Source organism: Pseudarthrobacter sp. H2, from assembly GCF_050157045.1.
Classification (GTDB): domain Bacteria; phylum Actinomycetota; class Actinomycetes; order Actinomycetales; family Micrococcaceae; genus Arthrobacter.
In genome coordinates this window covers 1417009-1474679 of sequence record NZ_CP189594.1, presented here as the reverse complement: position 1 = coordinate 1474679, position 57671 = coordinate 1417009, and the positions used below count along the sequence as shown (strand labels likewise).

Below are 57671 nucleotides of genomic sequence, written 5' to 3'. Positions count from 1 at the left end.
ATTGGCTACACGCTGGTAATTTTGAAGGCGCTGCTGACATTGGTAAGCCTCCCCTGCAAACTACTTCACCATTTGGCCCCACAAGCCGGGACCACCATCGGAGGCAAGGTCTTCTCCGTTCTCAGCAACTCCGGACTTTGTTGGGCCAGGCTGCCCCTGCAGCAGTCAGATACAGGGACGGCGCGCGTCTCAAGGACGTGGAGGGTCAAGCGAACGCAAAACAAGCAAGCGTCGTTGCCGAACTGAGCAATGCTCGGATTCGGGGCCATTTTTGCCCAGAAACTGCGGATTTGCTCAAGTAGGACTTGATCTCACATCAAACTAGAAGTCCCAGTCGTCATCCTCAGTATTAACAGCCTTGCCAATGACATAAGACGACCCGGACCCCGAGAAGAAGTCGTGGTTCTCGTCCGCATTCGGCGACAGCGCCGAGAGAATGGCCGGGCTCACGTCGGTGACGGAGGCAGGGAACATGGCCTCGTAGCCGAGGTTCATCAGCGCCTTGTTGGCGTTGTAGTGCAGGAACTTCTTGACGTCCTCGGCCAGGCCGACAGAGTCGTACAGATCATGCGTGTACTGGACCTCGTTCTCGTAGAGCTCGAAGAGCAGCTCGAAGGTGTAGTCCTTGATTTCCTGCCGGCGCTCCTCGGAGACCTTCTCCAGGCCCTTCTGGAACTTGTAGCCGATGTAGTAGCCGTGCACGGCCTCGTCGCGGATGATCAGGCGGATCAGGTCGGCCGTGTTCGTCAGCTTGGCCCGTGAGGACCAGTACATCGGCAGATAGAAGCCCGAGTAGAACAGGAAGCTCTCCAGCAGCGTCGAGGCCACCTTGCGCTTCAGGGGATCGTCGCCCTGGTAGTAGTCCATGACGATCTGGGCCTTCTTCTGAAGGTTCTCGTTCTCGGTGGACCAGCGGAACGCCTCGTCGATCTCCTTGGTGGAGGCCAGCGTGGAGAAGATCGAGGAGTAGCTCTTGGCGTGCACGGACTCCATGAAGGCGATGTTCGTGTAGACAGCCTCTTCGTGCGGGGTGATCGCGTCCGGGATCAGGGAGACGGCGCCGACGGTGCCCTGGATGGTGTCCAGCAGGGTCAGGCCCGTGAACACGCGCATGGTGAGCTGCTGCTCGTCCGGGGTCAGCGTCGCCCACGACTGCACGTCGTTGGACAGCGGCACCTTCTCCGGCAGCCAGAAGTTGTTGACCAGGCGGTTCCAGACATCCACGTCCTTGTCGTCCTGGATGCGGTTCCAGTTGATCGCTTCGACGTGACTAAGCAGCTTGACCTTCTCGGTCATATCGTCCTCATTACCTAGGGTTCTTCGTTAAGTTAAGCGTACGACGGCGGGCGGTGGCCCGCCGTCGTACCCAAGCAGTTATCAACCGATATCGGTTACAACATGCAGCTGACGCAATTTTCCACCTCAGTCCCTTCCAGCGCGAGCTGGCGGAGACGGATGTAGTAGATGGTCTTGATGCCCTTGCGCCAGGCGTAGATCTGGGCCTTGTTGATGTCGCGGGTGGTGGCGGTGTCCTTGAAGAACAGCGTCAGGGACAGGCCCTGGTCCACGTGCTGCGTGGCGGCGGCGTAGGTGTCGATGACCTTCTCGTAGCCGATCTCGTACGCGTCCTGGTAGTACTCCAGGTTGTCGTTGGTCAGGTACGGCGCCGGGTAGTAGACGCGGCCGAGCTTGCCTTCCTTGCGGATCTCGATCTTGGACGCCACCGGGTGGATCGAGGAGGTGGAGTTGTTGATGTAGGAGATCGATCCGGTCGGCGGGACGGCCTGCAGGTTCTGGTTGTAGATGCCGTGCTCCATGACGGAGGCCTTCAGCCCGCGCCAGTCATCCTGCGTGGGGATGTGGATGTTCTTGAACAGCTCCGCGACCTTTTCGGTCTGCGGAACCCATTCCTGCTCGGTGTACTTGTCGAAGAACTCGCCGCTCGCGTACTGGGACTTCTCGAAGCCGCCGAAGGTCTGGCCGGTCTGGATGGCCAGCTTGTTGGAGGCCCGGAGGGCGTGGAACACCACCGAGTAGAAGTAGATGTTGGTGAAGTCGATGCCCTCTTCGGAGCCGTAGTGGACCCGTTCCCGCGCCAGGTAGCCGTGCAGGTTCATCTGGCCCAGGCCGATCGCGTGGCTCTGGTCATTGCCGCGGGCGATCGAGGGCACCGAGGTGATGTCGGACATGTCCGACACCGCGGAGAGCGCACGGATGGCGGTCTCGATGGTCAGCCCGAAGTCCGGCGAGTCCATGGCCTTGGCGATGTTCAGCGAGCCCAGGTTGCAGGAGATGTCCTTGCCGGTCTCGTCGTAGGACAGGTCCTCATGGTACGTGGTGGGCTGCGAGACCTGGAGGATCTCGGAGCACAGGTTGGACATGATGATCTTGCCGTCGATCGGGTTGGCCCGGTTCACGGTGTCCTCGAACATGATGTACGGGTAGCCGGATTCGAACTGGATCTCGGCGAGGGTCTGGAAGAACTCGCGCGCCTTGATCTTGGTCTTCTTGATCCGGGAATCGTCCACCATCTCGTAGTACTTCTCGGTGACCGAGACGTCGGAGAACGGCATCCCGTAGACGCGTTCGACGTCGTACGGCGAGAACAGGTACATGTCCTCGTCCTTCTTGGCCAGCTCGAAGGTGATGTCCGGGATGACGACGCCGAGCGAGAGGGTCTTGATGCGGATCTTCTCGTCCGCGTTCTCCCGCTTGGTGTCCAGGAACCGGTAGATGTCCGGGTGGTGGGCATGCAGGTACACCGCACCGGCGCCCTGGCGGGCACCGAGCTGGTTGGCGTAGGAGAAGCTGTCCTCGAGGAGCTTCATCACGGGGATGACGCCGGAGGACTGGTTCTCGATCTGCTTGATCGGCGCGCCGACCTCGCGGATGTTGGTCAGGGCGAAGGCCACGCCGCCGCCGCGCTTGGACAGCTGCAGGGCGGAGTTGATGGAGCGCCCGATCGACTCCATGTTGTCTTCAATGCGGAGCAGGAAGCACGAGACCAGCTCGCCGCGCTGGCGCTTGCCGGCGTTCAGGAACGTGGGTGTGGCCGGCTGGAAGCGGCCCTCGATGATCTCATCCACCATCTGCAGGGCCAGCTGCTCGTCGCCGCGGGCCAGGTGCAGGGCCACCATGCAGACGCGGTCCTCGTAGCGCTCCAGGAAGCGATTGCCGTCAAACGTCTTGAGCGTGTAGGAGGTGTAGAACTTGAAGGCGCCCAGGAAGGTCTCGAAGCGGAACTTCTTCTTGTATGCGCGCTGGTAGAGCTCGCGGATGAAGTTCATCGTGTACTGGTCGAGGGTCTCGCGCTCGTAGTACTCGTTCTTGACGAGGTAGTCGAGCTTCTCCTCGAGGTCGTGGAAGAACACGGTGTTGTTGTTCACGTGCTGCAGGAAGTACTGGTGGGCAGCCTCGCGGTCGGCGTCGAACTGGATCTCGCCGTTCGGGCCGTACAGGTTCAGCATCGCGTTGAGCTCGTGGTAGCTCAGGCCGTGGTAGGCGGCCGGCATGGCCGGCTTCTGGCCCTCGGGCCTGGTTACTGCTGTGTCTGCGACAGTCGTGTCCAAAACTCTTCCAATCCTTGTTGAACCCGGCTGACGTCTTCCGGCGTCCCCATGAGCTCAAATCGATATAAGTGGGGAACCCTGCACTTGGCGGCGATGATGTCCCCGGCCATGCAGTAGTTGTCCCCGAAATTCGTGTTCCCCGCGCCGATCACTCCGCGGATCAGCTTCCTGTTCTGCGGGTTGTTCAGGAAGCGGATGACCTGCTTGGGAACGGATCCCTCTCCCCCGGTGCCGCCGTAGGTCGGAACCACCAGCACGAACGGTTCGGCCGCCACCAGCGGGTTGTCCCTCGGGTAGAGGGGGATCCGGGCGGCGCCGATGCCCAGCTTCGCGACGAAGCGCCGGGTGTTCTCCGAGGTGGAGGAAAAGTAGATGAGGTGGCTCCGTGTGATCTCAGGAGCCTCCATGCTGTCAGCTTCCCCGCCTACAGCCTTGGCAGCCACCCGAGCGCCGGACATTGCCGTTGCAACCATGGGAGTCACCTCATCAGCGTTTCAGGCTACAGCAGCGTTTCACGCTACGGCGAATGCCTGCGCCAGTTCCTCGATCTTGTCCGGGCGGAAACCGGACCAGTGGTCCTGGTCCGTGACGACAACCGGGGCCTGCAGGTAGCCCAGGGACTTCAGGCGCTCGAGGGCGTCCGCGTCCTGGGAGATGTCGACGCTCTGGTAAGTGATGCCCTTCTTGTCCAGTGCGCGGTATGTTGCGTTGCACTGAACACAGGCCGGCTTTGTGTAAACCGTGACGGTCATGGTCCCTGTCCCCTTTGTTGAAGTCTCTGGTACTGCGTTTCGTGTACGGCGTCTGGTGCGTCGTTTTCAGGTGCGGCGGTTTCGTGTCTGGCCTCTGCGCCGCGGCGTCTGTGGTAGGCGGTTTTCTGCCCGTCCTGCCCTGCACTGTTGCTCTGCTCGAACTGTATGTCGATACTACATGTAGTGCAAGAGCCCCGCGTGAACCCCAAGATGATGTATTACAAGTATGTCATTTCACGCAGGTTTAATCCACAGGAGAGGGCCTTCAAAACGTCCGTGATCCCGCGGTTTTCGGGGACGGAATCCACAGGCTGTGGACTACTTAGCCACAATTAATCCGCCCGCGTGTCGCCGCAGAGACGGCGTGTCGGGCCGTGAGGCAGGGCACCACATCTGGTGTCCGGACACACAGGTAAGGCGGACACCTGGGGTGTCCGCCTTTCCTGTGGTGACTCTTCTTACAGCGGACTTCGTACGGCTGCGCCCGACCTACGCTGCCCGGCCGTCCAGCACGATCTGCTGGACGTCGAGGTAGCCGGACTGGAAGCCGGCGCGGGAGTAGCAGAGGTAGAACAGCCACATGCGCTGGAAGATCCCGTCGAAGCCCTGGGCGCGGACCTCGTCCGCGCGGCCCATGAAGCGCTCCTCCCAGAGGCGGAGGGTCTGGGCGTAGTGCTCCCCCATGGCGAGGCGTTCGCGGACGCGGAGTCCGGTCTGCTGCGCGGTGATGTCCTCGATGGCGCGCACGGACGGGATGACCCCGCCCGGGAAGATGTACTTGTGCACCCAGGTGTAGCTGGACCGGGTGGCGAGCAGCCGGTCATGGCCCATCGTGATGGCCTGGATGGCCACCCTGCCGCCCGGGGCGAGGACACGCTCGATCGTCTGGAAGTAGGTGGCCCAGTATTCGAAGCCGACGGCCTCGATCATCTCGACCGACACGACGGCGTCGTACTCGCCTTCGACGGCGCGGTAGTCCTTGAGCTCGATCGTGACGGCGGCGGCATAGCCGGCGTCGGCCACGCGCCGTCGGGCCAGCTCCTGCTGCTCGCTCGAGAGGGTGACGGAGTAGACGGTGGCGCCGCGGGCGGCGGCCCGGAGGGCGAGTTCGCCCCAGCCGGTGCCGATCTCCAGCACCCGGGTGCCCTGCCCGACGCCGGCCTTGTCCAGCAGCCTGTCGATCTTAGCCCGCTGGGCGCTGGCCAGGTCCGGCCAGCCGACGCTCCCCAGGGCATTGCCGGCTTCCGGGAAGAGTGCGCTGGAGTACGTCATGGTCTCGTCCAGGAAGGAGGCGAAAAGGTCGTTGGAGAGGTCGTAGTGCCGGGCGATGTTGGAGCGCGTGTTCTGTTCGGTGTTGCGTTCCCGGCGCGGCTGGCGCGGCACGTAGAGGGCCCGCAGTTTCTGCATCCACTCGGGCACCAGGGTGCCGACGCTTCCCGCGAACACCTCCAGCACGGCCGTGAGGTCGGCCGCGTCCCAGTCGCCGGCCATGTAGGACTCGCCCAGGCCGATCAGCCCGCCATCGCCGAGCCTCGCGGCGAACGCCTCCGGCCGGTTGATCGTCATGACCGGCACGGGACGTCCGGAAGACTTGCCCGGCCCTGCGCGTCCCGGCCCTGCCTTGCCCAGCACCGTCCCGTCCGGGTAGCGGACTTCCAGCGGGAGCCGGCGGACGGCGGCCTTGAAGACGGCGTCCGCGACGCGGCCGGCGACGGCGGCCTTCAGGCCCGAGGGCACCGCGGCGATGCCGGGCCAGGCCTCGGCGTCGACGTCGTTGGGCGGCTGCGGGACCGTGTAGGGCACCGCAGAGGGCGCCGCGGAGGGAAGGCACTGTGCTGCGGCCGGTCGGCCCGCATCGGTCATGGTCATTGGACTGCCTCCTGTGAGGGGTGGTGTGGTCGTTTGATGACGGGCAGGCCGCGTGCCCACAGCCTGATGCCCTGCCAGTGGATCTGGGCGACGACGCGCAGCGGTGCCAGCGGGACCGCGAGCGCGGCGGCGAGGATGTTCGGCACGGTCGCCTCGCGGCGTTCGCCGTCCATGGTGGCGATGAAGGGCTTCTGCCCGTCCCGCTCCAGGACGATCGAGACCGCGAGCCGTTCGCCCGGTTCCGGCAGTTTCATCCGGTACCGGCCCTCGACGTCGTTGAACGGCGAGACGTAGAACGCCTTGACGACGCCGGCGCGGCCGGCGTCGTCCGTTTCGAGGAGGTAGCAGTGCCGTTCGCCGTAGGTGTTGTGGACCTCGGCGACGACGCAGCGCAGCTCCCCCGCGGTGTCGTGGCACCAGAACAGGGACAGCGGGTTGAACACCTGCCCGAACACGCGGGCGCTCGCCAGCATGGTGATCCGGCCGCCGTCGGGCGCTATCCCCCGGCTGGCCAGGAAGCGTTCGACGTTGCCCCGCAGGGTGCCGGCCGGGTCGCCCAGGTGGTCCGCGGCGCTGAAGCCGGCGAGCGGCCTGAGGAAACGGGGCAGGGCGGGGAGCCGGTCGACGTCGACGTACCAGCTGTAGCTGCGGTAGGTGAAGGCGTTGTGCAGCGGGGTGCGCCGCACGTGCGCGATGGAGGTGCGGTAGATGGCTGCGGTGGTGCTCATACGCCCTCCGCGGAGACGGCCTCACGCATGACGGCTGGCCCGTCCCAGTTGCGGCCCAGCCGCGCCGCTGCCCTGACGCCGGAGAGGGCGCCGTCCTCGTGGAAGCCCCAGCCCTGGTAGGCGCCGGCGAAGGCCAGCCGGCTGTCCCCCAGTCCGAGGATCTGCTGCTGCGCTTTGACCGACTCCGGGGTGTACTGGGGGTGCTCGTAGACCATCCGCTCCAGCACGGTGCCGTCCCCGATCAGCCCGGACTCGCCCAGGCTCACGATGTAGGGCCGGCCGTCGGCAGGGTGCAGCCGCTGCAGCCGGGTCAGGTCGTAGCTGACCAGGACCTTGTCCGGCCGGGCGTCGCAGGAGGGCAGCCGGTAGTTCCAGGACGCCCTGGCGTTGCCGCTGGTGGGCAGCACCGAGTCGTCGCGGTGGAAGACGGTGTGGTTGACCGAGTAGGGCATGTTCCCCAGGGCGTCCTTCTCGGCGGCCGAGGCGTCGGAGAGCAGGCGCAGCGCCTGCCCGGGGTGGGTGGCGATCACGACAGCGTCGAAGGTCTCGGTGGTGACTCCGCCGGCGGTGACTCCGCCGGCGCCGTGCCGGCTGGTCACATCGACGCCGGCCGCGGTGCGCCGCACGCCGGTGACGGGGCTGGCCAGGCGGATGTCCGGCAGCGTCGCGGCGAGCTTGTCCACGTAGCTGCGGGAGCCGCCGGTGACGGTCCGCCATTCGGGTGAGCCGGAGACCCCGAGCAGGCCGTGGTGGCCCAGGAACGTGAAAAGGTAGCGCGCAGGGTAGGCCAGCGCCGTGGTGGGGTCGCAGGACCAGACGGCGCTCACGATCGGCGTCATGAAGTGTGAGTTGAAGTAGCTGCTGAACTTTTCGCGGGCCAGGAAGTCCCCCAGCGTCAGCCCTGCTTCGGTGCCGGTCCCCGCCTCGGCGCCCGTGACGCCGTCGGCGAGCAGGGCGCGGGCCCGGCGGTAGAAGCGGGTCACCTCCAGCAGCATCAGCAGGTACCGGCCGCGCAGCAGGGTGGAGGGCCGCGGGATGATGCCGCGGCCCTTGGCCCGGGCGCCGGCGTATTCCAGGCCGCAGCCGTCGCAGCGGATGGACATGCTCATTTCGGAGGGCTGGGTTTCGACGCCCAGTTCCGCGAAGAGCCGCAGCAGTGTGGGGTAGGTCCGCTGGTTGTGGACGATGAAGCCGGTGTCCACGCCCAGGACCGAACCGTCCGCCTGCGCCACATCGTGGGTGTGGGCATGGCCGCCCAGCCGGGAATCGGCCTCGAAGAGGGTCACCCGGTCCTGCCTGTTCAGCACATGGGCCGCGGTCAGGCCCGCCACGCCGCTGCCGATGACGGCCACCCGCCGGCCCTGGGGAATCCCTGCTGCTTGTTGCACTGTTGCTCCTGTCGGCTCGCCGGAATCGTCCTGGTGAATCTCTTGTCGGCAATTCGTGGCGGCGGGACAGACGGATGGGTGCCATTTTCCGGGCGGGGCCGGGTTCCGGGTTCTATGCCAGAATGAAGCGGGATTCCGGCACGGCGAAGGGCAGCCATTGATCAACCCCGTTCATCTGCGGACGCTCGTTGAGGTGACCCGGCTGGGTTCCTTCGCGGCGGCCGCGGCCCGGCTCGGCTACACGGCGTCGGCGGTCTCCCAGCAGATGTCGGCCCTGGAGCGCGATACCGGGGTTGCCCTGTTCCTGCGCTCGGCCCGCAGCGTCCAGCCCACGGACGCTGCCCTGGTCATGGTCCGGCACGCGGCGAAGGTCCTCACCGACATCGAGGCGCTCATGGCGGCGGCCGCGCGGACCCAGGACAGCGCCAGCCAGGAGCTGCGGCTGGGCATCTTCCCCAGTCTGGCGACCTACGTGCTGCCGCGGATCCTGGCGAACCCGGCCTGGAAGAACCTCGGGATCGACCTGCAGGTGTCCGTGGCGGAGCCTGCCCGGACCATCCAGGGGCTGCGGACCGGCGGAGAACTCGATGTGGCCCTGGTCTACCAGGTGGGCCAGTCGGGCCTGGCCTGGCCGCACACCCTGAACCGCCAGTGGATCGGCGACGACAATTTCCGGGTGGTGCTTCCCGCGGCGTGGGGCATCGGCGCCGGGTCCAAGGTGGCCGCGGACCACCTGTCCGGTATGCCCTGGATTGTCCACCACCCGGGCACGAGCGACGCGACCGTGATCGAACGGCTCTTCGCCAGCTGCAACCTGCACCCGCGGGTGGTGGCCTACAGCGATGACTTCCATGCCAGCCTCGGGATGGCGGCGGCGGGGCTCGGTGCCGCCCTGGTCCCCGAACTCGCCCTGCTGAACCGCCCGGCCGGAGTGGTAGTGCTGGATGTTCCGGAGATCCGGCTGGCCCGGAACGTCTTTGCCCTGCTGATCAATGAGAAGAAGACGGCCCGGGTCCAGCTGTTCGTGGACCTGCTGGCGGACACGCTGCAGAAGCTCGGCACCGCAGGCTGAAACGGTACCATTTCCGGGCGGTCCGGCGGGGCCGGAGCCGGACAAAAACCTTTGGAATGCTGGAACGGAGCGGTTTTCAGGACTATGTTGAAGTTATGAACAAGGTAGCGAGCCAGCACTTCGGCGAAGTCGAGCTCAACCACGGGAGAGACCATAATTTCTCCGCCACGCATGAACTGGCGGGCCATCCTGTGGAGCTTGACCTGAATGTCAACGCCCATGACCGCTTCGATGAGGCGGCCCTGCACAAGGTTGACTACCGGTTGCGTTTCCTGCCCGAACTCGTGGACCAGGTCCGCGAGATGATCGCCGCGGAGCTGGAGGAAGAAGGCACCAGCCCGCAGGAGTACCGGCACTTCCACTGCAACGCCATCAACGCGGAGCACCTGAAGAAGGTCTTCGGCGTCGCGGACAAGAACCAGCTGACCGACGAGGTCTTCCTGAAGGCGCTCAAGCTGGGCCACGTGGGCATCTATCCCGGCCAGCCCGAGCGGTACTTCGTCCTGGACTTCACCCTCGGCGCGCATTTCACCGACGAGGTCCTGGTCGCCTCGGCGGATGAGGACGGCGTCGTGGACGACGAGATCCTCTGGGAGTCCTGAATCGATTGCTCCGTGGTCGCCTTTTGACCACAGCCGTTTAGACCCTTGCAAAGGGCGTCTACGGAGCAATCGATGAGAGTACGACGGCGGCCGGTCACCCTTGAGGGGTGACCGGCCGCCGTCGTGTGTGGCGGGTGCGGCTACTGGGCGGAGGACTCCAGCAGTCCGGCGCGGACCGTCCTGGCGGCCGTGACCAGGTTGCGCAGGGACTCCTCGGTCTCGGCGTAGCCGCGGGTCTTCAGGCCGCAGTCCGGGTTGACCCAGAGCTGGCGGGACGGGACGTGCTTGACGGCGGTGCTGAGCAGCTCGGTGACTTCCTGCTCGCCCGGGACGCGCGGCGAGTGGATGTCGTAGACGCCCGGGCCGACGCCGCGGCCGAAGCCGTGGTGCTCGAGGTCATGGACAACCTCCATGCGGGAGCGGGCGGCCTCGATCGAGGTGACGTCGGCGTCGAGTCCGTCGATCGCGTCGATGATGGCGCCGAACTCGGAGTAGCACAGGTGGGTGTGGACCTGGGTGCTGTCCCCGGCGCCGGCGGTGGCGAGGCGGAAGGACTTCACGGACCAGTCCAGGTACGCGGCCTGGTCCGCCTTGCGCAGCGGCAGGAGCTCGCGCAGGGCGGGCTCGTCCACCTGGATGATCTTGATGCCGGCGGCTTCGAGGTCGGCGATCTCGTCGCGGAGGGCCAGGGCCACCTGGTTGGCGGTCTCGCCGAGGGGCTGGTCGTCGCGGACGAAGGACCAGGCCAGGATCGTGACCGGACCGGTGAGCATGCCCTTCATCGGCTTGTTGGTCAGGGACTGGGCGTACTCGGCCCACTTGACCGTGATGGGGGCGCTGCGGGTGACGTCGCCCCACAGGATCGACGGACGCGTGCAGCGTGAGCCGTAGGACTGGACCCAGCCGTGCACGGTGACGTCGAAGCCTTCGAGGTTCTCGGCGAAGTACTGGACCATGTCGTTGCGCTCGGGCTCGCCGTGGACCAGGACGTCGAAGCCGAGTTCTTCCTGCAGCTGAACGACGCGCTTGATCTCGTCCTTCATGAGCTGCTCGTACTGCTCGGTGGTCAGCTCGCCCTTGTTGGCGCGGGCCCGGGCGGTGCGGATTTCACCGGTCTGCGGGAACGAGCCGATCGTGGTGGTGGGCAGCGGCGGCAGGTGCAGGGCCTCGGTCTGCGCGGCTTCGCGGACGCCGTAGGCGGAGCGGTTGAAGTCGGCGCCGGTCAGCGCGGCGGTGCGGGCCCGGACCCCGGCGCGGCGGACGCCCTCGGCGGCGGCGCGGTCGGCGATGATGCGGGTGGCCTCGTCGATGGCCGGCTGGACGTCCTGTGCCTGGACGCCGGTGGCCGGGTCGGTGAGCAGGCCGGCCAGGGTGACCACCTCCGCCGTCTTCTGGTCGGCGAAGGCCAGCCAGCTGCGCAGCTGGGCGGAGAGCCGGACTTCCTCGTCGACGTCGTGCGGGACGTGCTGGGTGGAGGTGGAGGTGCTGATGGTCAGCCTGGCCACGCTCTTGCTCAGCTCGGCGATCTTGTCCGCCGAGGCCGCCAGGTCGTTGCGCCAGATGTTGTGGCCGTCCACGACGCCGGCGACGAGGGTCTTGTTGCCCAGCGCGGCGAGGGCGGCGGCGGAGGGGACGGCGCCCTTGAAGACGTCCAGGTGCAGGGCGTCGATGTTCGTGGCGGCGAGCGTGCCGAGCTGGCCGTTGAGGGCACCGTAGGGGGTGGAGACGAACAGCTGCGGGCGGCTTGCGACGGCGGCGAGGGCCTCATAGGAGCGGGCGGCGGCGGCCTGGATCTCCCCGGCCGGGGTGTCCTGGTCCACGACGAGGGCGGGCTCGTCGAGCTGGACCCAGCTGGCGCCGGCGGCGGCCAGCTTCTCCAGCAGCGCGGCGTAGACCGGCAGGACGTCCTCGAGGCGGGACAGCGGGTTGAAGCCGGCCGGGGCGTCGTCGGAGGCCTTGCTCAGCAGCAGGAAGGTGACCGGGCCGACGATGTACGGGCGGGTTTCCACGCCGTTGGCGAGGGCGTATGCGAATTCCTCGACGATGCGGCTGGAGGTCAGCGCGAAGCTGGTCTCGGGGCCGATTTCCGGCACGAGGTAGTGGTAGTTGGTGTCGAACCACTTGGTCATTTCCAGCGGCTGCTGGTCCTTGGTGCCGCGGGCCAGGGTGAAGTAGCCGTCGATGTCCAGCTGTCCCCCGGCGTTCAGGAGGTTGCCGAAGCGGGCGGGCACGGCGCCGAGGTGGGCGGCGGCGTCGAGCACCTGGTCGTAGTAGGAGAAGGTGCCGGGGACCGCTGCGGCCTCGGTCAGGCCCAGGCCCTGGAGGCGCCGGGCGGTGCCGAGCTGGATCTCCTTGGCGGCGGCGTCCAGGGCGGCGGCGTCGATCCTGCCGGCCCAGTAGGCCTCCACGGCCTTCTTGAGTTCGCGGCGGCGGCCGATGCGCGGGTAGCCGAGGATCGAGGCGGAGGGGAAGGGGGTGTTCTTGTCAGTCATGGGAAGTCCTTTGAAGTCGGTGGTGGAAGCGGGGGGACGTATGTGGGATTGCGTTGAACCGAAGCGGTCAGCTGGCGAGCTGGTTGCGGTGCGGCGTGCGGCGTGCGGCGTTGTGAAGTGTGCGCCGCGGCCGGGGCAGTGCGAGTTTGTCCAGCACCTTCAGGGCTGCGGCGTGTTCGTTGAAGGTGTAGAGGTGGATGCCGGGAGCGCCGGCGTCCAGGGCCGCGTTGGCGAGGTCCACGGTCGCGCTGACCCCGATCCGGGTCCGTTCGGCGTCGGAATCGGCGGCGGCGAGCCGATCGATGAGTTCCGGAGGCGGTTCCACACCGGTCAGCTCGGCCAGCCGGGCGAGCCGGCGGAGGCTGGTGAGCGGCATGACGCCCGGAATGATCGGGATGGTCACCCCGGCCCGGCGTGCCCGGGTCAGCAGGTCCGCGTACTGCTCGGTGTGGAAGAAGACCTGGGTGATGGCGAAGTCGGCGCCGGAGCGCTGCTTGGCCAGCAGCACTTCGATGTCATGCGCAGCACTCGGGGATTCCGGGTGCCGGGTGGGGTACGCGGCGACGCCGACGGCGACCTTGCCGGCGCACAGCAGCGCCGAGCGGCGCTGCTCCACGCGGCGGATGAGTTCGATCAGGTCCTGGGCGTAGCGCAGCGACCCTTCCGGCGGCGTGCCGCCGTCCTTGGGCTGGTCGCCGCGCAGCGCCAGGATGCCGCGCACCCCGACGTCGAGCAGCTCGCCGATGATCTCCGCCAGTTCCTCCGGGGAATTACCCACGCAGGTCAGGTGGGCCAGGGGCCGCAGGGTGGTCTCCTGCACGAGCCGGTTGATGAGCTCGACGGCGGTGCTCCGGTTGGAGCCGCTGGCGCCATAGGTCACGGACACGTAGTCCGGGTCCGTGGTTTCCAGTTCGCCGATGGTGGTCCAGAGCGATTCCGCGGCGGCGGGTGACCGCGGCGGGAACAGTTCATAGGACAGCGCGACAGGCGCCGCGCCGGCAAGATTTGGATGGGTGTCAATAAGGCTTGGTGGAGACATTTGCGTCCTTGGCTGTGGCCACTGGCGGTGGTAGCGCCGGAAATCCGGGAGCTGTGCCGTCAATGAATTGAGTTTGGGGAACACGGAGGGAACTTCTGCAGGACGCAGCCGCGACTGTTACGCCTGATACGAAGTTGTCCGTGAGCAAATGTCAGGCCCACATGGGGGCACCCACACCCTCCTCGGACGCCTAGGGGCGGCCTGCAGCGGAGGATCGCTGACACGTTACTGAGGTAACTTGCTTACAACTGTAGGGGCCCCCGCGGGGGCATTCAAGTCGGCCGCCGAATTAAGACGCGGCTTTACGCGACGTTGCGGGTCCGGACAGAATATTGTTCGCGGATTGGGCCGATTGCGTGGCCGGGGGCGGCGTGCCCTGCCTGCGCGTCCACGCCCGGCCCGGCCCGCCCCTGCCCGGGACGCGGCCCCGGGGCGCGGCGGATCCGGCGCATGCCGCACACCGGCCCGGGCATGATCCGGGTGTGCTGCCCTGAGGCAGCGCATCCGGCAGCGCGGAGGTCTTCTTTGAGTCGACGCGGGGGCTTGACACGTGTGAACTATCGATATAGGCCCGAAGTTACGGACGACTGTTTGACCGACCCGGAGGGCAGCTCAATGAAACAGCTACAAAGACTGGGGCTTATCGGCCTGCTTCTGGTGCCACTGCCGGGGGCCGGCCTGGCCACCGCGGGATCGCGTCTGCGGCCACAAGCTGCCAGCCCGCCACGCCCGCACCGACCGACTCCTACCCCGGCACCACCGTCGTGGCCGACAACTTCGAATCAGGAAGCCTGGCCCCGTTCATCGTCCACACCGCCGGAACCGGGACCGCCACCGTCTCTTCCGCACTGGCACACTCCGGCGGCTGCGCCGGCTACCTGCACGTAACCTCCGATCCCGGCGCCCTGGCTTACCTCACCGCTCCCCTGCCCGCGGGCACCCCGGCCGCCTACGCAGACGGCTGGTTCAACATCACCACGGCCGGCCTGGCAGGCAGCGACGTACCCTATTTCCGGTTCTTCACCGGAACCACGCGGGTCGCGGACGTCTACCGGTACAACAGCAACGGCCAGCTCTGGCTGCGCGTGACATCACCAACCGGCGCCTCCGTCTACACACGCCTGCTGGCCTCCAGCATCCCCCTCGGCTCCTGGCATCACGTCGTCACGCACGTCGTTCCCAACACGAGCGCTACAACGATCGAGGTCTGGTTCGACAGCGTCCCCGTCTATTCCAGCAACCAGGTCAGCACCGGATCCACCACCTTGTCCGCCGTGCAGCTCGGCGCCGAACACGCCAGGCAGATGGGTGACACCTACCTCGACGACATCATCATCAAAAGCGGCTCGTAAAAGCAGGGCCGGGCCGGAGACCGCTTTGGAAGCGGAGACCGGGGCGGGGGCCCTCCCCATTGCGCGGATGCAGGGCTATCCTGTTGCCATGATCCAGCTTCCAGCCAGCTACCAGGAGTATCTCGCCGGCAAGAGCGAGAGTCTCATCAACACCGTCCGGCCGGTCCTGATGCAGTCCGCGGCGGACAAACTGCACGGTGTCCGGGTAGTTGTGCTTCCGCACGGCCATCAGGCGCATCTTGACGACACCATCCCCTTCGGCACGGTCATCGAAGACATCGACTGAGGGTACTGCCTGGCTGTAGAGTCGCGGCCGGCCGGCGTGTCCCGGCCGGCTGGCGTGTCCTACCCCTCGAGTCCTAGCCCTCGAGCAGGAGGCGCTGGGAGCGCGGGGCGAGGGTGTGCTCGAGCACGAGGCAGGCCGCGCCGATGGCGCCGACATCCTCGCCGACTCCGGTGCCCACCACCTCGATGGCGTGGATCCTGCGGGTGGCGCTGCTCTCCCTGACGAGGTCCGGGATCCGTTCCAGATACTGCTCGGACAGACAGGACCAGAACGGGCCGCCGAACACCACGCGGTCCACGTCCAGGACATCGGTGACGGTTGAGACGGCCCGCGCCACGAGCACGGCGGAACGTTCGATGATCTGCCTGGCCTGCCCGTCCCCGGCAGCGGCCTGGGCGCAGAGCCGGGCAAAGCGCTCCTGGACCGCCGGTCCGTCTGCGGCGCCGGTGGCGTCGGCGGGACCGGTGCGGTCGGTGCGGTCGGTGCGGTCCGTGCGGTCGCCGGAACCGGCCAGGATGCCGGCCGACTCTGCCTGGGCCACGAGCACCCGCGGGATGCAGGTGGAATTCACACAACCGCGCTGCCCGCAGTCGCACGGCGGGCCGCCTGGGTCCACCACGATGTGGCCGATCTCGCCGGCGTTTCCCGAGGTGCCGCGCACCACCTCGTCGTTCAGGACGATTCCGCAGCCGATGCCGGTCCCCATATACATGAAGATGAAGCTGCCGGCACCGCTGGGACCGCCGGCCCAGGTCTCGGCAACGGCAGCGCTGGTGGCGTCCTTGTCCACGAGAGTGGACAGCCCGGTGGCCGCCGCCAGGGCGTCCCGCAGCGGCACACGGTGCCAGCCGGGCAGGAGCGGCGGGTCCACGACGATGCCCTCCCCAAGGTCAACGGGTCCCGGCGAAGCGACGCCCAGCCCGGCGATCCTGGCCGCCTCCACGCCGGAACCGGCGATCAGCTGCTTGATCTCGGCGGCAATGGTGCCAATGACGGCGTCCGGGTCCGCGCCGGCCGGGGTGGTGATCCGGGAATGTTTGACCACGGCGCCGACGAGGTCCAGCACCACGAAGGTTGTCACAGCCGGGTCCAGATGGACCCCCACCGCGTACTTTCCGGAGGAGTTCAGGCGCAGCATGGTCCGCGGCTTGCCCGGACCGGTGCCTTCCTTGCCCGCCTCCACGATCAGGTCCTGGTCCAGCAGGCGGCGGGAAATGTTGGAGACCGTCTGCGGGGACAGCCCGACGAGCTGGGCCAGCTCCACCCGGCTCAGGCCGGCCGGGACGCGCCGGATGGCATCCAGGATGACGGTGAGGTTGAAGTCGCCCATGCGGGGCAGGTTCGTTCCGCGCCGCGGTGAGGGCCGGCGGATCTCAGTCACTGATACCCCCTGGACGTCGTCGGTTTAGCAGTGCTGATCCCAGCATGGCACGTTACGCGCGGGCATGGGCACACCCGCCGCCTTCACGCTCCGGCAGTTTTCCTGATGCTTGCCGTCACGGTGAATTTCGGGTTCCTGCCCACCTCGCGGGTGGGGCCGATCAGGCGTTCCAGCGCGGGCCGGTAGTGCAGGTGGCTGTTGAACACCGTCCACAGTTCCCCGCCCGGGGCCAGGACGCGTCCGGCCGCCTGGATCATCTTGATTCCGGCCCCGGCGTGCACGGCGGCACCCAGGTGGAAGGGCGGGTTCAGGAGGACCAGGTCGGCACTCCCCTGCGGCAACGAGCTGAGGGCGTCATCCTGGAGGACGTCGATCTGGCCCTGGAGACCGTTGGCCCGGGCCGTAGCGAAGGCGGAGTCGACGGCGGCGGCCGACTGGTCGGTGGCAGTGACCCGCGCGCCGGGGTTGCTGCGCGCGTACATCGCCGCCAGGATTCCGGTGCCGCAGCCCAGGTCGATGGCGTGCCGGGCATGCGGCATCCGGGGCAGGAAGTCCAGCAGGAACCGCGTTCCGATGTCCAGGCCCGTGCCGGCGAAGACGGCGCCGCGGGCACAGACCGTCAGGACCAGCTCGGCGTTCAATTCGGTGACGGGAAACGGCGGAGCACCGGTGGCCGGCCTGGGTCCGCTGGCCAGCAGGATCCGTGATTTCTGCCGGGCGAGCTGGGGCTGGACCGTCCCGAAATAGCGCTCCAGGACCGCGTTCATGCCCCGGCTCATGTGTTTGACCCTGCCACCGGCCAACACCACGGCGCCAGGTGCCGCGTGGCGGGCCACGGCGTCGGCGATTTCCTCCAGTTCGGCCAGCGACTTGGGCAGCTGCAGCAGCACCACCGACGCGCCCGCCAGGAGGGCCGCTCCCAGCGGGAGCTGTTCGAAGCCGCCGGTGATGCCGAGGGCTTCGGCGTTATGGCGCAGCGCGCGCTCGCCGGTGATGAGGTCCTGGTGCACCCGCACCGGATGGTTTTCGGCACCGGCACCGGCAGCGGAGACAGACTCAAGGGCCAGCGCGCCGAGGGTCAGGGCGCCGTAGCGGTCCCCCACGACGGCGGGCCTGCCGGGTCCCAGGAGGCCGGCCGCGGTGTCCAGCAGGAGCTTGTCCGTGGCATCCCAGGCCTGGAGGTTCGCTGCCTCGACGTCGGGGAACCTCCTGAGCCGGGAGAAGAGCGTTTCAAGGGTATTGTCAGCCACGTTCGCGGTGCCGCCTAGTCTGTTCGGGCTTGGGAATTTAGCCGGGGTGCTTGGACCGTGGTACTGCACTTCAACGCGGGGTCACTTACGGCCCATCTTGGGCCCCGGGATGGGCCGTAAGTGACCCCGCGTTGCTTTACGTTATCCCGAACCGGCGAGCAGTCTGGCGATGCCCGTCACGGCGGCCCTGCCGGCCCGGTTGGCCCCGATCGTCGAGGACGAGGGGCCGTAGCCGACCAGGTGGACCCGCGGCTCCACAGCCACGCGGGTGCCGTCCATCGCGATTCCGCCGCCGGGCCCGCGCAGATGGAGCGGGGCAAGGTGTTCGAGCTCGGCCCGGAAACCGGTGGCCCACAGGATCACGCCGGCGGCCAGGAAGCTCCCGTCGGCCAGCCGCACGCCGTCGGGCTCGATCCCGGTGAACATCGGGTGCCGCTCGAGCACGCCGCGGGCGGCGGCGGCGCGAAGTGCCGGGGTCCAGATCAGCCCGGTCACCGCGACGACGCTCTGCGGCGGGAGGCCCCGGCGCACGCGCTCCTCGACGAGGGCGACGGCGTCGTGGCCCGCCTGCCGGTCGAAGGCTTCGTCCCGCCAGACCGGTTCCCGGCGGGTGAACCACGTGGTGCTGGTGACCCGGGAGATCTCGTCGAGCAGGCCGACGGCCGAGATGCCACCGCCGACCACGATCACGTGGCGGCCGCGGAACTCCTCGGCAGAGACGTAGTCCGCGACGTGGAGCTGCCGCCCCCGGAAGGTCGCCTGGCCCGGGTAGATGGGCCAGAAGGGCCGGGTCCAGGTGCCGGTGGCGTTGATCACGGCCCGGGCGGACCACCCGCCGCGGGAGGTGGTGATCCGCAGGCGTCCGGCAGGATCCTCGTCCTCCCGGCGGACGGCGCCGACCTTGACCGGCCGCTCGATGGCCAGCGCCAGGTCCTGCTCGTAGCCGCCGAAGTAGCGGGTGAGGAAACTTGAACTGGCCTCGGCCGGGTCGACGTCCGGCTGTGCGATGCCGGGAAGGTCGCTGATGCCGTTCACCGTGGCCATCAGCAGGCTCTTCCAGCGGTGCCGCCAGGCACCGCCCGGGCCGTCCTCGGCGTCGAGCACGGTGTACGTCCGGGGACCGGCGGCGCCGGCGGCCGCCTCCGTCGTCGCGGCCCCTGTTGCCGCGGTCCCTGTTGCCGCTGTCCCGGCGGGGACGAAGCCGCGGCGCTGCAGGTGGTAGGCGGCGGAGAGCCCGGCCTGCCCCGCGCCGATCACGACGACGTCGGCGGACCGCAGCTTGCCGTCGGCTGTGCTCAAATCGGTAATGGCGGTGGCTCCGTCAGATCTTCTTGACGACGCTGGACTTGAGCTGCATGGGGCCGAAGCCGTCGACCTTGCAGTCGATGTCATGGTCGCCGACTCCGTTGACGAGGCGGATGCCGCGGACCTTCGTGCCCACCTTGATCGGGGCGGAGCTGCCCTTGACCTTAAGGTCCTTGATGACGGTGACAGTATCCCCGTCGGCCAGGATATTGCCGACCGCGTCCTTGATGGTGGCGTCGGCGGGTTCTTCCTCGGCGTCCGCGGCCGGGGACCATTCATGCGCGCACTCCGGGCAGACCAGGAGCGCCCCCATCTCGTAGGTGTATTCGCTGGCGCATTCGGGGCACGGCGGCAGGGTCTCGTTCACGTTCCCAATAATAGTCGGGGCCGGCGACGTGGGCCCCCTGCGCGAGGAAACCTCCGGGCGGGAGCACGCTCTTGGCAAGTCCGCCCCGGTCCGGAGGTCTCAACACTTCCATTGAAGCTGCGCTTGGAGTCATTCCCCACTCAGGTGCATTACGTAATGCGGGTGCCGGTGACCGGTGACCAGGAGATTTGCCCTCCCTGGTAATTCTGGGCGACGCTGCCGCCGCCGATGGGATGCTCGTCGGAGGTCGGGTAGCCCAGCCGGCCATTGAGGAAACCGGTGGATGCCCACGCTATCCGGATGGCGCCGGCTGTGGGGTGCGCGCCGGTGGACGGGGACCAGATGATCGCTCCGCCCTGGTAGTCCTGATAGCAGCCGCCGCCGGGCTGGCCGCATACGACGTCAGAGGTGGGATAGCGCAGGATTCCGGTCAGGAACCCGGTCCGGGCCCAGGCCGCGCGGACGTCCCCGGACGTGGGGTGCGCGCCCGTGGCAGCCGACCAGATGATCGCGCCGCCCTGGTAGTCCTGATAGCAGCCGCCGCCGGGCTGCCCGCAGACGACGTCGCCGGTGGGATAGCGCAGGACTCCGGTCAGGAAACCCGTGCGGGCCCAGGCCGCGCGGACGGACCCGGACGTGGGGTGCGCGCCCGTGGCAGCCGACCAGATGATCGCCCCGCCCTGGTAGTCCTGATAGCAGCCGCCGCCGGGCTGCCCGCAGACGACGTCGCCGGTGGGATAGCGCAGGACTCCGGTGAGGAACCCTGTCCGGGCCCAGGCCGCGCGGACGTCCCCCGACGTGGGGTGCGCGCCCGTGGCAGCCGACCAGATGATCGCCCCGCCCTGGTAGTCCTGATAGCAGCCGCCGCCGGGCTGCCCGCAGACAACGTCGCCGGTGGGATAGCCCATGACTCCGGTCAGGAACCCTGTCCGGGCCCAGGCCGCGCGGACGTCCCCCGACGTGGGGTGCGCGCCCGTGGCGGCCGACCAGATGACCGCCCCGCCCTGGTAGTCCTGATAGCAGCCGCCGCCCGGCTGCCCGCAAGTTATCGGCGAGGTTGACGGGCCGAGATCGGGGTTCCCGGCCGCCGCCGCCTTGATGTCGGTCGTGGCCGCGGGCGGGACGGGGCCGCCGCCGGGGCCGCCGCCGGGACCGGGGAGGGTGCCGGGTACCGGTCCGGGAGTTCCGGAGCCGCTGTTGATGATGACGTCATCGACGTAGAGGTCACCCTTTTGCTGATCGTGTTCGGCCCCGAGCTGCACGGTGTCGAACCTTGGTGCAGTGATGTTGACCGTGTTGCTGGCAAAGACAGACTGCCCGTCCCACCAGATCTGCACCCCGGTGGAGGTGCCCTTGGGAACGACGTGCATCACCAGATGGTGCCAGGTGCCCAGGGCAACCGTGGGAACGACAGTGGTGTAGAGGAACCCCGTGGGGGACGTCACCCGGACCACGAGATCATTGGAGATGTTATGCCGGAAGACATCCAGGTATCGGATGCCGCCGGAAAAGAAGCGGAAATACGGAACGTCGTTCCCTGCCACACCCTCTGCGGCGACATTGAACCAGCCGTCCGCGTACGCCTCCTTCATCCCGGGCGTCAGGCCGACGGACATTTTGGCGATCGAACCGTTGTCCGTGGTTGCATGCAGGAAGGCCGAGCAGCCCGGAGAGTGCGAAGATGCCGAGGAGACCGAGACGGTTCCCGTAACCGCGGTGAAGGGTGTGAACGGGGACAGAGTTCCCGATTCGAAGTTGGTCGCCGCCGCCGTCGTCCCCGGATAAGGATCCGTGGGCGCGGGAGTACCGGGCGTGCAGGACACGGCCGCCACGGCCGCTCCGCCATTGAATGCGATGGTGCCCATCAGCGGTAGGGCGAGCGCAAGTGCAAGTCCCAGCCGAGATAGTCGCCTCACTGATCGAGGCCATGTGTGATCGCGCATTTAAGAGACCCGCTTCCGACCTTGTATCGACAATTGGTCATTGCCACGAAACTAGACGCCGGAGCACGGCGGCGCACGAGTAGCGGCTACTCGAATACAGGTAGCTCCTACGCAGCTTCCACTTGGATCGAGGCCCGGATCGAGGCCCAGTAGGGATAGGACAAGGACATCACGGTACACAACGCGGAGAGGTGGGGTGGCCTCGATGGAATCCCCCGAACCCCGGCAGGACCGCAGCAGATCCCCGGGGACAACGAAAACGAGCCACCCAAACGGATGGCTCGTTTCGTCTTCAAATTGCTGAGGCCCCGCTCAATCGCCTGGACTTTGTTCACGTTCCGAGCAGGGCCTTTACGGTGGAGCTGAGGGGACTCGAACCCCTGACCCCCTGCATGCCATGCAGGTGCGCTACCAGCTGCGCCACAGCCCCGAAATTGACGGGAAAGAACTCTCTTCCCGAAAGCAACCTGATCAGCTTAAACCATATTTCCTGCAGACGCGAATCGACGTACGCTCTGGTGAAAAACCAGTGAAAAGACCCTTGACCAACCGGTGACGCGGTCGCGGGGCTCTTTGACGGGGACACGCCGTCGTTCAGCACTCTCCAGCGCCCTTATGGGTCCAAAGTCCCCCCGGACGGCGCCAGCCCAGGCGGCGACCGGAGGGGCGGCAGCGGGCAGAAAAAAATCCGCCGGAATCTTTCGATTCCGGCGGATTATCCGGTGGAGCTGAGGGGACTCGAACCCCTGACCCCCTGCATGCCATGCAGGTGCGCTACCAGCTGCGCCACAGCCCCGAATTTTCGTTGCCCCGGCTCCGCCCGCTGACGCGTCCGGTTCCGGTACTGTGTCCGGATCTCTCCGAAGCAACTCAAATATCTTAGAACAGCCTTTCCGAAAATTCCAAATCGGGCATATTCAGGCTGGTGCTGTTCAGGCCGTTCCGTCCGTGCGGTTACTCCGTTTCGGTGCCGGCGGCTGCCTTCGCCGAGGCATCGTCTCCGAGCTGGAGATCGACGACGGGGCAATCCTTCCACAGGCGCTCCAGCGCGTAGAACACGCGGTCTTCCTCGTGCTGGACGTGGATGACGACGTCGGAGTAGTCCAGCAGGACCCAGCGGCCGCCGGAGCGGCCTTCGCGGCGCGTGGGCTTGAGGTCGAACTTGGAGAGTTCTTCCTCGACACCGTCGACGATGGCGTTGACCTGGCGTTCGCTGGGCGCCGAGGCGATCAGGAAGACATCGGCCAGCGCAAGACGCTCGCTGACGTCCAGGGCGACGATGTCATCGGCCAGCTTCTCAGCGGCAGCTCGGGCTGCGTGGCGGGCTGTGGCGATGGATGAATCGGTTGCAGTCATGGGACTCCTTGTTGTGATGTAAAACTGTTGAGGTGTGAAAGCTTGTTGTCCCGGCGCTGTGTTCCAAGCGCTGGCGTGCTCGTGCCGGCGGTACCAGGCTGCGGAACTAGCGTCCCAGGCTGGTGATGATCAGCGTGATGCCGGCGACGAGGGCAAGAACGCCCAGGGCCAGCACCGCCACCTGGATCATCCGGAGGCGGCGGGCCCGGCCGAGACCGGCCGTGGCCGCATCAAGCGGATCAAGCCCATAGGCTGAACTTGCGGCCACCGGCGCCCGGCCCGCAAACTCCTCCTCCGACTCCGGCGCCGAGGCGGTCCCGGGGGTCCCGCTTGAGGACGCTGCCAGGCCGGATGCTGCTCTGGCGGCAGCCTCCGCACGGGCCAGCACCCCGGCACGGCCGGTTGCGGGGCGGGGGCCCCGCTGCAGCGAAAACCCGGGGCGACGCGTGCCGGACTTCCGGGGGTTCTCCACCCGGGGGCCCGGGTTGGTAACCACCGGAACATAGGACGTGGCAGGGCGCTTCATGACCGGCCGCTCCACGCCAGGGACCTCGACGAATTCCAGCGGCGTGACCATGGCCAGGTTGCTGGCGGTCGACGGGTCGCTGCGTACCGGGGCCGGCCGGCTGTTTTGTTCGGCCAGCTTCTGCTTGGCCGCGGCGCGGCGGTTCAGCACCGCGGCGCGCTCAGCCAGCGCAATCTGTTCGGCGAGCACATCCGGATCGACGGCGTCGGGATCCGTGGCAGCGATGTGCTCCATTTTTGCGACCTGGTTGTGGGCCTGCCGGGCCAGGAGTTCCCGGGCCGCCAGGGCCTGTTCCACGGTCATCCCCTCCGGCGGCGGCCCTCCGGGGCGGAGCGTGCCGCCGGCGGTGTCCTGCCCAGGGGCCTGCTCTGGGGCCTGGCCGGGGATCGGGGCGCCGGGCTGGGCGCCGGGCTGCGGCGCCGGTCCGTTACCCGCCCCGGGCTGCGCGCCGGGCTGCGCGACAACCGGGGTGGCCCGGGTCCGCGGCGAGACCGGAACGATCAGATTGGCTGCGGTGGCCGGAGCCGTTTCGGCCGCCAGTTGCAGCAGGCGGAGCTGGCGCCGGGTGGGCGCTCCTCCCTGGGCGAGATGGCCCTCTTTCTCCGCCAGTTCCTTGATGGTGCGCAGCGTCGCCCGGTCCCGCGCCCGGACCTGCGAGGAGCGTTCAGCGGAAGAGTGTTCGGGGGAAGAGTGTTCGGCGGAGGACTGGGCGCGGACCGAGTCGGCGGGGCCTTCAGCCACCCGGCGGCTCCGGCCGGCGGGTTCGGCGGCAGCAGGCCCGGCGGGGGCAACGGGGGCAGGTTTCAGGACAGGTTTCGAGGCAGGTTTTGCGGCAGCCGGAACCACGCCGGGACCCGTGGTGCCGGGCTCCTGGTTCGCTTCCACGCGTTCGGCTCTGGCCTGGCGCAATTCGCGCCGGCTGCGGACGGGAGGCTGTTCCTGACTCATGGCAAACTCATTCAGTGCGGGCTGGTTGGATTATCTCGATGGCCGGGTCATGCCGCGCGTCGATCCCCGCAGCTTCGCCCTCCGCAGGAATATGCTCCGCAGGAAAGTGCTCCGCAGGAAAATGCTCAGCGCCGTCCGCGGGGTCGGCCCGGCCCTCGTAAAGGCCATACTTGGCGATGTACTGCACCACGCCGTCGGGCACGAGGTACCAGACGGGGTTTCCGGCCGCCACCCTGGCACGGCAGTCCGTCGAGGAGATGGCCATGGCCGGGACCTCCAGCAGGCTGACGTCCTTCCGGCCCATGCCGTCCAGCACGTGGCCGGGCCTGGTCACGCCCACGAAGTGCGCCAGCGACCACAGCTCGTCGATGTCTTTCCAGGAAAGAATCTGGGCCATCGCGTCCGCGCCGGTGATGAAGAAGAGATCGGCGTCCGGGCGCAGGGTGTGCAGGTCACGCAGCGTGTCGATCGTGTACGTGGGCCCCGGCCGGTCCACGTCAACCCTGCTGACGGTGAAGCGCGGGTTCGAGGCCGTGGCGATGACGGTCATGAGGTACCGGTGCTCGGCCTCGCTGACCTTCCTGCTTGACTTCTGCCAGGGCTCGCCGGTGGGCACGAACACCACTTCGTCCAGGCCGAACTTGGACGCGACCTCGCTGGCCGCGACAAGGTGGCCGTGGTGGATCGGATCGAACGTTCCGCCCATCACGCCCAGGCGCAGGCGGCGCGTGGCGCCGCTCTGCTTCATGGTGGCGGAAATATTAGTGGCCCTGCCCGTGATCGTGCTTGTTGGGGTGCTGGCGGTGCGGATCCGCATGCTCCTCGGCGGCCTCGTGGCGCCTGCCCAGGTTGGAGTAGGACAGGGTGATGAACATCATGACGAGCAGGACCGCGAACATCGAGGCGCCAATGACAAGTGGCGGTGCAATCAGCGGTGCCAGTTCCTCATGGCCGGATTCGCCGGCGGCGGCGACGAATGTGGCGATCTGCTGCAACAGCATGTTCTCCCCTAGTTGAGTTCAGGATGTGACGACGGCGGATGTCCCTGCCGTCCGTTCTTCCGTTCCATGTTACAGCGTTGCTAGCCCCTGATCTGGCCCTCGCCCTGCACAATCCACTTCGTGGTGGTCAGCTCGGTGAGTCCCATGGGCCCGCGGGCGTGCAGCTTCTGGGTGGAGATCCCCACCTCGGCGCCGAGGCCCAGCTCGCCGCCGTCGGTGAACCGGGTGGAGGCGTTCACGATCACCGCGGCCGAATCGACCTCCGCGATGAAGCGCTCGGCGTTGGCGAGGTCGTTGGTCAGGATGGCCTCGGTGTGCCCGGTGGACCAGGTCCGGATGTGCTTGACGGCGTCATCCAGGCTGTCCACCATGGCCACGGCAAGGTCCAGGTCCATGTATTCGGTGGCCCAGTCCTCCTCGGTGGCGGGCACGGAGTCGATCGATGCCGGGAGGGCGGCCCGGATCCGCGCGTCCGCGTGCAGCCTGACGCCGGCCGCGCGGAGGGCCGCGGCGACGGCGGGCAGCACCGTGGAGGAGGAGTGCACCAGCAGCGTCTCCACCGTATTGCACACGCTGGGCCGCTGGGTCTTGGCGTTGAGCAGGATGTCCACGGCCATTTCCTCGGTGGCGGAGGCGTCCAGGTAGATGTGCACGTTGCCTTCGCCGGTCTCGATGACCGGAACGGAGGCGTTGGTCACGACGGACTGGATCAGTTCGCGGCCGCCCCGGGGAATGAGGACGTCCACCCGGCCGCGGGCGCGCATCAGCGCGTTGGCACCTTCGCGGCCGTACTGGTCCACGCTCTGGACGGCGTCGGCCGGCAGCCCTGCCGATTCCAGGGCGTCACGGAGGATCGTGACGAGGGCGGCGTTGGTGGCGGCGGCAGCGGTGCCCCCGCGCAGGATCACGGCGTTGCCGCTCTTGAGGGCGAGCCCGGCGATATCCACGGTGACGTTCGGCCGGGCCTCGTAGATGGCCGCCACGACGCCCATCGGCACGTTGATCTGGCGCAGCCGCAGGCCGTTGGGCAGGGTCTGGCCGCGGACCACGTTGCCGACCGGATCGGGCAGGGTGGCGAGGTTTTCCATGGCGGCCGCCAGCGCATCGATCCGGCTGCCGGTGAGGGTGAGCCGGTCCAGCAGGGCCGCGCTGGTGCCGTTGGACCGGCCGGCGGCGACGTCCTTGGCGTTGGCGGCCAGGATCTGGCTCTTGCTCTCGAGCAGCGCGGCGCTGATGGCGCGCAGGCCGCGGTCCTTCCACGCACGGTTGGCGCGCGCCATCCTGCGGGCGGCGTGGCGGGAGCGGTCGGCGACGGCGTGGACGGCCGTTTCAACCTCCGCCGGAGTGGAGATTTTCCCCTGCTCCGTCGCGGGAGGAACCTGCGTGGAATCGTCGGAATTGCCAGCGGCCTGGTGAACTATTGCCTCAGTCATCCTTCAAGTCTAGGCGAGTGGACCGCTCAGACCAGCACCAGGTCGTCCACATGAACAACCTCACGGTCGAACCCGCGGCCCAGGGACTCGCCGAGTTCCACGGTGGAGCGGCCCAGCATCTGCGGCAGTTCCGCGGCGGCATAGTTGACCAGCCCGCGGGCGATCACCGTGCCGTCACCGGACACCATTTCCACGGCGTCGCCTGCTTCAAAGGTGCCGTCGACCGATGTAATTCCGGCGGGGAGCAGCGAGGTGTGATTGTCCCGCACGGCCCGCACGGCGCCGTCGTCAAGGAAGAGCCGGCCCTGGACGTGCGCCAGGTGGGCGAGCCACATCATCCGCACGGATTTGCGGCCGCTGTTGACGGTGAACCAGGTCCCGACGTCCTCGCCCGCCAGGGCGGCTGCGGCGTTGGCCGTTGAGGTGACCAGTGCGGGGATGCCGGAATCGGCGGCCATGGTGGCCGCCTCGACCTTGGTCTGCATCCCGCCGGTGCCCACGCCTGCCTTGCCCGGCTTGCCGATGGACACGCCCTCGAGATCCCCGGGGCCATCCACCTGCGGAATGCGCTTGGCACCCTTGGCCGGCGGGCCGTCGTACAGCGAGTCGACGTCCGAGAGCAGCACCAGGGCGTCGGCCCGGACCAGATGCGCCACGAGGGCTGAGAGCCTGTCGTTGTCGCCGAAGCGGATCTTGTGCGTGGCCACAGTGTCGTTCTCATTGACCACCGGCACGACGCCGAGGTTGAGCAGCCGGTTCAGGGCACGGAATGCGTTCGCATGGTGGCTGCGCCGCATCAGGTCATCAGCGGTCAGCAGAACCTGGCTGACGGTGACGCCGTGGGCCCCGAACGCCTGGGTGTAGCGGGCCATGAGCAGTCCCTGCCCCACGCTGGCGGCGGCCTGCTGGGTGGCGAGGTCACGCGGCCGCTTCATCAGGCCCAGGGGGGCCAGCCCTGCCGAGATGGCTCCCGAGGACACGAGGATGATCTCCGTGCCGGCGATGGCCTTCGCCGCCAGGGCATCCGAAAGCCCGATGAGGGCCTCTTCCGAAATCCCGCCCTTGATGCTGGTGAGCGATGACGATCCGACTTTGACCACAATCCGGCGGGCCCGGGCGAGCACCCTGCGGTCGTCGATCTTCGGTTCCTCGATGATTATTGCGGAATTTTCAGTCACTTCTGCGGTCTCACTCCTCATCGTCGGCGGCCAGTCCACTCTCCTTGAGCGGCTTGGCGGCCCGGCGTCCGCTGACGGATTCGGTCCAGATGCCGGCCTTGCGTTCGGCTTCGAGCTCCGCGCGGGCGGCGGCCTTGGCCTCGCGGCGCTCGACCTGCTCGTCGCGCTTCTGCCCGCGGGTGGGGCGGTCGCCGATATCGGCGAAGCGGACGTCGGTGCCGCGCGGGGCGGCCAGCAGCTCGGCGCCGGCCATCATGGTCGGCTCCCAGTCGAAGACGACGCCGTCGTCCTCGCCGATCACGACCATGTCGCCCGGCGTGGCGCCCTTCTTGAACAGTTCGTTTTCGACGCCGAGCTTGGCGAGGCGGTCCGCGAGGTAGCCGATCGCTTCCTCGTTGGTGAAGTCGGTCTGCTTGACCCAGCGCACCGGCTTGTCACCGATAACGCGGAACAGTGGCTCCAGGTTCTTCTCTTCGCGGCGGATCAGGAAGCCTGATTCGTTGACGGCGCGGGGCTTCAGCACCGGCGCGTGGACCTTGGGCGGTGCGGCGGCGACGGCGTCGCGGGCTGCCTTGACGATCTCACCCATGGCGAAGCCGAGCTGGCGGAGGCCTTCGTGGCTCGTGGCGGAGACTTCAAAGACCTTGTAGCCGCGGGATTCCAGTTCCGGGCGGACGAACCCGGCCATGTCCTTGCCGTCCGGCAGGTCCACCTTGTTCAGGGCGACCAGGCGGGGGCGGTGGTTCAGCGGCACGACTTCGCCGTCGGTTCCGCTGTAGCTCATGTCCACCGCGTACTTCTCAAGTTCGGCCTCGATGATGGCCAGGTCGGAGAGCGGGTCGCGGTCCGATTCGAGCGTGCCGCAGTCCAGGACGTGCACCAGGGCGGCGCAGCGCTCGACGTGGCGCAGGAAGTGGTGGCCGAGGCCCTTGCCCTCGCTGGCGCCCTCGATCAGGCCCGGGACGTCGGCGATGGTGAAGCGCACTTCGCCGGCCTGGACGACGCCCAGGTTCGGGATCAGCGTGGTGAAGGGGTAGTCGGCGATCTTGGGGCGCGCGGCGGACATCGCGGCGATGAGGCTGGACTTGCCGGCCGAGGGGAAGCCCACGAGGGCGATGTCCGCGATGGACTTCAATTCCAGCACGATGTCGCTGGAGTCGCCTTCGATGCCGAGCAGGGCGAAGCCGGGGGCGCGGCGCTTCTGCGAGGACAGCGAGGCGTTGCCGAGGCCGCCGATGCCGCCGGCCGCGGCAATGAATTCCGTGCCTTCGCCCACGAGGTCGGCCAGGACCCTCCCGTCCTTGGACTTGACCACGGTGCCCTCGGGAACCGGAAGGATCAGGGTTTCGCCGCTCTTGCCGCCGCGCCAGTCGCCCATGCCGGGGCCGCCGTTGGTGGCGTGGCGGTGCGGGGCATGGTGGTAGTCGAGCAGGGTGGTGGTCTGCGGGTCGACCCGCAGGATGACGTCCCCGCCGTTGCCGCCGTTGCCGCCGTCGGGTCCGCCGAGGGGCTTGAACTTCTCCCGGTGGACGGAGACACAGCCGTGGCCGCCGGTACCGCCGGATACGTGCAGTACTACCCGGTCTACAAAGCTCGCCACGTGGATCTCCTCAGTGCTGTTCCTCAGGTCCACAAAGGGGCCCAAGATGATTGTAATGCGGTTAAAACACCGGTGGAGCGGACCTAATGGCCCGCCCCACCGATTCAGAACTTGGTATTACTCTGCAGCTGCAGCAGCCACGATGTTCACAACGCGACGACCACGGCGGGTACCGAACTCGACGGCCCCGGGGGCCAGGGCGAACAGGGTGTCGTCCCCGCCGCGGCCGACGCCGGCGCCCGGGTGGAAGTGCGTGCCGCGCTGGCGGACGATGATCTCGCCGGCGGAAACTACCTGGCCGCCGAAGCGCTTGACGCCGAGGTACTGGGCGTTGGAGTCACGACCGTTGCGAGTGGAACTCGCGCCTTTTTTATGTGCCATTTGAAATGCCTGCCTTAAAAATTCTGGGGAATCTGCGGAAAACCTGAACAGTAACGGTTAGTTACTTGATACCGGTGATCTTGACCTTGGTCAATTCCTGACGGTGACCCTGGCGCTTCTTGTAGCCGGTCTTGTTCTTGAACTTCTGGATGACGATCTTCGGACCACGGAGGTCTTCGAGGATCTCAGCCGTAACCGTTACCTTGGCCAGGTCCGCGGCAGCGGACGTGACCTTGTCACCGTCTACCAGGAGCAGTGCGGGCAGCTCAAAGGTGCTGCCGGCTCCACCGGGGACGCGGTTCAGGGTAACGAAGTCTCCAACGGAAACCTTCTCTTGCCGGCCGCCTGCGCGGACAATCGCGTACACCACTGTGGAACTCACTTCTCTCGACGTTTATTACTAGATTTGCGTGCGGAACCTGGGGCCAAATTGTTTGGACCGGCTCACGCTGTGCCTCTACGCCGGTGGATTCCCCGGGGGAACCCATGAGTTATTCCGTGGACAATACCGACGCGAATTCATTGATTGGAATACCGCGGGGACTGCCTTTGAGGTCATAACCCAAGTGTTGGCGTAAGCACCGAAGGTCCAGACTACGCTAATTTTGCCTTCGGCCGCAAATGAGGCTGGTTCCGGTGGATAGTTCGTGCTGGGCGCCACTGGCCTTGGCCAGGGGGTTGCCGAGAGAACCTCCGGAACCGTGCCCGACTATCGTACAGTCTCCCCGGTCCCCGCCGGGTCAGGCATGCAGCCGCGGCGCGTCGAAGAAATCGACCTCGTAGCGCGATGACTGCCGGAAGGCCAGTGTCATGGCCTGCCGTTCGCTGTCCGTGGCCTGCCGCGCCGCCGCATCGGTGTAGGCGACCGCCTGCCGGGTCGCGGCGGCAAACTCCTCGTCCGCGTAGGTGCGCAGCCAGGCCGCGTAGGGGTGCCCTGCCGGGGCTCCCGCGGCGAGGAACTCCCCGTGCAGCGTGGCGCCGACCTCGGCGTAGAGCCAGAAGCAGGGCAGGACCGCGGCCACCAGCACCCCGTAGCTGCCGGAGACCGAGGCGGCCAGCAGATGGTCCACGTAGGACTTGGTGACGGGGCCCAGTTCCGGGCCGGCGGGGCGGGTGCCCAGCCACGTCCGGTGCAGCTCCGATTCGACTTCGAGGCAGTTCTGCGCGCCGCGGGCCCAGAAGAGCTGTTCGGCTTCCGACGGCGCGAGGGCCGACGCCCGGGCCAGCACCCGGGAGTAGCCGTTGAGATAGATGGCGTCCTGCGCGAGGTAGTAGGCGAAGTCCTTGTCCGGCAGGGTGCCCTCGGCCAGGCCGCGGATGAACGCGAGGCCGTAGATCGCCTCGAGGTCCGCCGCGGCCCCTTCCCAGAGCGCCACGGCAAACTCGCCTTCCGCCGGGGCCGGGGTGCCGGGCTGCGGCCCGGCGGGGCCGGGATGGGGCAGGTGGTGGAAGTGATGGACGGGGCCGTTGCCGGATCCGACGTCGAGGCTCCCCGACTCCCGCAGCGCCCCCTGCAGCCACGGCTTGACCTCCCGGAGGGCGGCCTCCCAGTCCCCCACCCGGGCCTGCACGGTGGCCATCGCGGAGGACAGGGAGCATCCGGTGCCGTGGCTGTTGCGGGTCCGGATGCGCTCCCCGGGCAACACCACGGTCTCCCGGCCCAGCAGTCCGCCCGTGTTGACGAGCGCGTCGGGACAGCCGCCGGCCTCGGCCCCGGCGTCGTTGTCGCCTTTGTTGTCGCCGGTGGCGTTGTCGGTGGCGTTGTCGCCGGCGTTGTTGTCGCCGGCAGCGTCGTTGAGGTGGCCGCCCTTCACCAGCACTGTGGTGCCCGCCAGCGCGGCGAGCCGTTTGCCCTGCGCCAGGGCCTCCGCCCAGTCCGCGGCGACGGGCTCCCGGAGCAGGATCGCCAGTTCGGCGAGGTTGGGGGTGATCAGGTCCGCCAGCGGCAGGAGCGTGTGCAGGGCCGTCTCGGCGGACTCCCGCAGGAGCCGGTCCCCGCTCGTGGCCACCATCACCGGATCAAGCACAACGACGCCGGGGCGCACCTTCTCGAGCCAGCTGCGGACGGCGTCGATCACGGCCGCATCCCCCAGCATGCCGATCTTGACGGCGTCGATGCCGATGTCGTCGCTGACCGCCTCCAGCTGCGCGGTGAGGAATTCCGCCGGGGGGACGTGCACCGCCCGGACGCCCCGGGTGTTCTGCGCGGTCAGGGCGGTGATGGCCGCCATGCCGTAGCCGCCGTTCGCGGCGATGCTTTTCAGGTCGGCCTGGATCCCGGCCCCGCCGGAGGGGTCGGAACCGGCAATGGCCAGCACGCGGGGAATCCGGGGCGGCGCGGACGTGCGCGGCCGGTACGGCAGAAATTCGGACAGAAGAGTCGGTGAAAACAAAGCCAAAACGGACATCCCTTCGCCGGTGCTAACCGGACAGGTTCAACGGGTCTGGATCTCAGCCGGCCCGATGCGCGGCACCCCGTGTCAGTCCCCCAGCCTAGCCGCATCCCTTAACAACCTCGCGGGTGCGGCCCGGGACCGGCGTATTGCTACGCCGGTCCCGGGCCGCACCCGCGGTTCAGGCAGTTGCTGGAGGCCTACAGCTCGGACGCCGGCACGCCGACGCCGAGGATGATCGGCTCGTTGGCCGCGGGCTTGGCCATCGGCATCTTGGCCGCCGGCGTTGCTGCGGCCGGGACCTTGGCCTCGTGGACGGCTCCGGCTGCGGCCGGCCGGGTGGCCTCGCGGTGTTCAGTTGCCTCACGGTGTTCAATGGACGTCACGTTGGCAGCACCCTGGGCGCGGCTGGCGCTCCGGTTCCGGCGACCGCGGCGGGCACGGGACGTGGTGGCCCCGGCTTCCCGGACCTGGTCGTCGTCGTACGGGGCGGCATCGTGCGGGGCGGCGTCGAGCCGGCCTGCGGCCTGCCGGGCTTCGCCGCCTTCGCTCAGGTGGGCGAAGGCCTCGGTCAGCAGGTCCAGCGTGAGTGCGGGAGCCTTTGCCTCCCCGGCGTGCTCCACGAACGGCAGGGCAACCTGCTCGCCGCCGAAGGTCAGCACGGCGGCAGGACGTCCGGCGGGCGCTTCTTCCTTCCGGGTCCCCTGCGCGGCCGGCTCAACGGCCGCCGGGCGCGTCCCGGCGTCGCGCTGGCGCGTCCCGGCGTCGGCGGTCTCCCCGTCGTGCAGGTGGGCGGCGTGCGCCGCGGCGGCGATGTTCGCCAGGGCGGCACGTGTTGCCTCCGCCTTGGCGTGGCGCTCCTCCTCGGTCGGCTCGGGGTGCGCCGGCGCGGACAGGGCAGGCTCCAGGGCCTGGCCGCTCTTTCCGCGGCGGCGGCCCTTGCGCTCGGTCCGGGCGGCGGGCTGGGCTTCGGCCCGCGGCACGTAGTGCTCCGCGGCGACGGTGTTGGCCCGGCGGTGTTCGACGGGCTCGTCGTGGGTGACGATGCCCCGGCCCGCGCAGGCCTCGCACTGTTCGCCGAAGACCTCCAGCAGCCCGGTGCCCATCCGCTTGCGGGTCATCTGCACGAGCCCCAGCGAGGTCACCTCGGCCACCTGGTGCTTGGTGCGGTCCCGGCCCAGGCACTCCACCATGCGGCGCAGCACGAGGTCGCGGTTCGATTCGAGCACCATGTCGATGAAGTCGATCACGATGATGCCGCCGATGTCGCGGAGCCGGAGCTGCCGGACGACTTCCTCGGCCGCTTCCAGGTTGTTCTTGGTGACGGTCTCCTCGAGGTTTCCGCCGCTGCCGGTGAACTTGCCGGTGTTGACGTCCACCACGGTCATGGCTTCGGTGCGGTCGATCACGAGGGAGCCGCCGGAGGGCAGGAACACCTTGCGGTCCAGGGCCTTGTGGATCTGCTCGTCGATGCGCCAGGCCGCGAAGATGTCCGAATCCTTGGTCCACTTCTCGAGCCGGCCCACCAGGTCCGGCGCCACATAGGTGACGTAGGCCTCGATGGTGTCCCAGGCTTCCTCGCCGGAGACGATCAGCTTGGAGAAGTCCTCGTTGAAGACGTCACGGACCACCTTGATGGTCAGGTCCGGTTCGCCGTAGAGCAGCTCGGGGGCGAGGATCTTGGTGGACGTGGACTGGCTTTCGATGCCTTCCCACTGGGCGCGCAGGCGGTTGATGTCGTGCGTGAGCTCTTCCTCGGACGCGCCCTCGGCGGCGGTGCGGACGATCACGCCGGCGTCTTCCGGCAGGCGGTCCTTGAGGATCCGCTTGAGGCGGTTGCGTTCGACGTCGGGCAGCTTGCGGGAGATCCCGGTCATGGAACCGCCGGGCACGTATACGAGGTAGCGGCCGGGCAGCGAGATCTGGCTGGTGAGGCGGGCGCCCTTGTGGCCGACCGGGTCCTTGGTGACCTGGACCAGCACGGAATCGCCGGACTTCAGCGCGTTCTCGATCCGGCGCTGCTTGCCCTCGAGATTGACGGATTCCCAGTTGACTTCGCCGGCGTAGAGCACGGCGTTGCGGCCGCGTCCGATGTCGACGAAGGCGGCTTCCATCGAGGGCAGCACGTTCTGGACCTTGCCCAGGTAGACGTTGCCGATCAGGGAATCCTGCTGTGTCTTGGAGACGAAGTGCTCGGCCAGGACGCCGTCTTCGAGGACGCCGATCTGGATTCTGTCGTCGCGCTGGCGGACGATCATCTGGCGGTCCACGGATTCGCGGCGGGCCAGGAACTCGGCCTCGGTGATGACAGTGCGGCGGCGCCCCGTGTCGCGGGATTCGCGGCGGCGCTGCTTCTTGGCCTCGAGGCGGGTGGAGCCCTTGAGGGACGTGACGCGGTTGTTGACCGGCGCCTCGCTGGCGGCGCGGGGTGCGCGGACGCGGGTCACCGTGTTGGGCGGGTCGTCGTCTCCCCCGCCGGTCAGTTCGAGGTCCTGGTCGCCACGGCGGCGGCGACGGCGGCGGCGTGAGGTCACGCCGTCGTCCATGGTGCCCTCGGCGCCTTCGTCGCTCTCCTCTGCGGAGCCTTCTGTTTCGGTGTCGGCGCCCTGTTCGTTCTCGGTGCGGGTGCGGCCGCGGCGTCCGCGGCTGCGGCGCCGACGTCGGCCGCTGGCGTCCTCGCCTTCCTCGCCCTCCTCTTCGTCCTCCTCAGCCTCGGCGGCCACCGGGGCCGGGCGGACCGCGGCGCTCAGATCGGGGGCCTGGAAAATCATCGAGGTGACGGCGCCGGGCTCGAGGAAGAGCGAGGCGGCTGCGGAGAGCTTCTCGGCAGGGGCTTCTGCGGCGGTTTCTGCTGCGGTTTCTGCGGGAGCTTCAGGGGCCGCCGCGGTGACGGTTTCGGCGGCAGGTTCCACGGGCGGTTCGATGGCAGCGGTGGCGGCGTCCCCGGCTGCGGGGACGGCTGCTGCGGGGATCGCTTCAGCTGCCGGGGCGGCGGCTTTGGCGCGGCTGGCACGGCGTCGGACGGGCTTTTCCACGACGGAAGCCTCGACGGCGGTTTCCTCAGCGGGCTGGGCCTCAGCCGCGACAGCGGTTTCCGCAGAGGCGGTTTCCGCAACAAAGGGCAACGGCTCGGCCGTCACTGCCGGCTTGCGGGCGCGGGTACGCCGGACCGGCGCCTTCGCTTTAACCTCGGCGGCCGCTGCTTCGGCGGGTTCGGCTTCCGGGGAACCGGCGGGAGCTTCCGCGGCGGCGTCGGGGGCCGTGCCGGCGGACTCCGGCGCCTCCGCGGGCTCCGCCGGCTGGGCCTTCGGCGCGACCTTGCGCCGTGTCCTGATGGGGCGCTTGGGCGCCGCGGGTGCAGCTGATTCCGCTGTTTCTTCGGTAACGATTGCTTCGTTAACGGCTAGAACCTGGTCATTATCCATATGTGGCAACACTCCTGCCCCTGATGCGCCGCCACATCCGGCACCCGTTGGGGCAATTATTCGCCAACACCCGCAGGCATTGACAGAAGTCAATTGGATACCCTCAGGTTCGCACCGGCAGAGGGGTGCGGCAGCCCTGGAGGGCCGGCGAGATTGTTCTGAAACCCGTTGACCTACACGCCACAACCAGGTGCCGTCCAATGGAATTGCGGGATAGCCTGGATCAGAGGATCCGTAGCTCCCTACTCATCATTGGCGGTCTTGGGAACAAAGTCGCCGGACCGGAATCCGGATGTGGATCGGGTTCCAGCCACGATCATTGTCTCACAAGAGCCGCCAAAGCAGGCGTAAGCGCGGCGCCGCAGGCAGTATCTGCGCACCAACTGCACACCGCAGGGGCGCCATCGGGCCGGGTCAGGGGCACGTCCCCGGCAACGCCGAGCCTGCGGCGATACAATCGGACCAGTTGCAACCGACGCAAAGGACTGTTAATCCATGCCCAGCATCTCCAGCGCAACCGGCGACGCGACCGTGCAGCAGCCGGGCCCCGGCCCGGCAACCGCCCGGCGGCCCCTTCCCCCGATGACCCGCGACCGGCCGTTCGCGTGGCTCCTGCTGGTGACCGGCGTCGTCGGCTGGCTGGCCTCCGGAACCCTGGTGCTGGAGAAACTCGAGGTCCTCAAGGACTCCACCCACGTCACCGTCTGCGACGTGAACCCGTGGATTTCGTGCGGCCAGGTGATGCAGACGTGGCAGAGCTCGCTGTTTGGCTTCCCCAACATGTTCATCGGGATCGTCGCGTTCGCCGTCATCATCACCACGGCCATGGGCATCCTCGCCGGCGCCACGTTCGCCCGCTGGTACTGGCTGGGCCTGCAGGCGGGCGTGACCCTGGGCTTCGCCTTCGTGGTGTGGCTCTGGTCCCAGGCCCTGTACTCCATCCACATCCTGTGCCCGTTCTGCATGATTGTCTGGGCTGTCATGATTCCGATGTTTGTCTGGGTGAGCATCCGCAACGTGTCCCACGGCGTGATCCCGCTGCCGGCCGGCGCGGCCCGGATCCTGGGCGACTCCGGCTGGATCCTGACGGCGCTGCTCTACGTTGCCGTGATCGCGACGATCTTCTTCGCCTTCATCCAGGTCTTCGCCGGCACCTCCGGCTACTGAAGTTCCCAACCGCCGCGAGGTGACAGTTAAGGCCAATGTTCAGCGGGAACATTGGCCTTATCTGTCACCTCGGTGAGGCGGAACCCTGGAAACTCTTAGAACCAGATGCCGATCTCGCGCTCGGCGGATTCCACCGAGTCCGAGCCGTGGACCAGGTTCTGCTGGACCTTCAGGCCCCAGTCGCGGCCGAAGTCGCCGCGGATGGTGCCGGGCGCCGCCGTCGTCGGGTCCGTGGTGCCGGCGAGCGAGCGGAAGCCCTCGATCACGCGGTGTCCCTCGTAGACGGCCGCGACGACGGGTCCGCTGAGCATGAACTCGACCAGCGGCTCGTAGAACGGCTTGCCGAGGTGCTCCTCGTAGTGCTGCTCCAGCAGTTCCCGGCTCGCGTTGACCTTCTTGAGCTCGGCCAGGGCGTAGCCCTTGGCTTCGATCCGGCCGAGGATGGCGCCGGTCAGGTTGCGGGCGACGCCGTCGGGCTTGATCAGGACGAGGGTGCGCTCAAGGCTCACAGTTGCTCCAATGTGTCGGGGTGGGGTTGCGGTCAAAGTCTACGGGTTCCGGTTACGGGTTCTGGGCGCCGGCACCGGGCGCCGGTTCCGGGCCAGGACCAGGGCCCGGGCCCGGGCCCGGACCAGGGCCGCCGTCCGCCGGATGGGCGGCGTCCCAGGCGGCCTGCTCGCGTTCGCGCTGGCCCTCCTCGCGGTCGATCCGGATGCCGGTCCTGATCCCGTACCACCAGGCCGCCGCGAAGAGCACGCCCACGACGTACATCGTGGGCTCGACGATTCCGGCGAGGATCAGCACGAGCTGCAGGATCCAGCCCAGTCCCACGCCCCAGGGCCTGGAGACGACCGCGCAGGTGAACACGAGCACCAGGAACAGGGCGATCCCGACCGTGAAGATCAGGACCGGTGAAATCTCGCCGCGCCGCAGTCCGAAGACGGCCATGGTGCCGAACAGCACCACGAAGGCTTCCAGCAGCAGGACCGTGGAGGCGAACATGACCTTGGTGGAGCGTCGCTTCTTGGGCATGCCCGGGCGCCATTCGCGCTGGGCCTTGGTCAGTCGTGCCATCGCTTAGGCATCCGCCTTTCCGAGCAGGATCCGGGCTTCCGCGACGAGCGTGATGGACCCGGTGACCAGCACGCCGCCGGCGAGGTCCTCGTTGGCTTCGGCGCGTTCCACGGCCCATTCCAGGGCGTCGTCGAGCTTCTCGGCAACGTGGATGTCGTCCTCGCCGAAGCCCAGGTCCAGCGCGAGTTCGGCGAGGTCCTCGGCCGGCACCGCCCGGGGGGAATTGGACTGGGTGAAGCAGTAGTCCGCGTCGAGGCCGCCCAGGGATTCCTTGAGCTGGCGGAGGATCTCCTCGGCGTCCTTTTCGCGCAGGACGCCGACGACGACCACGAGTTTGGTGAAGCTGAACGCCTCGTGGATGGCCTCGGCCGAGACCCGGATGCCTTCGGGGTTGTGGGCCGCGTCCACGATGATGGTGGGCGCGGTGCGGACCACTTCGAGCCGCCCGGGGGACGTGACGGAGGCGAAGGCCTCCTGCAGGATCTCGGCGTCGAGCGCCTTCTCGCCGCCGAAGAAGGCCTCTAGGGCCGCGATGGCAACGGCGGCATTCTCGGCCTGGTGCGCCCCGTGCAGGGGCACCAGGAGTCCCTCGTAGCGGCCGGCGATGCCCTGGATGGTGACCATCTGGCCGCCGACGGCGACGGTCCGGGATTCGACGCCGAACTCCACGCCCTCGAAGCGGAACGGGACGTGCGTTTCCTTGGCCTTTTCCAGCAGCACCTGCGCCGCATCCACGGGCTGCGCGGCGCTGATCAGGAAGCCGCCGGGCTTGATGATGCCGGCCTTTTCGTGGGCGATGTCCCCGGTGGTGTCGCCCAGCAGGTCCGTGTGGTCCAGGGAGATCGGGGTGACGACGGCGACCTGGCCGTCGCCGACGTTGGTGGCGTCCGTGATGCCGCCCAGGCCCACCTCGATGACGGCGACGTTGACCGGCTGGTCCGCGAAGACGGCGAAGCCGAGGATGGTCAGGCACTCGAAGTAGGTCAGTCGGGGTTCGCCCTTGGCCTCGAGCTCGCCGTCCACGATGGCCAGGTACGGGCGGATCTCGTCCCAGATCCGGACGAAGGTCGCATCCGACACGGGAGCGCCGTCGATGCTGATCCGTTCCGTGACCTTGGACAGGTGCGGGCTCGTGTACCGGCCGGTGCTGAGCCCGTGCGCGCGCAGGCCGGCCTCGATCATCCGCGCCGTGGAGGTCTTGCCGTTGGTGCCGGTGATGTGGATGATCGGGTAGGCCTTCTGCGGCTCCCCCAGGATGTCCATCGCCCGGTGCAGCGGGGCCAGCCTCGGCTCCATCTTGTTTTCCGGGGCGCGTCCCAGCAGTTCGGCGTAGACGCTTTGTACGGAGAATTCGTCGGTCATGGGCTCAGGCCTCTACTTTGTCGGCGGTGGATTGTTCGGCCGGAACTTTTTCGACCGTGATCTGCGGTTCCTTGACGTCGGCCGGAACGGTGTCCAGCCGGACGGTCAGGGTCTCGGTCTGCACGAGCCCGGCGTGGGCCAGCAGCGCGCCGATGGTGCCCGGCGCCGCGGTGACGGTGGTGTGGATGCGGTCGCTGACGTTGAGTCCGGCGTCCTTGCGGGCCTGCTGGATGGCGCGGACCAGGTCCCGGGCCGTGCCCTCGGCCTCGAGTTCGGGTGTGACCTCGGTGTTGAGGACCACGAACCCGCCGCCGGGCAGGACGGCAGCTGCCCTTGTGGCAGGACCAGCCGCGGCGCCGGTGGCGGCTTCCGCCACGACGGTCTCGAGGGTGTATTCCTGCGGCTCGAGCCCGAGCCCGCCGGCGGTGACCACCCCGGCGTCGTCCACGGACCAGTCGCCGGATTTGGAGCCCTTGATGGCCTGCTGGACGTTCTTGCCCAGCCGCGGACCGGCGGCCCGGGCGTTGACCACGAGCTTCTGCTCGATGCCGAACTCCTCCGGGGAGGCGCTCCCGGCGTCGAGCAGGCGGACCGAGCGCAGGTTCAGTTCATCTTGGACGACGGCGGCGAACCCGGCCAGCGCGCCGGCGCCGGGCGCCACGACGGTGAGTTCCTGCAGCGGCAGCCGCACGCGGAGGTTGGCGGCCTTGCGCAGCGAGGATCCGGTGGAGCAGATCTGCTGGATCCGGTCCATCGCCTCGACGAGCCCGGCGTTGGCCGGGAACAGTTCAGCGTCCGGCCAGTCGGCCAGGTGCACGGAGCGTCCGCCGGTGAGCCCGCGCCAGATCTCCTCGGAGACCAGCGGCAGCAGCGACGCCGCCACGCGGCAGACAGTTTCCAGCGCCGTGTAGAGGGCGTCGAAGGCGTCCGCGTTCTCGTCGAAGAAGCGCTGCCGGCTGCGGCGCACGTACCAGTTGGTGAGCATGTCCAGGTAGCCGCGCAGTTCGTCGCAGGCCCCGGAGATGTCGTAGCTGTCCAGCGCGGCGGTCATGTTCCGGACCAGGTCGCCGGTGTTGGCCATGAGGTACTGGTCCAGGGTGTCGGCGTAGCCGTCGTAGCGCAGCTTCGCGTCGTACCCGGACGCTTGTCCACCAACTGCGTTAGAGGCGTTCGTGTACAGCGTGAAGAAGCTGTACACGTTCCACAGCGGCAGGATGACCTGGCGGACGCCGTCGCGGATTCCCGGTTCGGTGACCACGAGGTTGCCGCCGCGCAGGATGGGGCTGGACATCAGGAACCAGCGCATCGCGTCGGAGCCGTCGCGGTCCAGGACTTCCGAGACGTCCGGGTAGTTGCGCAGGCTCTTGGACATCTTCTGCCCGTCCGAGCCCAGCACGATGCCGTGGCTGATGACGTTCCGGAACGCCGGACGGTCGAACAGCGCCGTGGACAGGATGTGCAGCATGTAGAACCAGCCGCGGGTCTGGCCGATGTACTCGACGATGAAGTCCGCCGGGTTGTGGGTGTCGAACCAGGCCTCGTTCTCGAACGGGTAGTGGACCTGGCCGTAGGGCATGGAGCCGGAGTCGAACCAGACGTCCAGCACGTCCTCGACGCGGCGCATGACGGACTGGCCTTCCGCAGGAGTGCGGGGGTCGTCCGGGTTGGGCCGGGTCAGCTCGTCGATGAAGGGCCGGTGCAGGTCGACCTGTCCGTCCTTGTTCAGCGGCAGCCGCCCGAAATCGGCCTCGATCTCGGCGAGGGAGCCATAGACGTCGGTGCGCGGGTAGTCCGGGTCGGTGGACTGCCAGACCGGGATGGGGCTGCCCCAGTAGCGGTTGCGGCTGATGGACCAGTCGCGGGCGTTGGCGAGCCACTTGCCGAACTGGCCGTCCTTGACGTTGCCCGGGATCCAGTTGATCTCCTGGTTCAGCTCGGACATGCGGTCCTTGATCTTGGTGACCTCCACGTACCAGGAGGACACGGCCCGGTAGATCAGCGGGTTCCGGCAGCGCCAGCAGTGCGGGTAGCTGTGCTCGTAGCTGGCCTGGCGGATGAGACGGCCGCCGGCGCGCAGGACCTGGGTGATGGGCTTGTTCGCGTCGAACACCTGCAGCCCGGCAATCCCGGCGAGCGGGCCGTGGCCGAACATCGGCAGGAACTTCGCGCCCTCGTCCACGGACAGGACCACGGGGATGCCGGCCTCTTCACAGACCTTCTGGTCATCCTCGCCGTAGGCGGGCGCCTGGTGGACGATGCCGGTGCCGTCGGTGGTGGTGACGTACTCGGCCACGAGGAAGCGCCAGGCGTTCTCGGTGCCGAACTTCTCGGCGTCGTTGAGGTAGTCCCAGAGCGGCTCGTAGCCCAGCCCGTCCAGCTCGGCGCCGGTGTGGGTGGAGACGACGGCGGCCTCGGCGGCGGCGGCGCCCTCGGCGCCGTCGCCGTAGCCGAGGTCCTTGGCGTAGGAGCCCAGCAGGTCCGCGGCGAGCAGGAAGCTGCCCGTGACGGGCGCCTCGGCCGCGGCCGCCTTGATTCCGAGCGGGCCGGCGGGCAGCACGGCGTACGTGATGGAAGGCCCGACGGCGAGCGCCAGGTTGGTGGGCAGCGTCCAGGGGGTGGTGGTCCAGGCGAGCGCCTGGACGCCGGCGAGCTGCCGGGACAGCTCCGACTCCCCGGCCGTGATGGGGAACGTGACGGTGACGGTCTGGTCCTGGCGGTTCTTGTAGACGTCGTCATCCATGCGCAGCTCATGGTTGGACAGCGGCGTCTCGTCCTTCCAGCAGTAGGGCAGCACGCGGTAGCCGTTGTACGTCAGGCCCTTTTCGTGCAGCTGCTTGAAGGCCCACAGCACGGATTCCATGTATTCGACGTTGAGCGTCTTGTAGTCGTTCTTGAAGTCCACCCAGCGGGCCTGGCGGGTGACGTATTCCTGCCATTCGCCGGCGTACTTCATCACCGAGGAGCGGCAGGCGTCATTGAACTTGTCGATGCCCATGGCCTCGATCTGTTTCTTGTCCGTCATGCCGAGCTGCTTCATGGCTTCCAGTTCGGCGGGCAGCCCGTGGGTGTCCCAGCCGAAGCGGCGCTCCACCCGGTGTCCGCGCTGGGTCTGGTACCGGCCCACGAGGTCCTTGGCGTAGCCGGTCAGCAGGTGGCCGTAGTGCGGGAGGCCGTTGGCGAAGGGAGGCCCGTCGTAGAACACGAATTCGTTGCTGCCGGGCGTCCCGCCGGGCAGGTCGGGGCTGCGCTGGTCGATGCTCGCCTGGAAGGTGCCGTCCTCGTCCCAGTACTTGAGGATGCGCTCTTCGATCTCCGGGAACTTCACGGAGGCCGGCACACCAGAGGTGTTGGAAGCGGTGGTGGTGGCGCCTCGGCCGGCGGGAGCGGCGGAGGCCTTCGGGTAATAAGTCATCTCGACATCCTGGGTTGAGCTGGTGAACAAATTCAGGATGCGAGGACGGTCCGTACGCTGTTGTCCATTGCTGCTGTCCAACGTTGCCGGCACCGCGGTACCACCTCACTTACCGTCGCCGGGCCCCTGTGAGGGACAGAGCTCCGGCGTCGGCCGCTCATTACTGCTGTGACGGGCTTACCCGTCCGGTTCTACTGGCCCCCATGCGCCTGGTGGCGGCTGCTCACTGAAGCGGCTGATCATTGAAGCGGCGGGGGCGTTCTTCCGGAAGCTCACCGGTGATGGCCGGGTCAAAGCTGTTGCCACCAGTCTAACGGGTGTGCTGCGGGACTGGACAACCTAGACTCAGGCGCATGAGCTTGCCCGATGCCGGCCGCACCACCGGGCTGGGCCCCCGGCGCCGCGGGGCCCGGCTGTGGCGCGTGCTGGCGCTGCTGACGGCCCTGCCGCTGGCGGCGCTCACGGTCTTCCGTGCCGTGCCCGGCGAGTGGCCCGCGGCGGTGGAGCAGTGGCTGGCCTTCACGCCCTGGCTGGTGCTGCCCGCCGGCGCCGGACTGCTGTTCGCCGTGCTGGGCCGGCGCGCCTGGCTGATCGTGGTGGCTGCGGGGCTCCTGGCCGTGCAGCTGTTCTGGCTGTTCCCGCAGGACTATCTGTTCCCCCAGTCCAACGCCGGGGAGACCCCCGGGGGGACCGCCCGGGACACTCCGGCCGGCGGCGCACGGACGGTGCAGCTGAAGGTAATGGACATCAACGCGGAACTCGGCGGGGCGGATGCGGCCGAAATTGTGCGGCTGGTCCGGGACAACGGCATCGGGCTGCTGACCATCCAGGAGCACACCCCGGCGCTGCAGGAACGGCTGGCGGCCCAGGGGCTGGCCAGCCTGCTGCCGAACCGGATCAGCCGCCCCGTGAACGGTGCCGCCGGCAGCGCGTTCTACTCCCTTCATCCCCTGCAGCCGTTGGGTGCCCTGCCGGATTCCCAGTTCCAGGTGCCGACCGTCCGCCTCACCCTTCGCACGTACGGGCCGTCCGGCAGCCCGCCCGGCGGACAGACCGATGGGCAGTCCGCGGTTCTGGACGTGACGAATGTCCACGCGCAGCCGCCGGTTGGCGGCCGGGTCGAACGGTGGCGCAGTGATCTCGCCGCGATCGGCAGGCTTACGGCCGGTCCGGGGAACCTGCTGCTGGCCGGCGACTTCAACGCCACCTACGACCATTCCGAGTTCCGCCAGATCCTGCACGGCGGCCCCGGCGGCCGGCAGATGGTGGACGTGGGAACGGCCGTCGGGTCGCGGCTGGTTCCCACCTGGCCGATGGACGGGCAGCTGCTGCCCGGAGTCGTGATCGACCACCTGGTCACCAGCCCGCAGGTGCGCGCCACCGCCTATTCGGTGCACCGCGTGGCCGGGACGGACCACGCCGCCATCATGGCGACGCTGGCCGTCCCGGCAGCACCCTGACCCATGACGCGCCCGGCGCCCATGGCCAGCAGAGGATCGCCCGCCAATAATGGACCCATGAACACCACGGCACCGATGGCCCGGCCGGGCTTGGACCCCGGGCCGGCCTTGAACTCCCGCCCGGGCTTGGACTCCCGGCGGCCCGGCGTGTGGCGTGCGGTTCTGCTGACCGCACTGGCCATGGTGCTGGCCCTTCCCGGGGCTGTGCTCACGGCGGTCCGGATCGGCCCCTGGGAGCCGGGAACGCCCTGGCCCCAGCTGCTGGCGGGCTATCCGCTGACGGTGCCTCTGACCCTCGCCGCGGTGCTGGCGGCACTCCTGATCGGGCGGCGCCGCCGGGTCCGCCTCGTCGTCTCGGCGGGCGTGCTCCTGTTGCTGGTCATCCAGCTCGCGATGCTGGCACCGCGGATGGTCCCGCTTGCCGGGGAACGCAGTACGGCGACGCTGGCCGCCCCCACGGTGGCGGGCCACGGCAGGCACCTGACGGTCATGTCCCTGAACCTCGGCAGCTCGGAGGTGGATGCGGCCGCTGTGCTTGAGGCGGTGGCGGCGAACGACGTCGACATTCTGGCGCTGCCGGAACTGAACCCGGTTTCTCTGGAGCGCCTTGACCAGGCGGGCATCGGCCGCCTGCTGCCGTACCGGGTCACCGACGTCGACTGGGCGAATGTCGGAAACGGGATTTTCTCGGCCTTCCCGCTGACGACGCCGGGCCGCGTCCCCGGCAGCGGGTTCTTCCAGAGCAGGGCCGTGGCCGAGGTGCCGGGCATCCCGGGAGGGATTCGCCTGACCTCGGTGCATGTGAACTCCCCCCGGCCCGGGCACGTGCCCCGCTGGCGGAAGGACCTCGCCGAACTCCTCGAGCTGCAGCAGGGCGCGCCCGCGGAGGTTCCGGAAGTACTGCTCGGCGACTTCAACGCAAGTCTGGACCACCGCGGGCTGCGGAAGCTCCTGTCCACCGGGCTCACCGACGCCGCGTCGGCCACCGGCCGGGGACTGTGGCCGACGTGGCCCGCGAACTCACCGGCTCCCCCGTTCGTGCAGATCGACCACGTCCTGGCCAGCAGGGAGTTTGCGGTGGTGTCCTTCCAGACCCTCCCCATCCCGGGCTCGGACCATCTGGCCGTGGTGTCGGAGCTGGCGTACCGCGGCTGACGGCGGGCGCCCCGGCACCCCCAAAGCCCCGCGGGGTAACGCCCTTGGCTGTCGAACTAGCCCTTGCGGATCAGCTTGTAGTTGGCGGCCTGCGCCACCGGCCGGATCACGATCTGGTCCAGGTTGACGTGGTGCGGTGCCGCGACGGCGTAGCGGACCACCTCGGCGACGTCGGCGGCGGTCAGCGGCTTCTCGACGCCCTGGTAGACCTTCGCCGCGGCTTCCTCGCTGCCGAGCCGGTTGAGCGCGAACTCCTCGGTCTGCACCAGGCCGGGAGCCACCTCGATGACACGGACGTTGTGCTCGGCCTCCTCCAGGCGCAGGGCGCCGGTGACGGCGTGCTGGGCGAACTTCGCCGCGTTGTAGCCGCCGCCGCCCTCGTAGGCGGCCAGGCCCGCGCTCGAGGTCAGGTTCAGGACGGTGCCCTCGCCGCAGGCGCGCAGCATGGGCAGGAAGGCGCGGGTGAGCTTCATGGTGCCGAGGACGTTGACCTGGAACATCCACTCCCAGTCCTCCGTCCTGGCGTCGCCCACCTTGTCCGCCCCGCGGGCGCCGCCGGCGATGTTGATCAGGGTGTCGATGCCGCCCGCGCGGGTGACCTCGTCCAGCAGCCGGGCGACGTCGGCGTCGTCCGTGACGTCGGCGGGGACGGCCACGGCGCCGGTCTCCGCCGCGAGCGCCTCGAGCCGGTCCGCGCGTCGGGCGACGGCGAAGACCGTCCAGCCTTCGGTCCGGAGTGCGCGCACGGTGGCCTCTCCGATCCCGGTGCTGGCGCCGGTGACTACTGCTGCCTTGGCTGCTGCTTTGTTCTGGATTCCCTCAGTCATGGCACCACCCTAACGTCTCGGCTCCGACTCCCCGGTACGGTTGCGCCGGATGAAATCAAGCAGCACGCGTGCGTGGCTGATCTCCGGCTCGCGCGGCCAGAGCCGGTCCCCGGCACCCGGCAGCCGTCGTCGGCCGCGGGCTCATCGCAGATGCGCTTAATCACCAGGATGCCGGCCCCGTTGCCCGTACGGCGCCTGCTGCTGCCGGGTGCCGCCGCGGAGCATGAAACAATTGCTCCATGGCTGAAGACACGCAGGGTACAGACACGCCCACCACCGCCCCCATCAATGTTCCGGACAAGCCCGCCCTGGAGGGGCTCGAAGCCGCCCTCACGCGGCGCTGGCTTGACGAAGGGACCTACAAGTTCAATCCGGAGACCACCCGGGAGCAGGTCTACTCGATCGACACCCCCCCGCCCACCGCGTCGGGATCCCTGCACGTGGGGCACATGTTCTCCTACACCCAGACCGACGTCCTGGCGCGCTACCAGCGCATGACCGGCAAGAACGTCTTCTACCCGATGGGCTGGGACGACAACGGCCTGCCCACCGAACGCCGCGTGCAGAACTACTACGGCGTGCGCTGCGACCCTACCACCGCTTACGACGCCGGCTACCGGCCGCCCGCCGAGCCCGCCAAGAACCAGCGCGACTTCGACGTCGTCTCGCGCCGGAACTTCATCGAGCTGTGCGAGGAACTCGCCGTCGAGGACGAGAAAGTCTTCGAGAACCTGTTCCAGACCCTCGGCCTGTCCGTGGACTGGGACCTGACGTACCGCACCATCGATGACAAGTCCCGGGCCATCTCGCAGCGCGCCTTCCTGGCGAACCTCGCCGCGGGCGACGCCTACATGGCCGAGGCCCCCACCCTCTGGGACGTCACCTTCCGCACGGCGGTGGCCCAGGCCGAACTCGAGGACCGCGAAGTCGCGGGTGCCTACTACCGCTACCCGTTCTTCACCGAAGACGGCGAGAAGATCTACATCGAGACCACCCGCCCGGAACTCCTGGCGGCCTGCGCGGCCCTGGTGGCAAACCCCGACGACGAACGGTACCAGCCGCTGTTCGGCAAGAAGGTCACCTCTCCCCTGTTCGGCGTCGAGGTTGAGGTCAGGGCCCACCCGCTGGCCAAGGCGGACAAGGGATCCGGCGCCGCCATGGTCTGCACCTTCGGCGACCTCACCGACGTCACCTGGTGGCGGGAACTCCAGCTCCCGACCCGCGCGATCGTGGGCCGCGACGGCCGCATCATCGGCGAGACCCCGGACTGGATCACCACCGACGAAGGCCGCGCCAGCTTCGCCGCGATTGCGGGCAAGACGGTCTTCAGCGCCAAGGAAGCCGTGGTGGAACAGCTGTCCGCCGCCGGACTGCTCGACGGCGAGCCGAAGAAGATCATGCACCCCGTGAACTTCTTCGAGAAGGGCGACAAGCCCCTCGAAGTGGTGACGTCCCGCCAGTGGTACATCCGCAACGGCGGCCGCGACGCGGACCGCCGCGAACGCCTGATCGCGCGCGGCCACGAGATCGAATTCCACCCCGCCTTCATGCGCTCGCGCTACGAGAACTGGATTTCCGGACTGAACGGCGATTGGCTGGTCTCCCGCCAGCGCTTCTTCGGCGTGCCGGTACCGGTCTGGTACCCGCTGGACGCCGACGGGAATCCCGCATACGACGCCCCGATCGTGCCCTCCGACGCGCAGCTGCCGGTGGACCCGGCAGCGGAAACCGCACCGGGCTACGAGGAAGCCCAGCGCGACGTGCCCGGCGGGTTCACCGGCGACGCCGACGTCCTGGACACCTGGGCGACGTCCTCCCTGACACCGCAGATCGTGGGCGGCTGGAGCACCGACGAGGCGCTCTTCGCCAAGGTCTACCCCTTCGATGTGCGCCCGCAGGGCCACGACATCATCCGCACCTGGCTGTTCTCCTCGGCCGTCCGGGCCGATGCCCTGCAGGACACCGCCCCGTGGAAGCACGCGGCCATCTCCGGCTGGATCCTGGACCCGGACCGCAAGAAGATGTCCAAGTCCAAGGGCAACGTGGTGGTCCCCACCGACGTGCTGGAGGAGTACGGCTCGGATGCCGTCCGTTACTGGGCGGCCTCGGCCAAGCTCGGCGCGGACACGGCGTACGAGATCGCGCAGATGAAGATCGGCCGCCGGCTGGCCATCAAGCTGCTGAACGCTTCCAAGTTCGTGCTGAACCTGGGCGCCACCGAGGACTCGGTGGTTTCCGGGGACCTCTCGGTGCTCAGCAACCCCCTGGACCGGGCCGTGCTGGCCCAGCTCGCCGACGTCGTGCGGCAGGCCACCAAGGCGTTCGACAACTACGACTATGCCCGGGCCCTGCAGATCACCGAGAGCTTCTTCTGGCACTTCACCGACGATTACGTGGAGCTCATCAAGGACCGCGCCTATGGTGCCGCCGGAGACGCCCAGCAGGCTTCCGTGCTGGCGGCGCTGGCGACGAGCCTGGACACGCTGCTGCGGCTGTTCGCCCCGTTCCTGCCCTTCGCCACGGAGGAGGTCTGGAGCTGGTGGCGCACCGGTTCCGTGCACCGCGCGCAGTGGCCCTCCGCGGTGGAGATCGACGGCGACACCACCTTGCTGGCGACCGTCGGGACCGCGCTGAGCGGCATCCGCAAGGCCAAGTCCGAGGCCAAGGTCAAGCAGCGCACCGAGGTCCTCTCCGCGACCATCACGGCCACGGAGTCCCTCACCACGCAGCTGAAGGCCGGCCTGGCCGACCTCAAGGCCGCGGCCAACGCCCGTGAACTGGAGCTGGTGGCCGGGGACGGCGAACTGACGGTGAGCGACGTCGTCCTGGCCGCCCCCGAGGAGCCTGCGCAGGCCTAGCGGCGGCGGGCCATCCGCTCCTCGGCGGTGTGGATGGCCCACGCGGCATTGACGAGGCCGACGTGGCTGAACGCCTGCGGGAAGTTGCCCAGCAGTTCATCGCCGTCACGGGAGACCTGTTCGGCCATCAGGCCCAGGTCCGTGGCGAACGCGGCGGCCCGTTCGAAGACAACCCGGGCCCGTTCGGTGTGGCCGGCGAGGGCAAGGGCCTGGGCCAGCCAGAAGGTGCACAGCAGGAACGTGCCTTCCTCGCCGGGGAAGCCGTCCTCGCCCAGGTAGCGGAACACCAGGCCCCTGCTGTCCGTGAGCCGCTGCTCGATGGCCTCGATCGTGGCCAGCATGCCGGGGTCGTCCGGCGGCAGGAAGCCCACAATGGAGAGCATCAGGGCCGAGGCGTCGAGCTCGTCGTAACCGTAGGCCTGGGTGTAGGCGTTCGCCGCAACGCTCCAGCCGTTCGTCCGGATGGAATCCTCGATCCGGGCCCGCACCCCGGTCCAGTACGGGACCTTGTCGGCCGCGTGCAGGACCTCGGCCAGGGTGATGGCCCGGTCCATCGCGACCCAGCACATGAGCTTGGAATGCAGGTAGTGGCGGGGGGCGCCCCGGACCTCCCAGATGCCCTGGTCCGTGGACTGCCAGCGCGCGGCGGCGGCGTCTGCCGCGTCCGCGAGGAACCGCCGGGTTTCCGGTTCCATGTCCGCGAGGAACTGCGGCAGGGTGGCGGCGGCATCGAGCAGCTCCCCGTAGACGTCGAGCTGGCGCTGGTTCCAGGCGCCGTTGCCCACCCGGACCGGGGAACTGTCAGCCCAGCCTGGCAGGCGGGGAAGTTCCCGTTCGGACAGGTCCCGCTCCCCGCCGACCCCGTACATGATTTGAAGGTCGGCGCCGCCGGCCAGTTGGCTGGCGGCCGCCGAGGCCATGAACCGGAAGAAATTTCCGGCCTCGTCCGGGCAGGCCGCGACCCAGAGCGCCTGCAGGGTCATGCTCGCGTCCCTGATCCAGGTGTAGCGGTAGTCCCAGTTGCGCGTTCCCCCGGCGACCTCCGGCAGGGACGTCGTCGGGGCGGCCACGATCGCGCCGGTCGGGTAGTAGCTGAGGGCCTGCAGGATCCGGCCGCTGGTGGCGACGAGGTCCTTCCAGGGGCCCCGGTAGCCCTGGTGCAGCTCCGACCAGCTGCTCCAGCCCTCCAGAGTGTCCGCGAGCCGGCGGGCGATCTCAGCCTGGGTCCAGAAGGACGGCCAGTCCTGCCAGCTGTGCCGGTGGTGGAGGGCGAAGCCCTGGACGTCCCCGGCCCGCAGTGTCACCCGGGCGCGCGCGGTGTCCCCGCTGAACTCGAACGGGACCGCGGTGGAGAACGCCATGACGTCCGCCCCGCCGCGGGCCAGGAAGCCGCCGTCGGCGTCGTAGAGCAGCGGGGTGATCAGGCCGTACTCCGGGCGGGGTGCGAAGACCACGTCCACGTCCACTTCCCCCCGGGTGCAGGAGACCTGCCGGAGCAGGACGCCGGGTGCCTGTGCGCCGAGGTCGTGACCCCGCGCTCCGTCGCCGAGCACGAGGGCGTCCGTCACGGTCACGCTTCCGCCCGGGCAGGTGTGGACCGTCTCCAGTACCATGGTGGGTCCGAGGTACCGCCGGCTCGAGGACTGCACGCCGGCCGGCCGGATCGACCAGAACCCGGCCTCCCCGCCCAGGAGCCGGCCGAAGACCGAGGGACTGTCGAAGCGCGGGAAACACAGCCAGTCCACCGATCCGGCGGCGCTCACCAGCGCGGCGGAGCGGCAGTCGGACAGGAGGGCATAGGCCGCAATGGGTTCGCTGCTCATGGCTATACCCTGACGGAATAATGCCCCGCGGGCCAGCCCTCTCCTGCCGTTAAATTTCCCGGGCACGCCGTTCCCGGGCAGGTAGATTTCGGGCCGTTGTTTTCGGGCAAAGGGGAAGCCCCATCAGCGTATTGCCGTCGGTGGGGCTTCGACTTTCGATTGTCTCGTGACGTCTGTGACAACCTGGCAGGATCCTTGGATTTTCAGGTCTTCCTACCTCGTCACTGGTAGCCATCATCTGACTTTGCCGAAGGCTGCGTCAGATGAGTGTCACTGAATCTTTGGTTCCTGCGTCCCGCTTCTCTCGAAGTGGGTAAATTCAATTGTTCTCCCCTGCCGGGAGATGCACAAGAGCCCCGGAAGAACTACAGCAGCGTAATTCTCCGTGCTTAGTTGAAGGACGGGCTTTCGGTCCGGCTGCGCTTGATTTCATAGAAGTACGGGAAGGAGGCCAGCGTCACGGTGGCGTCCCAGAGCCGCCCGGCGTCCTCGCCGCGTGGGATGCGGGTCAGGACGGGGCCGAAGAAGGCGGTGCCGTTGAAGGCGACGACGGGCGTGCCCACGTCCTGGCCGACGAGGGAGATGCCGGCTTCGTGGCTGGTGCGCAGCCGGGCATCGACGTCATCGCTCTTGCCTGCTGCGGCGAGCTCCGGCGGCAGTCCCACTTCGGCCAGGGACTTGGCGATGACCTCGTCGATGTCGCCGTTGCCCTCGTTGTGGATCTTGGTGCCCATGGCGTCATAGAGGGCCTTGATGTACTCGCTGCCGTGCTGTTCGGCCGCGGCGGTGATGACCCGCACCGGGGCCCACGCCTTGAGCATGAACTCCTTGTACTGCGCGGGAAGTTCGTCGCGTCCCTCGTTCAGCACGGCGAGGCTCATGACGTGCCACTCGGTGGTGATGTCCCGGACAGCCTCCACTTCGCCGATCCAGCGGGAGGTGACCCATGCGAAGGGGCACATCGGGTCAAACCAGAAGTCGGCCTTGTTGGAAACGGTTTCAGGCACAGGTGTTCTCCTTGGGTAAGTCAGCGGGGAAATTGCGCCGCAGTCCATCGGATGCAGCGCCACATCAAACGCGGGGCCACATCAAACGGACGGGCGCATCAACACATGACAGCGACCCGCGCCCCGGATTTATTCCGGCTCAGGCCGACTTGCGGCGCTTGACGTCATGCGCGATCAGGGTGGCCGGGGCCTTCTTGGCCACGACGGCTTCGGTGATCACCACGGTGGCGACGTCATCGCGGCTCGGGAGGTCGAACATGACCGGAAGCAGGACTTCCTCCATGATGGCGCGCAGGCCGCGCGCTCCGGTGCCGCGCTCGAGGGCCTGGTCGGCGATCGTGTTCAGGGCCTCCTCGTCGAAGACCAGCTCGACGCCGTCGAGCTGGAACATCTTCTGGTACTGCCTGACGAGGGCGTTCTTGGGCGTGGACAGGATCTGGATCAGCGCCGCGCGGTCCAGGTTGGACACCGTGGTGATGACCGGGAGCCGGCCGATGAACTCGGGGATGAGCCCGAACTTCAGCAGGTCCTCGGGCATGACCTCGCCGTAGGAATCCGTGGTGTTCTTGACCTCGTTGAGCGGGGCGCCGAAGCCGATGCCCTTGCGCCCGGAGCGGGAGCCGATGATCTCTTCAAGGCCGGCGAAGGCGCCGGCCACGATGAACAGCACGTTGGTGGTGTCGATCTGGATGAATTCCTGGTGCGGATGCTTGCGTCCGCCCTGCGGCGGAACCGAGGCGACGGTGCCTTCGAGGATCTTCAGCAGCGCCTGCTGCACGCCCTCGCCGGAGACGTCCCGGGTGATGGAGGGGTTCTCGCTCTTGCGCGAGATCTTGTCGATCTCGTCGATGTAGATGATGCCCTGTTCGGCCTTCTTGACGTCATAGTCGGCGGCCTGGATGAGCTTCAGCAGGATGTTCTCGACGTCCTCGCCCACGTAGCCGGCTTCGGTCAGGGCCGTGGCGTCGGCGACAGCGAACGGGACGTTCAGGCGCCGGGCCAGGGTCTGCGCCAGGTAGGTCTTGCCGCAGCCGGTGGGGCCGATCAGGAGGATGTTGGACTTGGCGATCTCGACGTCGTCGTGGTGGACGCCGTCGGCGAGGTTGCTGCTCTTCGGGGCGTGTCCGGACTGGATGCGCTTGTAATGGTTGTAGACCGCGACGGCGAGCGAACGCTTGGCGGGCTCCTGGCCGATCACGTATTCCTGCAGGAAATCGAAGATCTCGCGGGGCTTGGGCAGTTCGAAACTGCCCAGGTCGGCTACTTCGGCGAGTTCTTCTTCAATGATCTCGTTGCAGAGTTCAATGCACTCGTCGCAGATGTAGACGCCGGGCCCGGCAATGAGTTTCCGTACCTGCTTCTGGCTCTTTCCGCAGAAAGAACACTTCAGCAGATCCGTGCTCTCGCCAATCCGAGCCATATGTGAACCCCTTTAGTATCTTGCTGCTGCCTGTTTCGAACGGTAAGCAGCCTTGCACCATTACTGGAATCACGGGCGATCCCAGGAGGCGACGGCCGTGACATGTTCCACTCTAGGTCACTTTCCCCCTGTTGGGTGGAAAGCGGACGCCGGTGCGGCCATTTGGGTGAGCCGCACCGGCGTCGTGGACTTTCTTCTTACCTGGTGGTGAGAGCCTGGGGCTTCATCTTGCGGGAGTCAAGGACCTGGTCGATCAGGCCGTAATCCATGGCCTCGGCGGCGGTGAGGATCTTGTCGCGCTCGATGTCGTTGTTGACCTGCTCCGGCGTGCGGCCCGAGTGCTTGGCCAGCGTGTCTTCAAGCCAGGCCCGCATCCGCATGACCTCGGCCGCCTGGATCTCCAGGTCGGAGGCCTGCCCGCCCTGTCCGCCGGACAGCGAGGGCTGGTGGATCAGGACGCGGGCGTTGGGCAGCGCCAGTCGCTTGCCCGGCGTGCCGGCCGCGAGGAGCACGGCGGCGGCGCTGGCCGCCTGGCCCAGGCAGACGGTCTGGATTTCCGGCCGGATGTACGTCATGGTGTCGTAGATCGCGGTCATGGCGGTGAAGGAGCCGCCCGGAGAGTTGATGTACAGCGTGATGTCGCGGTCCGGGTCCGTGGACTCGAGTACCAGAAGCTGCGCCATCACGTCGTCGGCGGAGGCATCGTCAACCTGGACGCCCAGGAAGATGATGCGGTCCTCGAACAGCTTCGTGTAGGGGTCCTGGCGCTTGAAGCCGTACGGGGTACGCTCTTCGAACTGCGGCAGCACGTAGCGGCTGCTCGGCAGGTTGCCGGCAGTCGATCCGAAATTGTAGTTCATGTCCATTGCTCCTGAATTCATCTCTGTCTACGTACCGGTCAGTTCTCGGAGGCAGCGCTGCCGGCAGCGCCGGTGCTGTTGCCGGTGCCATTGCCGCCGTTGGCGTTGGTTCCGCCGCCGCCTGCCACGGAGCCCGCGTGCGCCGCGATCTTGTCGAAGAAGCCGTAGTCGAGGGCTTCGATCGCAGTGAACCACTTGTCGCGGTCGTTGTCCTTGAGGATGGTTTCCACGCTCTGCCCGGTCTGGTCGGCGGTCAGATCGGCCATGACCTTCTTCATGTGCAGGATCAGCTCGGCCTGGATCTTGATGTCCGAGGCCGTGCCGCCGATGCCGCCGGAAGGCTGGTGCATCAGGATCCGGGCGTTGGGGGTGGCGTAGCGCTTGCCCTTGGTGCCTGAGGAGAGCAGGAACTGGCCCATGGAGGCGGCGAGGCCGGTGGCCACGGTGACGACGTCGTTCGGGATGAACTGCATGGTGTCATAGATCGCCATGCCGGCGGTGACGGAGCCGCCCGGTGAGTTGATGTAGAGGTAGATGTCCTTTTCGGGGTTCTCTGCCGAAAGCAGCAGCAGCTGGGAGCAGATCGCGTTGGCATTCTCGTCGCGGACCTCGGAGCCGAGCCAGATGATGCGCTCTTTCAGCAGGCGGTTGTAAATGTAGTTGTCCTGGGCGGCCGGATCGACGGTAGCCATCCGCGGTGCCCCTGCTTGCTGTGACATATGTACTTACCTCTCACTGGCGACGGTGACGTCACTTGACGACATCACTGAACTTTCCTACTTGGACACTAACGGTTTTCCCGGCCGCTTTGTGCTCGGGCGCGGGGCTGTTCGCTGACGGCGCACGATTGCCGGGGAGGGTTCATCACCGGCTTAAAAAGCCGCACCCCCGGAGCAAAGATCCGGGGGTGCGGGCTGGGACTACGGGAACAGGAAGTGTTAGAACTTCACTGCTGCCGGGTCATCGTTCTTGGCGGTCTCGGTTGCTGCCTCTTGGGAAGCGGTCTCCTCGACATCGGCTTCGGTCCCGGCGGCTGCCTGGACGGCTGCTTCTTCGCCGCCCGGGCGGACGAAGTCGCTGAGGTCAACCTTGTTGCCCTCCGAGTCGGTCACGTCGGCCTGGCCCAGGACGACGGCGAGTGCCTTGCGGCGGCGCACCTCGGAAACCATCATGGGGACCTGGCCGCTCTGATCGATGATCTGCGCGAACTGGTTCGGATCCATGCCGTACTGGCTGGCGCTCGTGACGATGTAGTCGATCAGCTCGTTCTGGCTGACGCTGACGTCTTCCTTGTCCGCGATGGCGTCGAGGATGACCTCGTTCTGGAAGGCACGCGCGGTGTTGGCCTTGACCTCGGCGCGGTGCTCTTCGGTGTCGTGCTCGCCCTCGCCGTGGGAATTCTCCGCGCTGAAGTGCTGCTCAAGCTGCTCGTCGACGACGGATTCGGGGACGGGAACCTCGATGAGCTCGACGAGCTTGTCGAGGACCTTGTCGCGGGCCTCAACGCCCTGTTCGACGACCTTGGACTCGACGGCCTGCTTGGCGAGGTCCTCGCGGAGTTCAGCCAGGGTGTCGAACTCCGAGGCCAGCTGGGCGAAGTCGTCGTTGGCCTCGGGAAGTTCGCGTTCCTTGACGGACTTGACCACTACCTTGACCTGGGCGGCTTCGCCGGCGTGCTCGCCGCCCACGAGGGTGGTGTCGAAGATGGCGTCCTCGTCCACGCTGAGGCCGGTGACGGCTTCGTCGAGGCCTTCGAGCATGGTGCCGGCACCGACCTGGTAGGACAGGCCCGACGCGGAATCGACTTCGGTGCCGTCGACGGACGCAGCGATGTCGATGGTCAGGAAGTCGCCGTCGGCGGCGGGACGGTCCAGGGACTTCAGCGTGCCGAAGCGGCCGCGGAGTTCGTCCAGGGCCTTGTCGACGTCGGCGTCGGCGGATTCGGCCGCGGCGACCTCGACCTTGATGCCGGCGTAGTCCGGCAGCTCGATCTCGGGGCGGACGTCAACCTCGGCGTGGAACTTGAGTTCACCGTCGGTGGCGGACGGGTCCGGAACCTCGGTGATTTCGACCTCGGGACGGCTCAGCGGGCGGATGCCGGTCTCCTGGACAGCGGCCTGGTACCAGCCGTTGAGGCCTTCGTTGATGGCCGTCTCCAGGACGTAGCCGCGGCCGACGCGCTGGTCAATAAGCTTGGAGGGGACCTTGCCCTTGCGGAAACCGGGGACCTGGATCTGCGAAGCAACAGTCTTGTATGCCTCTGCGATGCTGGGCTTCAATTCCTCAAAGGGGACCTCAACATTGAGCTTGACCCGCGTGGGGGTGAGGTTCTCGACAGCGCTCTTCACAGTCTAAGTACTCCTGGTTTGGGGGGATGGGGCTCTGCATTGCCACGTTCTGGCCATATGCGCAGAGTCGGGGTGACAGGATTTGAACCTGCGACTTCCTGCTCCCAAAGCAGGCGCTCTAGCCAAGCTGAGCTACACCCCGTAAGTGCACAGAACAGTCTACGGTCATACCGCGCCGATTTGCACATTTGACACCGGGGCCCTGCATTGGGTTTAGTTGTATCCGGCTTCATAAAGCCGCCCGGAAGTTTCCCGGTCCGGCCTGGTCCACAAAACCTGGTCCGCACACGGGCAGCCGAAGTGAATTCCCGGGGACGTAGCTTAGTGGTAAAGCCTCAGTCTTCCAAACTGATGATGCGGGTTCGATTCCCGTCGTCCCCTCCAGCACGGGACGTGTACAGATACGAAAAGGGCCCCTCTCCGGAGGGGCTTTTTTCATGCCTGCTGGCAGCCCGGGCACCAGTAGAGCTTCCGCGCGCCCAGCTCCGCCAGCGCCACCGCCGATCCGCAGTCCCGGCACCCGAGGCCCTGCCGCCGGTACACGAAGTGGGCCTCGTCGGCCGCCGGCAGCCCGGCGTCGGGCCCGCCGGCGGCGGTGCCCCAGTAGCGCGGAGGCGTGGTGATGATCCGGCCGTCGCGGACGCCGTCGGACATCACCGCCACGGTGTCATCCCAGAGCCGGCGCGCCGCGTCCGCGGGCAGCGCCGTTCCGGGAAGCCAAGGGTCCAGGCGCTGCCGGAACAGCAGTTCGGCGCGGTACACATTTCCGACGCCGGCGATCAGCTTCTGGTCCATCAGCAGCGCGGCGAGGGGCGTGCGCCTGGCCAGCATCCCGGCGACGAAACTGTCCCGGTCGCCGGGAAGGTTGCGCAGCGGATCCGGGCCCAGCCTGGCCCTGACGGCTTCCGCTTCCGCCCCGGTGATCGCTTCGCACGTGGTGGCCCCGCGGAGGTCGGCCCAGCCGTGGGCGCCGGCGAGCCGCACCCGGACGGCGCCGACGGGCGCGGGCGGCCCCGCGTAGGCGTCCGCCCCGGCGGCGGCCCCGCGCTCGTCATCGACACGCTCGTCATAGACCTCCCGCTCCCCCACCTTGCGCGGCGCCCCGATGCTGGAGGCGCCACGGAAGGTGGCGTCGCCGCCGAAGTCCCAGGCGCCGTAGAGGCCCAGGTGGACGTGGAGCACCAGGCCGTGCTCGAAGTCCAGGAACAGGTGCTTCCCCTGCGCGGCGGCGCCGGTGAGGGTGTGGCCGTCCAGCAGCGCCG

General features: G+C 67.9%; 45 protein-coding genes, 4 tRNA genes and 1 riboswitch (1 of these 50 running past the window's edge). Of the genes, 9 read left to right on the top strand and 40 right to left on the bottom strand.

Translation table 11 applies throughout. The annotated features are described in order from the left end of the window. Nucleotides 1–321 precede the first annotated feature (321 nt). From nrdF to ACQCSZ_RS06955, 7 genes are all read right to left on the bottom strand, one after another. Nucleotides 322–1296 carry a class 1b ribonucleoside-diphosphate reductase subunit beta gene (gene nrdF / locus ACQCSZ_RS06985; RefSeq protein ID WP_427007314.1) on the bottom strand — a complete coding sequence of 325 codons (975 nt, stop codon included), beginning with the start codon at nucleotides 1294–1296 and terminating at the stop codon, nucleotides 322–324. Nucleotides 1297–1391: 95 nt separating this feature from the next. Continuing rightward, nucleotides 1392–3512 carry a class 1b ribonucleoside-diphosphate reductase subunit alpha gene (gene nrdE / locus ACQCSZ_RS06980; RefSeq protein ID WP_427008270.1) on the bottom strand — a complete coding sequence of 707 codons (2121 nt, stop codon included), beginning with the start codon at nucleotides 3510–3512 and terminating at the stop codon, nucleotides 1392–1394. A gap of 26 nt (nucleotides 3513–3538) precedes the next feature. Next, nucleotides 3539–3976: a class Ib ribonucleoside-diphosphate reductase assembly flavoprotein NrdI gene (nrdI, locus tag ACQCSZ_RS06975; protein ID WP_427007313.1), complete on the bottom strand. Its 438-nt coding sequence runs from the start codon at nucleotides 3974–3976 to the stop codon at nucleotides 3539–3541. A 105-nt stretch (nucleotides 3977–4081) separates the two neighbouring features. Next, entirely contained in the window at nucleotides 4082–4321 is a 240-nt protein-coding gene (gene nrdH, locus ACQCSZ_RS06970; RefSeq protein WP_136322470.1) for a glutaredoxin-like protein NrdH, read from the bottom strand. A 489-nt stretch (nucleotides 4322–4810) separates the two neighbouring features. After that, nucleotides 4811–6190 carry a class I SAM-dependent methyltransferase gene (locus tag ACQCSZ_RS06965; RefSeq protein WP_427007312.1) on the bottom strand — a complete coding sequence of 460 codons (1380 nt, stop codon included), beginning with the start codon at nucleotides 6188–6190 and terminating at the stop codon, nucleotides 4811–4813. Continuing rightward, entirely contained in the window at nucleotides 6187–6918 is a 732-nt protein-coding gene (locus ACQCSZ_RS06960; RefSeq protein WP_427007311.1) for a DUF1365 domain-containing protein, read from the bottom strand. The genes ACQCSZ_RS06965 and ACQCSZ_RS06960 overlap by 4 nt, the downstream gene beginning before the upstream one ends. Beyond that, nucleotides 6915–8306 (bottom strand): NAD(P)/FAD-dependent oxidoreductase, encoded by a 1392-nt coding sequence (locus tag ACQCSZ_RS06955; protein WP_427007310.1) that lies wholly within the window; start codon nucleotides 8304–8306, stop codon nucleotides 6915–6917. Before ACQCSZ_RS06955 ends, ACQCSZ_RS06960 begins: the two co-directional genes overlap by 4 nt. Nucleotides 8307–8463: 157 nt before the next feature. Between ACQCSZ_RS06955 and ACQCSZ_RS06950 the strand changes: the two genes are divergently transcribed. Continuing rightward, a complete protein-coding gene (locus ACQCSZ_RS06950; RefSeq protein ID WP_427007309.1) occupies nucleotides 8464–9378 on the top strand; it encodes a LysR family transcriptional regulator in 915 nt (304 codons plus the stop codon). A gap of 95 nt (nucleotides 9379–9473) precedes the next feature. Next, on the top strand, nucleotides 9474–9980 hold the full coding sequence (locus ACQCSZ_RS06945; protein WP_427007308.1) for a DUF2004 domain-containing protein: 507 nt from the start codon (nucleotides 9474–9476) through the stop codon (nucleotides 9978–9980). Between the two features lie 140 nt (nucleotides 9981–10120). On the opposite strand, the gene metE is transcribed toward ACQCSZ_RS06945, so the two are convergent. Together metE and ACQCSZ_RS06935 are read right to left on the bottom strand one after the other, a co-directional pair. Next, the gene (metE, locus tag ACQCSZ_RS06940) at nucleotides 10121–12472 is read right to left on the bottom strand and encodes a 5-methyltetrahydropteroyltriglutamate--homocysteine S-methyltransferase (RefSeq protein ID WP_427007307.1); all 2352 of its coding nucleotides are present in this window, start codon (nucleotides 12470–12472) and stop codon (nucleotides 10121–10123) included. Nucleotides 12473–12539: 67 nt separating this feature from the next. Continuing rightward, the gene (locus ACQCSZ_RS06935; protein ID WP_427007306.1) at nucleotides 12540–13511 is read right to left on the bottom strand and encodes a methylenetetrahydrofolate reductase; all 972 of its coding nucleotides are present in this window, start codon (nucleotides 13509–13511) and stop codon (nucleotides 12540–12542) included. Nucleotides 13512–14275: 764 nt separating this feature from the next. On the opposite strand from ACQCSZ_RS06935, the gene ACQCSZ_RS06930 reads away from it, so the two are divergent. Further along, nucleotides 14276–14863 carry a hypothetical protein gene (locus ACQCSZ_RS06930; protein ID WP_427007305.1) on the top strand — a complete coding sequence of 196 codons (588 nt, stop codon included), beginning with the start codon at nucleotides 14276–14278 and terminating at the stop codon, nucleotides 14861–14863. Nucleotides 14864–14951: 88 nt separating this feature from the next. Further along, nucleotides 14952–15149: a hypothetical protein gene (locus ACQCSZ_RS06925; protein ID WP_427007304.1), complete on the top strand. Its 198-nt coding sequence runs from the start codon at nucleotides 14952–14954 to the stop codon at nucleotides 15147–15149. A 73-nt stretch (nucleotides 15150–15222) separates the two neighbouring features. Here ACQCSZ_RS06925 and ACQCSZ_RS06920 read toward each other — a convergent pair whose 3' ends face one another. The 18 genes from ACQCSZ_RS06920 to ACQCSZ_RS06835 form a co-directional block, all read right to left on the bottom strand. After that, on the bottom strand, nucleotides 15223–16479 hold the full coding sequence (locus tag ACQCSZ_RS06920) for an ROK family transcriptional regulator (RefSeq protein ID WP_427008269.1): 1257 nt from the start codon (nucleotides 16477–16479) through the stop codon (nucleotides 15223–15225). A gap of 134 nt (nucleotides 16480–16613) precedes the next feature. Beyond that, the gene (locus ACQCSZ_RS06915) at nucleotides 16614–17780 is read right to left on the bottom strand and encodes a class I SAM-dependent methyltransferase (RefSeq protein ID WP_427007303.1); all 1167 of its coding nucleotides are present in this window, start codon (nucleotides 17778–17780) and stop codon (nucleotides 16614–16616) included. A gap of 141 nt (nucleotides 17781–17921) precedes the next feature. Next, nucleotides 17922–19079 carry an NAD(P)-binding domain-containing protein gene (locus ACQCSZ_RS06910; RefSeq protein ID WP_427007302.1) on the bottom strand — a complete coding sequence of 386 codons (1158 nt, stop codon included), beginning with the start codon at nucleotides 19077–19079 and terminating at the stop codon, nucleotides 17922–17924. A 22-nt stretch (nucleotides 19080–19101) separates the two neighbouring features. Continuing rightward, complete coding sequence (locus tag ACQCSZ_RS06905) at nucleotides 19102–19452, bottom strand: zinc ribbon domain-containing protein YjdM (protein ID WP_427007301.1); 351 nt, start codon at nucleotides 19450–19452, stop codon at nucleotides 19102–19104. A gap of 149 nt (nucleotides 19453–19601) precedes the next feature. Beyond that, nucleotides 19602–21317, bottom strand: coding sequence for a hypothetical protein (locus ACQCSZ_RS06900; RefSeq protein WP_427007300.1), 1716 nt, complete (start codon nucleotides 21315–21317; stop codon nucleotides 19602–19604). A gap of 435 nt (nucleotides 21318–21752) precedes the next feature. Beyond that, nucleotides 21753–21825, bottom strand: a tRNA-Ala gene (locus tag ACQCSZ_RS06895). Between the two features lie 293 nt (nucleotides 21826–22118). Further along, nucleotides 22119–22191, bottom strand: a tRNA-Ala gene (locus ACQCSZ_RS06890). 158 nt (nucleotides 22192–22349) lie between these two features. Continuing rightward, entirely contained in the window at nucleotides 22350–22751 is a 402-nt protein-coding gene (rsfS, locus tag ACQCSZ_RS06885; RefSeq protein ID WP_211878730.1) for a ribosome silencing factor, read from the bottom strand. A gap of 106 nt (nucleotides 22752–22857) precedes the next feature. Further along, nucleotides 22858–24225 carry a hypothetical protein gene (locus tag ACQCSZ_RS06880; protein ID WP_427007299.1) on the bottom strand — a complete coding sequence of 456 codons (1368 nt, stop codon included), beginning with the start codon at nucleotides 24223–24225 and terminating at the stop codon, nucleotides 22858–22860. Between the two features lie 7 nt (nucleotides 24226–24232). Next, nucleotides 24233–24931 carry a nicotinate-nucleotide adenylyltransferase gene (gene nadD, locus ACQCSZ_RS06875; protein WP_427008268.1) on the bottom strand — a complete coding sequence of 233 codons (699 nt, stop codon included), beginning with the start codon at nucleotides 24929–24931 and terminating at the stop codon, nucleotides 24233–24235. A gap of 55 nt (nucleotides 24932–24986) precedes the next feature. Continuing rightward, complete coding sequence (locus ACQCSZ_RS06870) at nucleotides 24987–25226, bottom strand: hypothetical protein (protein WP_427007298.1); 240 nt, start codon at nucleotides 25224–25226, stop codon at nucleotides 24987–24989. 80 nt (nucleotides 25227–25306) lie between these two features. Continuing rightward, nucleotides 25307–26659 (bottom strand): glutamate-5-semialdehyde dehydrogenase, encoded by a 1353-nt coding sequence (locus ACQCSZ_RS06865; protein WP_427007297.1) that lies wholly within the window; start codon nucleotides 26657–26659, stop codon nucleotides 25307–25309. 26 nt (nucleotides 26660–26685) lie between these two features. After that, entirely contained in the window at nucleotides 26686–27858 is a 1173-nt protein-coding gene (gene proB, locus ACQCSZ_RS06860; RefSeq protein WP_427007296.1) for a glutamate 5-kinase, read from the bottom strand. Continuing rightward, complete coding sequence (gene obgE / locus ACQCSZ_RS06855; protein ID WP_427007295.1) at nucleotides 27848–29437, bottom strand: GTPase ObgE; 1590 nt, start codon at nucleotides 29435–29437, stop codon at nucleotides 27848–27850. The genes proB and obgE overlap by 11 nt, the downstream gene beginning before the upstream one ends. A 117-nt stretch (nucleotides 29438–29554) precedes the next feature. After that, nucleotides 29555–29818, bottom strand: coding sequence for a 50S ribosomal protein L27 (gene rpmA / locus ACQCSZ_RS06850; protein WP_069952019.1), 264 nt, complete (start codon nucleotides 29816–29818; stop codon nucleotides 29555–29557). Between the two features lie 61 nt (nucleotides 29819–29879). Beyond that, complete coding sequence (gene rplU / locus ACQCSZ_RS06845) at nucleotides 29880–30188, bottom strand: 50S ribosomal protein L21 (RefSeq protein WP_018773353.1); 309 nt, start codon at nucleotides 30186–30188, stop codon at nucleotides 29880–29882. A 370-nt stretch (nucleotides 30189–30558) separates the two neighbouring features. Further along, nucleotides 30559–32226, bottom strand: coding sequence for a bifunctional hydroxymethylpyrimidine kinase/phosphomethylpyrimidine kinase (locus tag ACQCSZ_RS06840; RefSeq protein WP_427007294.1), 1668 nt, complete (start codon nucleotides 32224–32226; stop codon nucleotides 30559–30561). Continuing rightward, nucleotides 32209–32306, bottom strand: a riboswitch (TPP riboswitch). Its footprint overlaps the gene before it by 18 nt. 105 nt (nucleotides 32307–32411) lie before the next feature. Next, nucleotides 32412–35636 carry an Rne/Rng family ribonuclease gene (locus tag ACQCSZ_RS06835; RefSeq protein WP_427007293.1) on the bottom strand — a complete coding sequence of 1075 codons (3225 nt, stop codon included), beginning with the start codon at nucleotides 35634–35636 and terminating at the stop codon, nucleotides 32412–32414. Nucleotides 35637–36131: 495 nt separating this feature from the next. Here ACQCSZ_RS06835 and ACQCSZ_RS06830 point away from each other — a divergent pair, with 495 nt between their 5' ends. Further along, nucleotides 36132–36803: a vitamin K epoxide reductase family protein gene (locus tag ACQCSZ_RS06830; RefSeq protein ID WP_427007292.1), complete on the top strand. Its 672-nt coding sequence runs from the start codon at nucleotides 36132–36134 to the stop codon at nucleotides 36801–36803. Nucleotides 36804–36898: 95 nt separating this feature from the next. Here the strand turns inward: ACQCSZ_RS06830 and ndk are convergent, their stop codons facing one another. From ndk to ileS, 4 genes are read right to left on the bottom strand one after another with little or no spacing between them, the layout of a single operon-like run. Then, nucleotides 36899–37312 (bottom strand): nucleoside-diphosphate kinase, encoded by a 414-nt coding sequence (gene ndk / locus ACQCSZ_RS06825; RefSeq protein ID WP_427007291.1) that lies wholly within the window; start codon nucleotides 37310–37312, stop codon nucleotides 36899–36901. 52 nt (nucleotides 37313–37364) lie between these two features. Then, entirely contained in the window at nucleotides 37365–37877 is a 513-nt protein-coding gene (locus ACQCSZ_RS06820) for a DUF4233 domain-containing protein (RefSeq protein WP_427007290.1), read from the bottom strand. A 3-nt stretch (nucleotides 37878–37880) separates the two neighbouring features. Further along, nucleotides 37881–39239, bottom strand: coding sequence for a bifunctional folylpolyglutamate synthase/dihydrofolate synthase (locus tag ACQCSZ_RS06815; RefSeq protein ID WP_427007289.1), 1359 nt, complete (start codon nucleotides 39237–39239; stop codon nucleotides 37881–37883). Nucleotides 39240–39243: 4 nt separating this feature from the next. Further along, nucleotides 39244–42651, bottom strand: a complete 3408-nt coding sequence (gene ileS / locus ACQCSZ_RS06810; RefSeq protein WP_427007288.1) for an isoleucine--tRNA ligase — start codon at nucleotides 42649–42651, stop codon at nucleotides 39244–39246. 353 nt (nucleotides 42652–43004) lie between these two features. Between ileS and ACQCSZ_RS06805 the strand changes: the two genes are divergently transcribed. After that, a complete protein-coding gene (locus ACQCSZ_RS06805) occupies nucleotides 43005–44111 on the top strand; it encodes an endonuclease/exonuclease/phosphatase family protein (RefSeq protein WP_427007287.1) in 1107 nt (368 codons plus the stop codon). Nucleotides 44112–44168: 57 nt separating this feature from the next. Then, nucleotides 44169–45266 carry an endonuclease/exonuclease/phosphatase family protein gene (locus ACQCSZ_RS06800; RefSeq protein WP_427007286.1) on the top strand — a complete coding sequence of 366 codons (1098 nt, stop codon included), beginning with the start codon at nucleotides 44169–44171 and terminating at the stop codon, nucleotides 45264–45266. 56 nt (nucleotides 45267–45322) lie between these two features. Here ACQCSZ_RS06800 and ACQCSZ_RS06795 read toward each other — a convergent pair whose 3' ends face one another. Continuing rightward, nucleotides 45323–46093 carry an SDR family oxidoreductase gene (locus ACQCSZ_RS06795; protein WP_427007285.1) on the bottom strand — a complete coding sequence of 257 codons (771 nt, stop codon included), beginning with the start codon at nucleotides 46091–46093 and terminating at the stop codon, nucleotides 45323–45325. Between the two features lie 239 nt (nucleotides 46094–46332). Here ACQCSZ_RS06795 and valS point away from each other — a divergent pair, with 239 nt between their 5' ends. Next, nucleotides 46333–48951, top strand: a complete 2619-nt coding sequence (gene valS / locus ACQCSZ_RS06790; RefSeq protein WP_427007284.1) for a valine--tRNA ligase — start codon at nucleotides 46333–46335, stop codon at nucleotides 48949–48951. Here the strand turns inward: valS and ACQCSZ_RS06785 are convergent. The 7 genes from ACQCSZ_RS06785 to ACQCSZ_RS06755 all read right to left on the bottom strand — a co-directional run bounded on the left by ACQCSZ_RS06785 (nucleotide 48948) and on the right by ACQCSZ_RS06755 (nucleotide 56551). Next, nucleotides 48948–50774: a glycoside hydrolase family 15 protein gene (locus ACQCSZ_RS06785; RefSeq protein ID WP_427007283.1), complete on the bottom strand. Its 1827-nt coding sequence runs from the start codon at nucleotides 50772–50774 to the stop codon at nucleotides 48948–48950. The genes valS and ACQCSZ_RS06785 overlap by 4 nt on opposite strands. Before the next feature lie 389 nt (nucleotides 50775–51163). Next, on the bottom strand, nucleotides 51164–51781 hold the full coding sequence (locus ACQCSZ_RS06780) for a DsbA family protein (protein WP_427007282.1): 618 nt from the start codon (nucleotides 51779–51781) through the stop codon (nucleotides 51164–51166). A gap of 139 nt (nucleotides 51782–51920) precedes the next feature. After that, nucleotides 51921–53201 (bottom strand): ATP-dependent Clp protease ATP-binding subunit ClpX, encoded by a 1281-nt coding sequence (gene clpX / locus ACQCSZ_RS06775; RefSeq protein ID WP_427007281.1) that lies wholly within the window; start codon nucleotides 53199–53201, stop codon nucleotides 51921–51923. Between the two features lie 197 nt (nucleotides 53202–53398). Beyond that, entirely contained in the window at nucleotides 53399–54061 is a 663-nt protein-coding gene (locus ACQCSZ_RS06770; RefSeq protein WP_427007280.1) for an ATP-dependent Clp protease proteolytic subunit, read from the bottom strand. A gap of 38 nt (nucleotides 54062–54099) precedes the next feature. Then, nucleotides 54100–54753 carry an ATP-dependent Clp protease proteolytic subunit gene (locus tag ACQCSZ_RS06765; protein WP_427007279.1) on the bottom strand — a complete coding sequence of 218 codons (654 nt, stop codon included), beginning with the start codon at nucleotides 54751–54753 and terminating at the stop codon, nucleotides 54100–54102. A gap of 246 nt (nucleotides 54754–54999) precedes the next feature. Beyond that, nucleotides 55000–56409, bottom strand: a complete 1410-nt coding sequence (tig, locus tag ACQCSZ_RS06760; protein WP_427007278.1) for a trigger factor — start codon at nucleotides 56407–56409, stop codon at nucleotides 55000–55002. 67 nt (nucleotides 56410–56476) lie between these two features. After that, nucleotides 56477–56551: transfer RNA gene (locus ACQCSZ_RS06755), tRNA-Pro, on the bottom strand. Between the two features lie 168 nt (nucleotides 56552–56719). On the opposite strand from ACQCSZ_RS06755, the gene ACQCSZ_RS06750 reads away from it, so the two are divergent. After that, nucleotides 56720–56793: transfer RNA gene (locus tag ACQCSZ_RS06750), tRNA-Gly, on the top strand. A gap of 51 nt (nucleotides 56794–56844) precedes the next feature. Here ACQCSZ_RS06750 and ACQCSZ_RS06745 read toward each other — a convergent pair. Beyond that, nucleotides 56845–57671, bottom strand: partial view of an Fpg/Nei family DNA glycosylase gene (locus ACQCSZ_RS06745; RefSeq protein WP_427007277.1) — the 3' portion only. Its footprint extends 106 nt past the window's final position; 827 of the gene's 933 nt are visible here — the last part of the coding sequence; its start codon lies off the right edge, out of view — the gene reads right to left on this strand; the stop codon is at nucleotides 56845–56847.

Coding starts and splice junctions, on each gene's coding strand:
- nrdF (WP_427007314.1), bottom strand. CDS start 1,296: ATGACCGAGAAGGTCAAGCTGCTTAGTCACGTCGAAGCGATCAACTGG.
- nrdE (WP_427008270.1), bottom strand. CDS start 3,512: ATGCCGGCCGCCTACCACGGCCTGAGCTACCACGAGCTCAACGCGATG.
- nrdI (WP_427007313.1), bottom strand. CDS start 3,976: ATGGAGGCTCCTGAGATCACACGGAGCCACCTCATCTACTTTTCCTCC.
- nrdH (WP_136322470.1), bottom strand. CDS start 4,321: ATGACCGTCACGGTTTACACAAAGCCGGCCTGTGTTCAGTGCAACGCA.
- ACQCSZ_RS06965 (WP_427007312.1), bottom strand. CDS start 6,190: ATGACCATGACCGATGCGGGCCGACCGGCCGCAGCACAGTGCCTTCCC.
- ACQCSZ_RS06960 (WP_427007311.1), bottom strand. CDS start 6,918: ATGAGCACCACCGCAGCCATCTACCGCACCTCCATCGCGCACGTGCGG.
- ACQCSZ_RS06945 (WP_427007308.1), top strand. CDS start 9,474: ATGAACAAGGTAGCGAGCCAGCACTTCGGCGAAGTCGAGCTCAACCAC.
- metE (WP_427007307.1), bottom strand. CDS start 12,472: ATGACTGACAAGAACACCCCCTTCCCCTCCGCCTCGATCCTCGGCTAC.
- ACQCSZ_RS06935 (WP_427007306.1), bottom strand. CDS start 13,511: ATGTCTCCACCAAGCCTTATTGACACCCATCCAAATCTTGCCGGCGCG.
- ACQCSZ_RS06925 (WP_427007304.1), top strand. CDS start 14,952: ATGATCCAGCTTCCAGCCAGCTACCAGGAGTATCTCGCCGGCAAGAGC.
- ACQCSZ_RS06920 (WP_427008269.1), bottom strand. CDS start 16,479: ATGGGCGACTTCAACCTCACCGTCATCCTGGATGCCATCCGGCGCGTC.
- ACQCSZ_RS06900 (WP_427007300.1), bottom strand. CDS start 21,317: ATGGGCACCATCGCATTCAATGGCGGAGCGGCCGTGGCGGCCGTGTCC.
- rsfS (WP_211878730.1), bottom strand. CDS start 22,751: ATGACTGCAACCGATTCATCCATCGCCACAGCCCGCCACGCAGCCCGA.
- ACQCSZ_RS06880 (WP_427007299.1), bottom strand. CDS start 24,225: ATGAGTCAGGAACAGCCTCCCGTCCGCAGCCGGCGCGAATTGCGCCAG.
- nadD (WP_427008268.1), bottom strand. CDS start 24,931: ATGGGCGGAACGTTCGATCCGATCCACCACGGCCACCTTGTCGCGGCC.
- ACQCSZ_RS06870 (WP_427007298.1), bottom strand. CDS start 25,226: ATGCTGTTGCAGCAGATCGCCACATTCGTCGCCGCCGCCGGCGAATCC.
- ACQCSZ_RS06865 (WP_427007297.1), bottom strand. CDS start 26,659: ATGACTGAGGCAATAGTTCACCAGGCCGCTGGCAATTCCGACGATTCC.
- proB (WP_427007296.1), bottom strand. CDS start 27,858: ATGAGGAGTGAGACCGCAGAAGTGACTGAAAATTCCGCAATAATCATC.
- rpmA (WP_069952019.1), bottom strand. CDS start 29,818: ATGGCACATAAAAAAGGCGCGAGTTCCACTCGCAACGGTCGTGACTCC.
- ACQCSZ_RS06840 (WP_427007294.1), bottom strand. CDS start 32,226: ATGTCCGTTTTGGCTTTGTTTTCACCGACTCTTCTGTCCGAATTTCTG.
- ACQCSZ_RS06835 (WP_427007293.1), bottom strand. CDS start 35,636: ATGGATAATGACCAGGTTCTAGCCGTTAACGAAGCAATCGTTACCGAA.
- ACQCSZ_RS06830 (WP_427007292.1), top strand. CDS start 36,132: ATGCCCAGCATCTCCAGCGCAACCGGCGACGCGACCGTGCAGCAGCCG.
- ACQCSZ_RS06820 (WP_427007290.1), bottom strand. CDS start 37,877: ATGGCACGACTGACCAAGGCCCAGCGCGAATGGCGCCCGGGCATGCCC.
- ACQCSZ_RS06815 (WP_427007289.1), bottom strand. CDS start 39,239: ATGACCGACGAATTCTCCGTACAAAGCGTCTACGCCGAACTGCTGGGA.
- ileS (WP_427007288.1), bottom strand. CDS start 42,651: ATGACTTATTACCCGAAGGCCTCCGCCGCTCCCGCCGGCCGAGGCGCC.
- ACQCSZ_RS06805 (WP_427007287.1), top strand. CDS start 43,005: ATGAGCTTGCCCGATGCCGGCCGCACCACCGGGCTGGGCCCCCGGCGC.
- ACQCSZ_RS06800 (WP_427007286.1), top strand. CDS start 44,169: ATGAACACCACGGCACCGATGGCCCGGCCGGGCTTGGACCCCGGGCCG.
- ACQCSZ_RS06795 (WP_427007285.1), bottom strand. CDS start 46,093: ATGACTGAGGGAATCCAGAACAAAGCAGCAGCCAAGGCAGCAGTAGTC.
- valS (WP_427007284.1), top strand. CDS start 46,333: ATGGCTGAAGACACGCAGGGTACAGACACGCCCACCACCGCCCCCATC.
- ACQCSZ_RS06785 (WP_427007283.1), bottom strand. CDS start 50,774: ATGAGCAGCGAACCCATTGCGGCCTATGCCCTCCTGTCCGACTGCCGC.
- clpX (WP_427007281.1), bottom strand. CDS start 53,201: ATGGCTCGGATTGGCGAGAGCACGGATCTGCTGAAGTGTTCTTTCTGC.
- ACQCSZ_RS06770 (WP_427007280.1), bottom strand. CDS start 54,061: ATGAACTACAATTTCGGATCGACTGCCGGCAACCTGCCGAGCAGCCGC.
- ACQCSZ_RS06765 (WP_427007279.1), bottom strand. CDS start 54,753: ATGGCTACCGTCGATCCGGCCGCCCAGGACAACTACATTTACAACCGC.